Origin of the sequence: Planktothrix mougeotii LEGE 06226 (assembly GCF_015207485.1) — a bacterium.
Lineage (GTDB): Bacteria > Cyanobacteriota > Cyanobacteriia > Cyanobacteriales > Microcoleaceae > Planktothrix.
In genome coordinates this window covers 1-42,148 of record NZ_JADEWU010000052.1, presented here as the reverse complement: position 1 = coordinate 42,148, position 42,148 = coordinate 1, and the positions used below count along the sequence as shown (strand labels likewise).

29 protein-coding genes are annotated in these 42,148 nt (G+C 39.7%); 21 read left to right on the top strand and 8 right to left on the bottom strand.

The features are described from left to right. Positions 1 to 133 precede the first annotated feature (133 nt). Both murI and sds read left to right on the top strand, forming a co-directional pair. Positions 134 to 997 (top strand): glutamate racemase, encoded by an 864-nt coding sequence (gene murI / locus IQ236_RS19065; RefSeq protein WP_190515456.1) that lies wholly within the window; start codon positions 134 to 136, stop codon positions 995 to 997. A 952-nt stretch (positions 998 to 1,949) separates the two neighbouring features. After that, complete coding sequence (gene sds, locus IQ236_RS19060) at positions 1,950 to 2,921, top strand: solanesyl diphosphate synthase (protein ID WP_193870760.1); 972 nt, start codon at positions 1,950 to 1,952, stop codon at positions 2,919 to 2,921. 104 nt (positions 2,922 to 3,025) lie between these two features. Here sds and IQ236_RS19055 read toward each other — a convergent pair whose 3' ends face one another. Beyond that, positions 3,026 to 3,514: a hypothetical protein gene (locus tag IQ236_RS19055; RefSeq protein ID WP_190515453.1), complete on the bottom strand. Its 489-nt coding sequence runs from the start codon at positions 3,512 to 3,514 to the stop codon at positions 3,026 to 3,028. Between the two features lie 147 nt (positions 3,515 to 3,661). Between IQ236_RS19055 and hetZ the strand changes: the two genes are divergently transcribed. From hetZ to nadB, 6 genes are all read left to right on the top strand, one after another. Then, positions 3,662 to 4,822 carry a heterocyst differentiation protein HetZ gene (gene hetZ, locus IQ236_RS19050; RefSeq protein WP_193870759.1) on the top strand — a complete coding sequence of 387 codons (1,161 nt, stop codon included), beginning with the start codon at positions 3,662 to 3,664 and terminating at the stop codon, positions 4,820 to 4,822. Then, on the top strand, positions 4,815 to 5,840 hold the full coding sequence (locus IQ236_RS19045) for a hypothetical protein (protein ID WP_193870758.1): 1,026 nt from the start codon (positions 4,815 to 4,817) through the stop codon (positions 5,838 to 5,840). Before hetZ ends, IQ236_RS19045 begins: the two co-directional genes overlap by 8 nt. A gap of 95 nt (positions 5,841 to 5,935) precedes the next feature. Next, entirely contained in the window at positions 5,936 to 8,296 is a 2,361-nt protein-coding gene (locus IQ236_RS19040) for a transglutaminase TgpA family protein (RefSeq protein ID WP_193870757.1), read from the top strand. A gap of 787 nt (positions 8,297 to 9,083) precedes the next feature. Continuing rightward, complete coding sequence (locus tag IQ236_RS19035) at positions 9,084 to 9,965, top strand: hypothetical protein (RefSeq protein WP_193870756.1); 882 nt, start codon at positions 9,084 to 9,086, stop codon at positions 9,963 to 9,965. Between the two features lie 269 nt (positions 9,966 to 10,234). Further along, entirely contained in the window at positions 10,235 to 10,666 is a 432-nt protein-coding gene (gene psbU / locus IQ236_RS19030; protein ID WP_193870755.1) for a photosystem II complex extrinsic protein PsbU, read from the top strand. A 191-nt stretch (positions 10,667 to 10,857) separates the two neighbouring features. Further along, entirely contained in the window at positions 10,858 to 12,570 is a 1,713-nt protein-coding gene (nadB, locus tag IQ236_RS19025) for an L-aspartate oxidase (protein ID WP_193870754.1), read from the top strand. A gap of 473 nt (positions 12,571 to 13,043) precedes the next feature. Here the strand turns inward: nadB and IQ236_RS19020 are convergent, their stop codons facing one another. From IQ236_RS19020 to btpA, 3 genes are all read right to left on the bottom strand, one after another. Continuing rightward, complete coding sequence (locus tag IQ236_RS19020) at positions 13,044 to 15,206, bottom strand: CHASE2 domain-containing protein (RefSeq protein WP_193870753.1); 2,163 nt, start codon at positions 15,204 to 15,206, stop codon at positions 13,044 to 13,046. A 310-nt stretch (positions 15,207 to 15,516) separates the two neighbouring features. Then, on the bottom strand, positions 15,517 to 16,437 hold the full coding sequence (locus tag IQ236_RS19015; RefSeq protein WP_193870752.1) for a vitamin K epoxide reductase family protein: 921 nt from the start codon (positions 16,435 to 16,437) through the stop codon (positions 15,517 to 15,519). A gap of 180 nt (positions 16,438 to 16,617) precedes the next feature. Beyond that, positions 16,618 to 17,481 (bottom strand): photosystem I biogenesis protein BtpA, encoded by an 864-nt coding sequence (gene btpA / locus IQ236_RS19010; RefSeq protein WP_193870751.1) that lies wholly within the window; start codon positions 17,479 to 17,481, stop codon positions 16,618 to 16,620. 132 nt (positions 17,482 to 17,613) lie between these two features. On the opposite strand from btpA, the gene IQ236_RS19005 reads away from it, so the two are divergent. Then, a complete protein-coding gene (locus IQ236_RS19005; protein WP_193870750.1) occupies positions 17,614 to 18,552 on the top strand; it encodes an SGNH/GDSL hydrolase family protein in 939 nt (312 codons plus the stop codon). Positions 18,553 to 18,585: 33 nt separating this feature from the next. Here the strand turns inward: IQ236_RS19005 and IQ236_RS19000 are convergent, their stop codons facing one another. The 3 genes from IQ236_RS19000 to IQ236_RS18990 all read right to left on the bottom strand — a co-directional run bounded on the left by IQ236_RS19000 (position 18,586) and on the right by IQ236_RS18990 (position 22,572). Further along, on the bottom strand, positions 18,586 to 19,653 hold the full coding sequence (locus tag IQ236_RS19000) for a Gfo/Idh/MocA family protein (RefSeq protein ID WP_193870762.1): 1,068 nt from the start codon (positions 19,651 to 19,653) through the stop codon (positions 18,586 to 18,588). Between the two features lie 302 nt (positions 19,654 to 19,955). Beyond that, positions 19,956 to 21,128 (bottom strand): hormogonium polysaccharide biosynthesis glycosyltransferase HpsP, encoded by a 1,173-nt coding sequence (hpsP, locus tag IQ236_RS18995; RefSeq protein ID WP_193870749.1) that lies wholly within the window; start codon positions 21,126 to 21,128, stop codon positions 19,956 to 19,958. 145 nt (positions 21,129 to 21,273) lie between these two features. Continuing rightward, on the bottom strand, positions 21,274 to 22,572 hold the full coding sequence (locus tag IQ236_RS18990; RefSeq protein ID WP_193870748.1) for an MFS transporter: 1,299 nt from the start codon (positions 22,570 to 22,572) through the stop codon (positions 21,274 to 21,276). Between the two features lie 266 nt (positions 22,573 to 22,838). Here IQ236_RS18990 and IQ236_RS18985 point away from each other — a divergent pair, with 266 nt between their 5' ends. Continuing rightward, a complete protein-coding gene (locus IQ236_RS18985; protein WP_193870747.1) occupies positions 22,839 to 24,086 on the top strand; it encodes a DNA methyltransferase in 1,248 nt (415 codons plus the stop codon). Positions 24,087 to 24,109: 23 nt separating this feature from the next. Then, the gene (locus IQ236_RS18980) at positions 24,110 to 25,021 is read left to right on the top strand and encodes a Bpu10I family restriction endonuclease (protein WP_193870746.1); all 912 of its coding nucleotides are present in this window, start codon (positions 24,110 to 24,112) and stop codon (positions 25,019 to 25,021) included. A gap of 63 nt (positions 25,022 to 25,084) precedes the next feature. Here the strand turns inward: IQ236_RS18980 and IQ236_RS18975 are convergent, their stop codons facing one another. Then, on the bottom strand, positions 25,085 to 26,314 hold the full coding sequence (locus IQ236_RS18975; RefSeq protein ID WP_193870745.1) for a glycosyltransferase: 1,230 nt from the start codon (positions 26,312 to 26,314) through the stop codon (positions 25,085 to 25,087). A gap of 88 nt (positions 26,315 to 26,402) precedes the next feature. Between IQ236_RS18975 and IQ236_RS18970 the strand changes: the two genes are divergently transcribed. The 10 genes from IQ236_RS18970 (at position 26,403) to IQ236_RS18925 (ending at position 41,969) form a co-directional block, all read left to right on the top strand. Then, positions 26,403 to 28,166 carry a fatty acyl-AMP ligase gene (locus tag IQ236_RS18970; protein WP_193870744.1) on the top strand — a complete coding sequence of 588 codons (1,764 nt, stop codon included), beginning with the start codon at positions 26,403 to 26,405 and terminating at the stop codon, positions 28,164 to 28,166. A gap of 86 nt (positions 28,167 to 28,252) precedes the next feature. Next, a complete protein-coding gene (locus IQ236_RS18965; protein ID WP_193870743.1) occupies positions 28,253 to 29,038 on the top strand; it encodes an aspartyl/asparaginyl beta-hydroxylase domain-containing protein in 786 nt (261 codons plus the stop codon). Between the two features lie 171 nt (positions 29,039 to 29,209). Then, on the top strand, positions 29,210 to 31,000 hold the full coding sequence (locus tag IQ236_RS18960; protein WP_193870742.1) for a fatty acyl-AMP ligase: 1,791 nt from the start codon (positions 29,210 to 29,212) through the stop codon (positions 30,998 to 31,000). A 247-nt stretch (positions 31,001 to 31,247) separates the two neighbouring features. Continuing rightward, complete coding sequence (locus IQ236_RS18955) at positions 31,248 to 31,724, top strand: acyl carrier protein (RefSeq protein WP_193870741.1); 477 nt, start codon at positions 31,248 to 31,250, stop codon at positions 31,722 to 31,724. After that, positions 31,717 to 33,042 carry an aminotransferase class I/II-fold pyridoxal phosphate-dependent enzyme gene (locus IQ236_RS18950; protein WP_193870740.1) on the top strand — a complete coding sequence of 442 codons (1,326 nt, stop codon included), beginning with the start codon at positions 31,717 to 31,719 and terminating at the stop codon, positions 33,040 to 33,042. The genes IQ236_RS18955 and IQ236_RS18950 overlap by 8 nt, the downstream gene beginning before the upstream one ends. Positions 33,043 to 33,094: 52 nt before the next feature. After that, positions 33,095 to 34,660, top strand: a complete 1,566-nt coding sequence (locus IQ236_RS18945; RefSeq protein WP_193870739.1) for a B12-binding domain-containing radical SAM protein — start codon at positions 33,095 to 33,097, stop codon at positions 34,658 to 34,660. 179 nt (positions 34,661 to 34,839) lie between these two features. Next, positions 34,840 to 35,934, top strand: coding sequence for a polyamine ABC transporter substrate-binding protein (locus tag IQ236_RS18940; protein ID WP_193870761.1), 1,095 nt, complete (start codon positions 34,840 to 34,842; stop codon positions 35,932 to 35,934). A gap of 49 nt (positions 35,935 to 35,983) precedes the next feature. Next, a complete protein-coding gene (locus IQ236_RS18935; protein WP_193870738.1) occupies positions 35,984 to 36,895 on the top strand; it encodes an ABC transporter permease in 912 nt (303 codons plus the stop codon). Positions 36,896 to 36,914: 19 nt separating this feature from the next. Continuing rightward, entirely contained in the window at positions 36,915 to 37,757 is an 843-nt protein-coding gene (locus IQ236_RS18930; RefSeq protein WP_193870737.1) for an ABC transporter permease, read from the top strand. Between the two features lie 738 nt (positions 37,758 to 38,495). Beyond that, entirely contained in the window at positions 38,496 to 41,969 is a 3,474-nt protein-coding gene (locus IQ236_RS18925; RefSeq protein WP_193870736.1) for a chemotaxis protein CheB, read from the top strand. Positions 41,970 to 42,148: the final 179 nt, after the last annotated feature.

The following is a 42,148-nucleotide window of genomic DNA, read 5'->3' as shown; positions in this document are numbered from 1 at the left end:
TGAGGGGACAAGGGGACAAGGGGAAGAAATAATTTATTCCCTATTGGGTATTGCTTTGGTTTAACAGCCAACAGACTTGACAACAGACCTATTAACCATCGATAACAGACAATCAAAGACTGATTTTTAACTCATGACAACGGACAATCGACAAAAAAGAATCGCAATATTTGATAGTGGTGTCGGAGGATTAACGGTTTTAAGGGAACTCTACCGCCAACTCCCCAATGAATCCGTTCTTTATTTTGGAGATACGGCGCGGTTACCCTATGGAACCCGCTCACGAGAGGAAATTGTGCAGTTTGTCCGTCCCATTATTCTTTGGGCGATGCAGCAGGATGCCAAAATGATTCTCATGGCTTGTAACACCAGTTCCGCCCTGGCCTTAGAAACGGTTCAAGATGAATTTGATATCCCCATCCTCGGATTAATTCTTCCCGGTGCTCAAGCCGCCGTGCGACACGGAAAGCGCATCGGGGTAATTGCTACCCCCGCAACAGCCGCCAGTAATGCCTATCGTCACGCCATTCAGGAAACAGATTCTTCTGTTCAAGTTTGGCAAGTGGGCTGTCCAGAGTTTGTTCCCTTAATTGAACAAAACCGGATTCATGATCCTTATACCTATCAAGTGGCACGGGACTATTTAACCCCCTTAATTCAGCAGCAAATTGATACCCTGATCTATGGTTGTACTCATTATCCCCATTTAGCTCCTGTCTTGCGTTCTATCCTTCCGGCCCACGTTCAACTTGTTGACCCGGCGGTGTCTTTAGTCAAAGCTGCGGCTAAAGAATTAGAACTGTTAGGACTGCGGAATACCTACTCTCCCAAACCCACTCGGTTTTGTGTGAGTGGTTGTCCTCAACAGTTTGCTTCTATTTCGGTTCAGTGGTTAGGGTTTACTCCCCTGGTAGAAGCGACTACGTTACCCACGATGGAACCTGTCAATACTGCCCCTATGGCGGTCAGTGATGGTATTACCCCATCATTAACCTGATATTTAACAACAATACCCACTCAGCTTGTCTCAAACTGGGTGGGTCTGTTTTTCATTTTCCATTTCCATTGCATCATTTCAGAATTCTTGATTACTTGATCCAGTAATTTGGGAAAACTGATTTAAGATAGATTTTTAAGATCTCAATCGAGAGATATTTGTTGTATACTTAGCGAGGGCTAAGAGCAAATAAATCATTAAAACATAGCCCGTTGCCAAAAGCGGGATGATTAAAGGCATATCATTATAAAACATAGGAGCCAGCCACAAGAATTAGGAGAAGGAGCGCACAGGAGTTTAATATCCCCTACATAAGGTCAACACGCAAAGCCAGGGTCTAGCTTTTATGACCTACTACTAAAAATTTCTATGGGGAATTCTCATCCCCTGGAAATATTGCTCACACTTAACTCCGCCAGAAGATTCCCTATGAAAAACCCTAGGGTTCTCTCAGAAAACCCTAAATAGAGACTCCTCTAACCGATGTCATGGATAAGTCCACCGACTGGAATCAGCTTGCGAACTCTTAAAAAAAGTTCTAACGGCTATCCGAAAGCCAATGGAACAATCAGGTGGCGATTGATTATCCTTAATCTGATCGCTAGACCCGTTTCCCTTAATGTGTAGAATTATTGGTTAAACTCTTACTGTTAAGATAACACAAAAATTAGAAAACAGGAGCATTTCAGGAAATTTTTTTTTGGCTTTGAGGTGGCTTACCCAACCTGGAGACAACACCTGGCCAGAAGGGATAGAAAATAGCCAGAAGTAACCTCTCTCAACGGTTAGACAGAAGTGTTAAAATCCCTATCCCTTCTGGATTAGGGTCTATTTACGCCGAAATTTCCAGACTCCTGTTTCAACTTCAATGGGCTCCCCTGAACCGAAACAGATTAAAATCAGACTATAATATGTAAAATTTTGTTAACTCAACGCCTGAGTTGGCTAATCCATGACATCGCAAACTCTTCTATTTTCGCCAGTTGAAGCAGACCTGCGGCAGTTGACCGATAACTTAAAACAACTTGTCGGTGCACGACATCCGATTTTGTATGCAGCCGCAGAACACCTGTTTAGTGTCAAAGGGAAACGGGTACGTCCTGCGATTGTCCTGTTGATTTCCCGAACCACAATGCCCGATCAAAATATTACCCTCAAGCATCGGAGGTTGGCAGAAATCACAGAAATGATTCATACCGCCAGTCTTGTCCATGATGATGTGGTGGACGATGCTGAAATGCGTCGGGGAGTGCCAACAGTTCATAGCTTATTCAATAACCGAGTTGCGGTTTTAGCCGGAGATTTCCTATTTGCTCAATCTTCTTGGTATTTAGCCAATTTGGATAACTTGGAAGTTGTCAAATTACTATCCCAAGTGATTATGGATTTAGCGGAGGGAGAAATTCAACAAGGTTTGAATCGATTTGATACAGGATTATCAATTGAAGCCTATTTAGAAAAAAGTTATTATAAAACTGCTTCTTTGATTGCCAATAGTTCTAAAGCAGCAGGTGTTTTAAGTGGGGTTTCAACCCAACAGGCAGAAGATTTATATAACTATGGTCGCCATATTGGTTTAGCCTTCCAAATTGTCGATGATATTTTGGACTTTACTGGTGTCACCGAGGAATTAGGAAAACCAGCCGCCTCTGATCTCAAAAGTGGAAATTTAACGGCGCCAACCCTCTATGCTTTAGAAGAAAAACCATCTTTGGAAACATTAATCGAGCGAGAATTTGCTCAAGAAGGAGATTTAGAACAAGCTTTAACCTTAATTAGAGATAGCTCAGGAATTCAACGTTCTAGGGAATTAGCCTCCTATCATGCACAAGTTGCCGTAAAGTACATCGAACCTTTTCAAGTCTGTGAATCTCGACAGGTATTAATTGATTTAGCAGATTATGTTTTGAGTCGGCTTTATTAAGGGGGAAGTTGACAGTGTAGAGACGCACCATGGTGCGTCTCTACTGACAGTTGACTATTGCCCATTTTCTACTGATAACTGATTACTGATAACTGATAACTGTCTTAAGCAATATTGGGTGGAATTTTCCGTGATTTAGACTGACGACGTTGTTGATAGTCTTGGAGATAAACTTGTATTAATTCTTGAATTTCGCTGCGTTTGATTTCGGTAGCAGACTGAAAATTTTTAGGAATTTCAAAAAAACATAAACTATCCGGCATTTCTAAGACAACCATTTGAAATAAAATATGAGTAACGGGTAACGGAATAGCTACAAGTTGAGAACCCGAATCAGGATTCCCATAAGTTAACGCATCTTCTAAAGTTGAAAACGCATAAATGACTCTTTTTTTGAGTTGGGGTTGATCTACATTAATAAACGGCTGAACGACCCAACTTTGATCTAAAGTTTGTAAAATATAATATTCGGGATGTTGCAATTGTTCTGCTAATAGTTTTAGCGCAGGTGAAATCGCTTCAACCACCTGGGGGGTTGTTCCATCTTGAGGCGCTTTATCAATTAAAGTTTGAATTTGTTGATCTAAATTCATAAGTTTTGGTTGTTGACTGTTGGCTGTATTCTTTCCCGCATCTCCCCATGAACAGGCAAGATGCCTGTTCCACAATAGTAAACCATCCGGAAATCCAAGGCTGATTCCAGAATCAGTGTGTTAGGGTCATTGTAGTAACTAGACATCATGGGGGAAATCTGCCAGAACGCAACAATTTTCCAAAGGCTATTGAGAGAACTAAATCTATCCACTCGTGCGTCTGAACAAAACTGTCGGGATGTTGCAGAACGAATTACCGAAGAAGCCACCCGCATTTGTACAGAAAGCAAACGGATTCAAGATTCAGGGGACATAGAAACTTGGGCCATGACTTTAGCTCAACACCGTTTACAGCAATGTATTCAATATTATAAGCTAGGGTCAAAACAGGGGCCGTTGGAGTTACATAGTACCTTGAGCGCGATTGTTTATCGATATATTACTCCTCCTCAAGTGCAATCGAGTTACCAAGCTCGATTGGAATTAATTAAGGATTTTTTACAAGCCTTTTATTTAGAAACCTTGAATGCCTTTCGTAAAGAAGCGCAGTTAGCTGCCACCTACCGTCCTCGGACACTCTTGGAACTTGCGGAATATATGGCATTTACGGAACGCTACGGTAAACGGCGAATTCCTTTAGCCCGGGGTCGGAGTCAACAATTGATTATACTCAGAGCGCAAACCTTCTCTCAACAACAGCCTAAAGAAAGTTTTGTCGATTTAGAACAAGCTGCTGAGGGGTCAGGTTCCGAATCTGATACCACCTGGAATGATGCTTCACTCCAGCAAGTCCGAGCCGCAATGGTAACAGAGTCCAACCAATCAGAGTCCGATTCTCTCCGTCAAACGGTAGTAGAGGAACTGATGGCTTATTTAGAAGAACACAAACAACAAGATTGTGCTGACTATTTTGCCTTGCGGTTACAGGATTTACCCACTCGTGAAATTGAGGAAATCCTCGGATTAACATCCCGTCAGCGTGATTATTTGCAACAACGATTTAAGTATCATCTGCTTCGATTTGCTTTAGGACATCGTTGGGAATTAGTTCACCAATGGTTAGAAGCAGATTTAGAACGAGATTTAGGATTATTGCCCCATCAATGGCAAGAATTCTTAAATCAAATTGGTTCGGATCAGGAGAGTTTGTTAAAGTTAAAACAACAGGGATTATCTGATGCGGAAATTGCCAAAAATTTAAATTGCAAAGAAGCTCAGATTCAAAAACGTTGGTTTAAATTGTTAGAGTTGGCTTGGGAAATCAGGAATCGTTCAGTATCCGGAGCAGGGGCATCCAGTGATGAATAACGAAGCAAACCGAGATAATCAATGCTGTGAGCGTCGATTCTTTGACTGGTTGTTGCAACAGCCAACGACATCTTCATCTCATCAGGCTCAGGAGGGATTAAATTCCCATCCCATTCCTGATGAGACTTTTGGGGTTGAAAACTCAGAGGGGGAGGAATTAGACCCCCTTGATTCTGAAGAGATGGACGTTTTCGACCCCAACAGTCAACGATTCACACTGGGAGATATACCGATTGTGAAAAACCGATTTGAGACCGTTTTGAGAGAAAGACTCAAAGCCACGATTCAACTGAACCCGCCCTTGTTTCCTTGGGAACCCGTTGGCACTGATTTGCAGCATGAATATCCAGACGCATTCGGGCCAGAACAGGTTCCTTTATCTAATCTTTGGGTTGCTCATCGACAGCAATTGAGATGGTCAATTCCTCTACCAGAGCGGGTTTTTAATCAATTATTGGTTCCTTGTCAAAAAGTGGTTCACTCTGCTTTGCAGCAAGGTGCTAAATTAGTTCAGGTGGTGGAAACGTTATTTCCCAATGAATCTGAACCTCTGAATGAATTGGCAGGTTATGTGATTTTAGGGCGTTTACGAAGTTATACTGATTTAACGGAGTCTCAGCCTTGTTATGAAACGGCAACCCCTGAACAACAAATGGTGTTGTTATTATTAGCAGCGCAGGAAATTCTTCAGGCTCTGACTCTCAATTGTGGTTTGAATCAAGCTCCTGTTCGCCAAGAGTGGTTAACGACTTTAGGAGAATTGACCCTTGAGGTGGAATATGTTCAAACCGAGTATGGAGCTAGTTTGAAAATTCTGGGTCAACTTCCAGCAGGGGGACGGTTGCAACTATTAGATGACACGAGATCAGCAACAGCGCAACGGGAATCTCCCGGATATTTGAAACTGGAACTCATAGACCCGGAACCGAACCAAATTTATCGACTTCATGTTTTATTTCATAGTGACGATCAAAATCCCCTCTGTTTTGCAATTTGCCCCCAACCTTGGATTGAATAAGGAGCAACCCATAAGCTAAATTTAGTCTGTCAGTTTAGGTGATCTTAAGTTAAAGTAGTTTAAGGTTTCAACCCTTTAACCTTTAAGCTTAAACGATGACACCCTCAATCCCTTTTTTTAGTCAATTATGGCGACGGATTGAAGCAGCACCCAAGCCAGTACCGGAGGATTCCCTGTGGCTACGGGTGTTAGTTCAATTGTTAGTGATTGCGGGGATTGTGGCAACGGATGTTGCTATTGAGGAACCCCTGAATTTATGGGCAATTCCTGTAAGTATCCTGGGGGCAACCTGGAGTTGGTTTCGTCGCCGCCATCGCAATGTGCCGATTAAATTTTGTATTGCGATTGGAATGTTAGTTGCCCTGGCTGCATTTTTTGGGCGACTATTTGGGGAAATGAATGATACGCGGTTAGCGTTAGCTAGATTATTAATTGAATTACAAGTTTTACATAGTTTTGATTTACCCCGTCGCAAAGATTTGGGGTATTCGATGGTGATTGGGTTGATTTTATTGGGAGTCGCAGGGACGCTTAGTCAAACGATGGCGTTTGCGCCTGTGGTGTTAGTATTTTTGGGGTTGGCTTTACCGACGTTAATTTTAGATTATCGCTCTCGGTTAGGGTTAGGAGATCTTGAATTTAAGTCGAAAAAAACATCACAGCAACCGGGAAGTCAGGTAAATTTTAAGTTTGTTGGAATTCTTTTTTTAGTCGTAGTTGCTTTAGGATTAATTATTTTTACCGCTCTTCCTCGGTTCCCCGGATATCAGTTAAGAACATTTCCGGTGAGTTCTCCGATTAAAATGCCACCGGGACAATTTGATGGCAGACAGATTTTAAATCCGGGTTATGTGTCTTCAGGAAAAGATCAGAATAATAATTCCGGTGGGGGTGGTACGGGATTAAATCAGGAAACAGGAGCCGGAACGCTCAACGATACGTTTTATTATGGATTTAATACTAAAATTAATCAGAATTTACGGGGAGAATTAAAGCCTCAAGAGGTTCTGCGGGTAAGATCACAAGCGAGGGGATTTTGGCGGGTGGTTGCTTTTGATCGCTATACCGGACAAGGATGGGAAATTTCTCGTAACGATAGAACTATTCCTTTAAAACGTTCATTTTGGTCTTATCAGTTTAATTTGTTTCCATTAATCACTCAAGCCAAAACTCAAGAAGTGGTTCAGAGTTATACCCTACTGCAACAACTTCCGAGTTTAATTCCGGCGATGGATAAGCCAAAGGAAATCTATTTTCCCACCGAGGAAATTGCTATTGATCCTGATGGAAATTTGCGCTCACCTTTGGAACTTCGAGAAGGAATGACCTACACAGTGGTTTCTCAAGTTCCCTATCGTAACCGCAATCAATTACAACAAGCATCAACGAACTATCCCAAAACTATCAAAAAATATTATTTACAAGTTCCTGAAGAAATCGAGGAGAAAGTTAGGAAAAAGACAGAAGAAATTTTAGCCAGCGTCAATCAAGTTTCTCAAAATAAGAAACCTTTAGATTCAACCTATGAAAAAGTTTTATATTTAGCACAATATCTTAAACAAAACCCTAATTATAAATTACAACAGGAACCTCCTTTTTTAAGGAAAAATGAAGATTTAGTCGCAGCGTTTCTATTTGGGTATCAAGATAGTCCCCCTGGTGAAAAAATTACTGGAGGCTACCCTGATCATTTTTCTACGGTTCTAACAATAATGTTACGTTCTATTGGAATTCCAGCGCGACTGGTTGCTGGATTTAACCCTGGGGAGTTTAATTATTTTACGGGGTTATATGTTGTGAAAAATACCGATGCTTTTGCGATGACAGAGGTATATTTTCCTGAGTATGGTTGGTTTGCATTTAATCCCATTCCGGGGATGGATTTAATTCCCCCGACCGTGGAAGAAGACCAAACTTTTAGTGCGTTAAAAGCGTTTTGGAGTTGGGTGGCGGGTTGGCTACCTTCTCCGGTTGCGAATGGATTACAAGCGATTTTAGGAATAATAATTTTAGGAATACTTCAAGGAATTCGTTGGTTTTTTAGTTTATTTACCCAGGGAGGGTTAGGAATTTTTAGTGGATTAATCATTACTATTGTGATTGCATTTTTCGGGTGGTTAAGTTGGGATATTTGGCAGGGTTGGCGCTATCGTCGTTGGTTGGCGAAACTCCCTCCTGAAGAAAGTCTTTACCAACAACTCTTAGCGGTTTTAGCCCGTAAAGGGTATCCGAAACATCCTGCACAAACCCCCTTAGAATATGCGTCTTGGTTACAGCAATATCATTCAATTGCGGAATCTGAAGTTATTGATGAATTGTCTCAAGGCTATATCGGTTGGCGTTATGGTGGAAAACAGCTTAATCTTGAGCAAATGCGAGAGTTATTGCTGAATTTAAAAAAAGCATATTGGAGACGGCTAAACCATCGAAGTTGGCTTAAATACATAAAACGATGATTTTGTCAAGCTCAACTTATTGCAGATCAAAATAGTCTCTGAAAATTTGGTATCACACTTCAAGGTAAATTCAGGAATGTAATATTATGATTACACGAAAAATAAGGATTTTAGACTTATGATTTTTAATAAAGCTATACTTCCCCAGATTATCTTTTTTGTATTATAGCACCAAACGGCGTAATTGCGTCAATAGTTGCAAATGGGTTGCAATAACCTCTTGACAAAATTTGCCCTAAAATCGAGATAAAATTTTAAAATTTAAAACGATAACGCTTTTTTAATAAATTAAACTTATATCAAGTTTCCAACCCTAGACAAGATAGGCCATGAGTCTTTACGAAAATTCCGATAAATTGACACTCCTCAGCCTAAAGGCGTGAGGATTCTTGGTTCAACGAAACCACTTAATCAAAGTACCTTGCAGTGCTTTGATCAGAGGTGGGATTCTCCCCAAACGTAAATTCGGGTATGCCCTACCCTATTCGCATTGCTGCGAGTTCTTTTTGATTTTCTTAAAACTGGTCGTTTAGCTCCCGTAAATCTTTTACCCACTGCCGGGAAGAAGCCAAAACTATGCAGTAGAACCCCTTAGATTTATTTGTCAAGGTGCAGTATCTTACCGTTAGGTAGTTAGGTTTTTATCCAGGTTCTTTACCTTTCCTGTTATCCTAGATCCTAACATCGTTTAATATTTCTGGCAATCAATACAAAGCCTAACTAGAAGTTAGGGGTTTTAAACCCAGTATTCCCGATAACAACCAACAATCTGCAAGTGTGAGGGACAATGGTGATCAAGCGAATAGTAGTAACGGGATTAATCAGTAGTTTTCTCTGGGGTTTACCCGTTCAAGCGCAACCGACAACGGTTAATCCCTATAACCTATTGCAATATAGTCAACTTAAAATTGGCATGACCTATGATCAAGTCAAAACGATTTTAGGGTCAGAAGGACAACAAGATGGAGGGTTTAGAAACAATCAGAACGCTAATTCCCCCGTAATTTATCATTGGATTAATGGCAATGGTTCAGCGATTAGTATTGTCTTTGATGCCGATAAAAAAGTCATCAAGTTAGCGTCTTATAATTTAAGCCATCCCGAACATTTACAAGTTACCAAAGCTGAAGACGGAATTTTACAAAATTTATCCCAAAGTACCATTCTGATTGATCAATATAATCAAATTAAGTTAGGAATGGCTTATGATGAAGTCGTTAAAATCATGGGTAGTGAAGGCAAAAAAGATGAACAAATCAATCATTCTTCCCAGACTTTATCAGACAATCGTTATCACTGGTTAAATCCCAATGGTTCTCGAATTACCGTAATCTTTGATCAAAATCAAAACGTTACCTCGGTTTTGACTCAAAATTTAGATAACTATACCATTGGACAACTCGCGCCCCCAAACCGTCGAGAAGGGCCAACCTTAGCAAGTCGTGAACAGTATTATCAATTGCGATTAGGGATGACCTATGAACAGGTGAAAGTGATTATGGGGAGTGAAGGAACCGTGAATACAGGCTTTAATCCCGAATTAGCAGAGAATTTTAAGGCAGCTTATGAATGGATGAACCCGGATGGAACCGGAATTAAAATCATTATGAGTGCTGAAGATCAAGTTTTAAGTATTTATAGCTATGGGATGGGGGTAGGACTGCGATAAGTTGCGACTTCTGCAATGCCAGAACCGTAACAAATTTTAAGAAAGTTTACATAAAACCGGAAAAGGTTGACAACAGCATAAACTGAACTGTGATTTGAGTAAACTTCCAAATCCGGGCTTTTTGGCTAGGGGATCAGCAAGTTTTTCTATTGAACTTTGCGCCTAAATTGGGGGTAAAGGAGATGGTAGAATACACTTTGCTACTCATTCTGCCTGAAAATATCAAATTCTTGTAAATGCTGTTTATGTCAGTTGGGAGAAGAGCGTTGATGAAACGATTGAGTCGCCTGTTGGCTGTGTTAGTTTTGATAGTCGGTTGTCTAGGATGGACTGGACATCACAGTGCTTTAGCTGCAAACTTAAACGTGATGCAGTCTGGGGTTACTTCTGGGATCTTAGCAACGGAAATGCCTCGGAGAAATCGTGTTGATGACAAGATGGCTAAGGTTCGCAATAAATTGGACTTAAATAATAGCGATCTGCGAGATTTTCGTCAATACAAAGGAATGTTTCCCAAGTTAGGGTCACTGATTATTCGGAATGCACCCTATGATTCCGTTGAGGATGTATTGAAAATATCTGGTTTGACAGAACAACAAAAAGAAATTCTGCAACAGAATTTAGAGAACTTTACCGTGACTCCTCCTGAGTCTGTGTTTATCGAAGGTGACCAACGGTTAAATGTTGGGGCTTACGACTAAGCCATTTTTGGGAATCAGTGTCAGAATGTACGGATTATGTTAACAAGATTAAAAAAAGTTAACATAATCTCTAACGTCAGTTTAATCTGTTTAAATCTGTTATGGTTCTGGGGTACTGGACACCAAACAGTTGTACAGATCAAAACCCTCATCCCTAACTTAAAACCAACCCTTCATCCTGGCACTGACCCATGACCGTTATTGAGACTTCCTTAACTTCCCACCTGCCCTTAGTGTTTGATGTGTTGGTTGTGGGTACAGGAGCGGCGGGATTATATACCGCCCTTTGTTTACCTGAACACTTGCAGATTGGCTTAGTCAGTAAAGATGCTCTCCCCCTATCAGCGAGTGATTGGGCGCAGGGAGGAATTGCTGCTGCGATTTCAAGCGATGACTCTCCCACTCTGCATTTAGAAGATACCTTAAAAGCTGGGGCTGGGTTATGTGAAGTAGAGGCTGTTCAATTTCTAGTCAATCATGCGCCAAACTGTATTCATCGGTTAGTAGAATTAGGCGTAGCCTTTGATCGGCATCAAAGCCAGTTAGCGCTCACCTTAGAAGCGGCCCATTCCCGTCATCGAGTTCTGCACGCCGCCGATACAACTGGACGGGCGGTGATTACAACCTTAACCGAACGAGTCTTAGAACAACCCAATATTAAAATTATTTCTCCCGCCTTCGCCTTAGATTTATGGATGGATACCGACGGCCAACGTTGTCAAGGTATCAGTTTGATTCATAATCATCAGATTTATCGGGTGAAAGCAAAGGCTGTAATCTTAGCTACGGGGGGAGGAGGCCAAGTTTTTGCCCATACCACAAACCCAGAAGTGAGTACCGGGGATGGGGTGGCTATGGCTTGGAGGGCTGGAGCATTACTGAGAGATTTAGAGTTTTTCCAATTCCACCCAACGGCCTTAACCCAACCGGGGGCGCCGCGATTTTTAATTAGTGAAGCCGTCCGGGGAGAAGGCGCCCACTTAATAGATAGCCAAGGTCGGCGGTTTGTCTTTGATTATGATAGCCGGGGAGAATTAGCGCCGAGAGATGTGGTCAGTCGGGCTATTTTCAACCATTTGCAACAGTTACGTCAACAACCGGGAAATCATGGAGAACAAGTTTGGTTAGATTTACGGTTTATTCCCCCAGACAAAATCCGCTATCGCTTTCCGAATATTATTCAGGTTTGTCAACGGTGGGGCATTGATATTTTAAATCAACCCATTCCTGTGACCCCAGCAGCCCACTATTGGATGGGGGGTATTGTGACGGATACTCAAGGTCAAACTTCTATCCCTGGACTTTATGCTGTGGGTGAAACAGCCAGTACCGGAGTGCATGGTGCGAATCGTTTAGCCAGCAATTCTTTGCTAGAATGTTTAGTGTTTGGTGCTCAACTAGCATCTATTGACTTTCTTAACCTTCCGACCCCGAAGGAAAAATTTGATTCAACTTTAGAAATCAAGCCAGTGATTTTGAATAACTGCAACTGGGAAGAAGACTATGCTAGAATTAAATCAATTCGATCCCACTTGCCCCATGTCCTATGGCAAAGTGCTGGGATTTGTCGCCAGTCTGATCACTTGGAGGAGGGTTTAACTCAGGTGAAAGCATGGTCTGAAGAATTTTTAGCTTTACCCATCAGCCAATTATTATCTCGTGTACATCCGAGTGATTCGAGTCATTGGGAATTAGTGGGCATTGAGGCACATGATTTAAAACAATGGGGAGAAACTCGTAACTTACTCAGCATTGGCGAGTTGATTTTGAAGAGTGCAGCGTTTCGCCTTGAAAGTCGCGGGGGTCATTATCGACAAGATTACCCACAGTCAGACCCAAGCTGGCAAGTTCATACTTTAATTCAAGAAAATCAAATTTGGAAATCACTCCCAGTTCCCGATTAAGTTCGTGAGCCAGAACCATCACCATCTGGGGGTTTTCCCGTTTTAGGCGGAACGTACTCACAAATTAAATCTGAGGGAACTGAAAAATGATGAAATTGAGAAAGATTAAGCGGGTTGGCTGGCCCAAACTTAAGGATGAGAGCAAAAAGCAAGGCAACACTTAAGGGCAAACAGCAAACCCCTGCCAATATTTTGAGTGTTAGGCTAGAAACCACAATCGTTTTACCCCCTAATTAAACCTTTAATCTTTCAACCAGGGCAGCCAACGATAACAAAACTGCCTTAATGGTTCAAGTATATCAATTATATTCCGTATTTACACTGAGTATTCGGGGAGAGTTGTTGACCATCAGCCCTATTTCCCCAGATGTAAAGTCGATGATTAAAAATCATTACAATTTTTATAAAATATTTTTATAATTTAACATAAAACTGTCCGGGAAATCCTCTGTAGATATACAGTTGGAGTTAGCTTAGAGATTCGCAAACTCATACAAATTTTGTCCACTGCTCTTGGCTCGATACATGGCAGTATCCGCTAACTTAATCAGAGTTTCGAGATCTTGAGTATCCGTTGGATAAAAACTAATCCCGATACTGGTGGTAATCGAGAGATGATGTCCTTCTAAGACGGTTTCTTGAGTAATGGTATCAAGAATTTTTTGGGCGACTCTAGCCGCATCGGATTTACTGGGAATTCCGGGAAGAATAACGGTAAACTCATCGCCTCCTAAGCGGGAGACGGTATCACTTCCCCGTAAACAGCCTTTGAGTCGGTTCGCAACGGTTTTGAGCAGTAAGTCTCCAATATGATGTCCTTGATTATCGTTGACATCCTTAAAATCATTTAAGTCCAAAAATAAGAGGGCGACTAAACGATTTTGACTTTCGGCCCATTCTAAGGATTGGCTTAAGCGTTCATTAAATAAGGTACGGTTAGGAAGTCCCGTTAAAGGGTCATGTTCGGCGGAAACTCGCAGTTCAGCATTTGAGCGTTTCAGTTCGGCGGCAATTTGTTTTAAATTGTCTTCTAATAATTTGCGTTCTGTAATATCCCGAATCACCCCTACTAAAAATAAATTTCCCGCCGCATCTTGGTGTAGCGATCGCTTCGTCGCAATATAATGAGTAATACCATGAGCATCGGTTAATTGTTCTTCATTTTCCTGTTCCCAAGTGGTATGAAATGCCAGTTCATCTTGTTGACGGAAGAGTTCTGCTTCATATTTGGGAAAAAGTTCTTCATCACTTTTCTCCATTAATACATTTAAAGGATAACCCACAAATTTACAATAGGCTTGATTCAAGACCAGTTTTTCATGATCTTTATTCTTGACAAAAATGGGGTCAGGAATCGTATTAATAATACTTTGTAAAAATTCCGTAGAGCGTTTTAACTGTCCTTGTAAATGAGCAAAATGGGCAATAATCACCCCCGCAGACCCCACTAAAGCCAGATTAGCAGGAATCACAGGAATCCACCAACCACCCAGAAAAGCGAGGTAAGTGGCTCCTGTTATCCCGATAGTCATTAACATAATTAAACCCACAGAACGACGAGGGGATTGTAATTTCCAACTTAAGGTTGCACCCACCCAAGACCACCCGAAAATCCACAGCCATTCTAAAGGTTCAGGCCAGACTTTAATTAACGTTCGACCGTCTAAAACAGAACTAATAATTTGACTAATTAATTGAGCTTGCAATTCTACCCCATAAATGGGTGCGGAGGCTTTAAACACCCCATCACTATAAGAAGTTAATTCAAAATCTTTAATACTAGCCGCCTTAGAACCAATAATCACAATTCGATTTTTAATCACATCAGGAGACACTCGATTTTCTAAAATATCTCGCATGGGAATACTAGGAAAAGTTCCCGATGGCCCCCGCAGGTTGACTAAAAATTGATAACCTCTATCATTGGCTCTGATGTAAGACCCATCGTTAGGTTTAAACCGATTAAATACCGTATTTTTTAGTTTTAACTCATTAGAGTCTGGAGAATAAGACTCTTCTTTAATGCCTTGATATTTGAGATAAATTAAAGCCAACTTCAACGCAAAACTGGTGTGAGTTTGTCCATCTTCAGTATCACTATATAATAAACCTCTTCTAACTTTTCCATCAGCATCTCTGGCTAAATTATTAAAACCAATTTCTTTTTTTGTTTTTAAAATTTCAGGAGGGCGAACTCCATCTTTTCGGTCAGTTTCTAATAATTCAATCCCAATTAAATTGGGAATTGTTTTAAAAGCTTTCTCTAATTCTGCTTGTCCGGGTTCGATGGGTAAATCTCGATAAATATCCAAACCAATAGCTCTGGGTTTAGCCGCATTAACTTTTTCTAAAAGTTGAGCAAGAATGCCATCAGAAGTGGGAAATCCATATTTTTGTAAATCTTGTTCATCAATGCCAATAATAACAATTCGCTCATCAACAGGTTCTAGGGGACGCCAACGAAAATATTGATCAAACAGAGCCCATTCTGAGGGTTGTAATACTCCTAAAAATCGAATCAGAAGCACAACTCCTGCCACACTAGAAGAAGTGGCTAAGACTCGACCTTCATGAGATAACCACCGTTTTAGAGCCGGGATAACTTGACGACGAGAACCCTTAAATCTCTTCAACATCTAATGAAACCATCCTCTTTCTGTATTAAAGTTAATGCCAATTCACCCCAATTGCAGGGTAATCTATTTACAATTAAAACTAAAATTAAATCTAGGAGTCTGTTAGATGTTGACTTCATCTGGTGAATCAACATTAGCCTAACGTCTCCCTCAAAGAAGATGCGATGTAGAAAAGACACAGAACGAATTCGTCCCACAAGTTTTAAGTGATCAACCGTTATCAATCTTTAGATAGGGATAGGTTTTGAAATCTATCCCTGGTCTGCCAGATCCCGATTAACAACCTACCCAACTCGATGCTTAATCTTGATCAAAACTTAAAGTTTTGTTGTCCCTGATAATTTGATAATTCAGCTAATTTTCTTAAGGGTTGAATTCCGGGGTAAAATTCCCCTTTAATTTCCCACGTTGGGAACCCTTTAATCCCCACTTCTTGGCAAAGTTGGGTTTGAGGATTTTTACCGTTAGCATCACATTCCACATAATTAATGATAGCAAACGCTTCCTTGCCAAACAGTTGCTTTTGATCATAACAGTGGGAACACCAATAGGCGCCATACTCCTTGACACCGATTTCGGTTAAGTGACGAGCTAAGGCAATTTCTGCTGGCCCTGATGTTGTCGTAATGGCTAACCCGACTTGTCCTTGACTGTCATCGCCAGACGCAGGGAGATTGGCAACATTAACACTATTGTATAAACCCAGAGCTACAATTCCTGTAATCATGGCAACCCCTAAACCGGATAACCAAAGCTGACCCACATCCTCCCAGGTCTGGCCAATTAGGGTCAGAACAAATAAACTGACACAGAAAAGGGCTGAAGCAATACAGTAAGGGCAAACCGCTTGAAGTTTAAAAAACAGCAGATACATTAAGTAACTGCTAAAACACACCATTGCGGTGGTGACGAGGAATAGCCCAAACCCAGTCTGAGTTTCCAACTTTTGGTGACGGGATTTTTCAGTGACTGGGTTGATGCTGAGAGGAGCGAGGGCTAGAATCAGAACCGTTGTATAAGCTAAAAGTCCAAATAAAGTTAGGGGTAAACCCAAGACCGTTGCATAAGGACTATTGAGTGCTTCATCACAACCGGAAGTGGGACAAACCGCCGTCCCCCCCATCAGCTTAATTGCGGTTAAATAAATATTTTCGATCACACCCACGATTGCAATAACCGCAATAATCCTGCGTGACCAAAGATGAATCCAAGGAGTAGAACGTCCGCGCATAAATCAGTTATCAGTTGTCAGTCATCAGTAATCAGTGTAAGAGCTAATTAGTGATCGGTAATCAGTCATCAGTAATGAGTGACAGCCATTAGTCATCAGTCAAAAATCAATACCCATTGGTTGATTAACTTCTAACTGTTAACTCATACAGACGCGCCCAGACACGTCTAACCTATGATCTTACGGATTACTGATGACGGGTGTTGGGCTATCTTTCGTCCAAGGGGAAGAGGAAGCATGAGCCGCTAAACTGCGCCGAGTGGTTTCCACAAACTGACTAACTCGACTGGGATCAATGGGTTGATGAATGCGTCCATGACGTTTCAGAGAACTGGACACAATCACGCCATCGGCTGCTTGCATTAGGGTTCCCACATTTTCCCAACTTGCACCACTGCCAATAAAAACTGGGGTTCCCATCGCAGCAGCACTAGCCAGTTCTAAGTCTTCTAAACTGGGGGGACTCCCGGTAGACCAACCGGATAGAATTACCCCATCGGCTAAAGCCCGTTCAATCGTTTCTTGGACAGCCGTAGTTAAGTTAGGAGATCCTAAAGGGCGACCATGTTTAACTAAAACATCCGCTAAGATTTTGACATCACAGCCTAATTCTCGCCGATAGCGTAAAAGTTTATGGGCGTGACCTTCAATAATGCCTTGATCTGTCGCCATGACCCCGTTCAATACATTCACGCGGATAAACTGAGCACCTGCACAGGCTGCAATCGCTAAGGAGCTTTGAGCATCATTCCGCAGGACGTTAATCCCAATGGGCAGCGTTACTAAGTTCATAATTCGCTGCACAATTAAGGTCATGGCACTGACAACAGCCGGGTCAACTTGATCTTTGGCAAAGGGGGCATCAAAAAAATTCTCAACGATAATGCCATTGACCCCGCCTGAAGCGAGGGCCGTTGCCTCTTGTTCAGCCCGGTCAATGACCGTTTTGAGGTTCCCTCCCCAACGGGGAGAGGTCGGTAGAGGCAACAGGTGTACAACACCGATAATAGGATTTGGAGTTTTAAAGATTTGATCTAAGTCCACAGATTTACCTATGACCCCCAAAATTTTGCAGCTTTACCTCTATGCAGAGTACAAGCAGAGGATGGTGAGTCTCAAAATGAATAAAAGACAGTACATTTTAGAATTTTATCCTTAAAGTGTGGAGGTAGAGGAGTGAAAATTGCCCTAGTTCTGTTGAGCGTCCTGTTTGGGATTTTAATTTTAGTTGAGATAGGTCTACGGATTGGTTTTGGATTCGGTTCTCCGGTGCTTTACTTAGCGGATGAGGAAATTGGTTATTTATTAGCTCCGAATCAAAAAACCCGTCGTTATGGTAACGCTATTGAAATTAATCAATATTCGATGCGAAGTGCCGCAATTACTCCGCTTCCTTCCCCGGAAACTAGGCGAGTTCTGCTCTTGGGAGATTCCTTGGTGAATGGAGGATGGTGGACAGACCAATCTCAAACCCTTTCGGCGTTGATTCGCCAACAACTCCAGGCTCGTATGGGAAACCGGGACAATTGGGAAGTCCTGAATGTGGCTGCTAATTCCTGGGGGCCACCGAATCAACTCGCCTATTTACAACGGTTTGGAACCTTTGGGTCAGAGGTGATTGTATTGTTGCTCAATACCGATGATTTATTTACTCAGCCCCCAAATTCTGGGGTTGTAGGACGCGATCGCAACTATCCCCATACAAAACCCTATTTAGCGTTAATGGAAGTGTTTAACCGCTATTTAAAACGGTCTGAACCGATTCCTCCAGCTAAACAACCTCAACCTTCTGACCTGGTGGGATATAATTTAGAGAAAATCCAAAAAATTCAAGCGATCGCCACTGAAAATCACGCTAATTTTATATTAGCCATGACACCGTTATTACGAGAAGTTGGAGAACCCGGATCACGGGATTATGAAATTAAAGCGCGTCAACGATTCACCCAATTAACCCAAGATCAAAATTGGATTTATATTGATTTTTTACCTTTATTTAAGGAAACTGCACAACCCCAAAGTTTGTATCGAGATCATATCCACCTCAGTCCTTCAGGCAATCAATTAGTCAGTGAAATTATCAGTTATCAGTTAACAGTTAACAGTTCTCAGTGAAAGAATCAGTTATTAACTCTTAACTCTTAACTCTTAACTGATGACTGATAACTGATGACTGATAACTGATTCGGTTTCTGCTAAATCCCAAGCTTTACCATCTAAAGCCATTTGCTCAATTAAACTGGCTAAACGTAACGCTTTTAAAGCTTGTTCGCCACCAACGGAAGGTTGATTTCCACCCCGAACACAACTGACAAAATGTTCTAATTCGGCGTGTAGGGGTTCAATATTACTGGTATAAACTTTTTCAATTAATCCATCTTGACGATAGAGAACTTGACCATAATCCGTGATATAATTCGCAGTTGTTTGCCGATGAATTAAAATTTCATTATTGAGAAAATCAGCTTCTGTTAAAGAATTTTTACAATGGGCAACAATAGAACGTAATTTGCGGTGGGTGACTTTACTACTAATTAAAGTGGCGACAACGCCATTGGCAAAACCCAGGGTAGCCGTGACATAATCTAAATAGCCAGAGTCGGAAGCGCGGCTGCCACTGGCAGTTAATTTAACAACGGAAGCGTTCACCAAATCCAACATTAAATCAATATCATGAATCATTAAGTCTAACACCACCGAAACATCATTGGCTCGGTTAGAATAGGGACTCATGCGACGCGCTTCTAAGGCTAAAACTTCTTCCGTTTTTAAGACTTTACTGAATTCTTGAAAAGCCGGATTAAACCGTTCAATATGACCCACTTGTAAAATCCGTTGATAATCAGCCGCCGCATTCACTAATAATTCCGCTTCGCTAATACTCGCAGCAATGGGTTTTTCAATCAAAACATGAACCCCAGCTTGTAAACAAGCCATCCCCACAGGATAGTGTAAACGAGTGGGAACCGCAATACACACGGCATCCACCAAAGCCAAAAGATCTCGATAATCTTCAAAAAATCGAACGCGGTACTTGCTTGCAGTATCAAGCCCTCGTTCAACATTAACATCAGCAACTCCAACGAGTTCCACGTCTTTGAGCATACTCAAGACACGGGTATGATGCTGGCCCATATTACCGACCCCAATCACACCAACTCGGATAGGGTCAGGATGATTTCTCCCAGTTATAGCAGTCGAATATCCGACGGGCATCCTATTTTGCACTCCTCGATTCTCTTTCACCCCAGAAATTCTAGCTGAGTAGCTATTCTCTGGATGTAAATCCATCCAGATACTATCACAGCCTTCGGTTTTGTAAAGAAATTTTAAATAGGTATTTGTTGAGGGTTGACCGTTAAGGGTTTTAAGAAGAGTCCGTAAGCTGGGACTCTCTTTGGCTATTTCAGGGGTATCGGCTTGAAATTACGCGCTTTCAGCCTACAGAAAATCAGGCTTTTTCCTCAAAGTGATAACAGAGGGATAAGAACAAGTTTGTTTTGAATACTTAATTACCCCTATCTCCTTATTCTTTGATACGCTTGAATCATTTGTTGTGCGATCGCATCCCAACGATAATGATTTAAGGCATAATTCTGAGCATTTAATCCTCGGCTTTGACGGTCTTGGGGGTTCGTTAATGCTGTTTGAATTAAACTTGAAATCTCCTCAATAGTTCCATTCCCGACCCAACCGGCTTCGGCTTGTTCTACATCTTCCCAAATATAAATTCCTTTAGAAATAACCACTGGAGTTCCAACGGCCATGGACTCTGCTACTGCAATGCCAAAATTTTCATAATAGGACGGTAATACAAATAAATCGGCTATTGTTAATAAGGCGGTTTTGGTTTCTCCCGTTACAAACCCAGAAATTATTGTTTTTTCAGATAAAAAAGAACTTTGAATTTGTTGTTTAATTTTAGTTTCATATTCGGGATCTTGAGGATTAGAACCTGCTAAAATAAACTGAAAGTCTAATCCAGTTGCTAAAACTTTTTCTAACGCCGGAATTAATATATCTAGTCCTTTCTTGGGTTCAATTCGAGATAAAAATAAAATAATCGGAACATTAGGCTTGATTTTTAAATGGGATAAAATGGCTTGAGGCGTTTGGGTTAATTGGGGTAATGTTACTCCTAATGGAATGATTAAATCGTTGGTTTTGACTCCAAATCGTTCAGAGATTCTGGCTTCTTCATGACTGGTAAAATGGATGGCAGATGCTCCGGCAATATTAGGACGTTCTAACAAGGCAGCATAGAGTTTTTTTAACTGTTTTTTCTTGTTTAAATCAGCCGGATCTAAGGTTCCTAATGGTCGTAAAATATAGGGTAATTTTTGAGAACGAGCTACCGTTGCGGCTGCTGAACTGATGGGAGAAAATAAGGCATGAATATGGGCTAAATCATATTCGGAAGCGTGTGTTTTTAACCAGGTTAATAAATCTAAAGAAAATTTATATCGACGAAAGGGAGAACAGGGAAAATAGCGAACTTGATAGCCATTGTCATTGACGGGTTGATCTAAGGGAACATCTAAGGGTGCTTGACCGCTATCTCCGTTTACATTTGTAGTTAAAACGGTGACATCAACTCCCAGTTTAGCTAATGCAGCAGAAAGACCCCGTACCATTTGACTAGGGCCACCATAAACTAAAGAAATTGAAGGAATAATTTGTAAAATCTTCATTGGTGGGTTTGGGTTGAGGGTGGGTTTGGGGTGCGTGCTCGTTGATGGAGCACCCTACATTTTAACTCTATTAATGTTTAGGCTTTTTTGTGGGTTTGGGGGTTTTTGGTGCGTGCGCTTGGGCGGGAAAACCCCGCCCCTACGGTTAACTGATGATTGCGATCGCATCGGGAATTTCTTTTTCGACTCGTCGTAACCGAGGCATCCGATAGGCGATGAGGGCTGCCACAATATTAAGAATGCCAATTAACATAAATAATAACCCAATTCCTCGTCCTGTTCCCACTCCGATAATTTTGCCAATACTATCGGCTAAAAGTCCATCGGGTTTCATCATCGGTTCTAAAACGCGATCTGCTAAAGGCCCAACGCTGATATGAGATAATATTAAAAGCGATCGCTCGACAACACTTTGTAAAGAAAAGATGCGTCCTTGTAATTCAAAGGGAACTTTTGATTGCCAAATGGTGTGATTACTGCTGACAATAAAGGGACGAGCAAATAAATAACCAAACCCTCCAATTCCTGCCAAAATAACTGAGGGTTTAAACCCTCCTAAACACAGGCATAAACCCTGTAAACCGACTAACCATAAAATTGCTTTCATGCGGTTTTTGGGGCCACCCCAAACACTAACAGCAATGCTTCCGAAAAGCATTCCACAACCGCTAATAGAGAGAATTAATCCTAAATCTTTACTGGTGGCGAAACTTAATACTAACGGCCAGAATAGAATAGCAAGCATTCCTTCTGTAAAGTAAGTTATTGCAAAAAAGCTTAATAATTTTCTTAACCCCGGACGGATTAAAATATAATTCCAAGCGGAACGGGTTTCTTTCCAAAGTTGTTTAAAGTTTAAGGGTTGTCCTTGAGAACTTGAATGCTCTACTTTGGGAAAACGCACTAATAATAGTATTATGAAACCAAAAATAAAGGTTCCTGAATCAATGATTAAAATTGAACCGATGCCAATAGTTCCAACTAAAATTCCGGCAATTGTTGGCCCTGAAATTTTTGCGATCGCCCTAGAAACTTGAACCATGCCATTAGCTCGACTCAACTCATTCATGGGAACAAGTTGAGGAATTGAAGCCATATAAGCGGGCCATTGGAACGCACTGCAAATGGAACTAACGGACACAGCAACGTAAATATGCCAAACTTCTAAACGCTGAGAAAATACCAACCCCATCAAAATTAATGTTCCCATAACCGAAATAATATCGTTGAGGATCATCGCCCCTCGACGACTAAAACGGTCTACCACTGCGCCTGCTAGGGGGGAAATTAACAGGTTTGGGAGATGAATAAAAACGGAAATTAGGGCAAACTGGGTAATGGAACCTGTGGTTTGATAAACCCAAACCCCCAAAGCAAATTCCGTTAAGCTGGAACCAAATAGAGAAACAATTTGTCCCAACCAAACCAGTAAAAAAGTTGGCATACGCTGTTTGTCCCGCAGTTTCATCTGTAATCGCTTGCTTATATTAAGTATTGTAAACACAGTTTGTCAATCTGTATCTAACTTGTGGTTTGTTCATTCTGGTATATTGGAATCAAATCAGCTAGGTTTTAATTAAAGTGATCTATTCAGAAAGAGGCACAAACCAGTCTTATCAAATTATTTAATTGTTATATCAATCCACATTTTTACTTAATGAGCATGACTCATTTTTTTGGTTATATTTTATACTTTAACAACTCATTAATATGCCCAATACATTATTCTTGATTAATCAGCTTAGAAAAAAATTTTTAAGTCAGGATGTAAAAGATTTTAACGTATGTTTACCTCAAAATGTTCTGGATATTGAAGATAAAAACCGATCTAACTTATTTGGTTGGAGAGGACAATTTTCTCCTCAGTTAATTGAAAATATCATGCTTGCCTATACGCCGAAAAACGCTATTATTTTTGATCCATTTATAGGCAGTGGAACTATTCTATATACAGCAGGATGTTTAGGCTTAAAAGCATTAGGTTGTGAACTTAATCCAGCAGCTTTGATTTTAAGCAGAACCTATCAACTCATTAATTTAAAACAAGAGGAACGAGAAAAAGTTATTGCCTCAGTCAATCAAAAATTAGATAGTCTATTTTCAATATCTAGCTTTTTTGAAAGCCAATATTATCAACCCATACCAATAGACGAGTTTGGAAATAAATTAAAATTACTTTATGAAAAATTAGAAGGAGAGGAGAGCATTATTGTAGATACCTTAGTCATTCTATTAGATATCTCAGCTAAGAATAATTTAATGAGAGAAAAAATTTACAAAACCTCTTCTAAACTGTATGAATTAATTCGAGATATGCCTTACTCAGAAGAAAGAATTATCAGTTTGTTAGGAGATGCACGTCAAATTCCGTTAGAAGAGGATCAAATAAATTTTGTGATCACTTCTCCTCCCTACATCAATGTTTTTAATTATCATCAAAATTATCGAAATTCTGTAGAATTATTAGGATGGAACTTACTGAAAATTGCAAAGTCTGAAATTGGTTCAAATCGAGCTAACCGAGGAAATCGATTTTTGACAGTCATTCAATATTGTTTGGATTTAGTCGCTGTTCTTCAAGAACTTCAAAGAATTTGCCAAAAGGAAACACGGATGATTTTTGTAGTTGGTTATCAATCAACGGTTTTAGGTGTTCCTTTTTATAACTCAGAAATTATTATTGAATTAGTTAAACAGTCTGGTGTTTTTGAACAGGTACTGACTCAAAAGCGTCAATTTAAAAATAAGTTTGGTCAAATTATCCGAGAAGATTTATTACATCTCATTAATAAAAAAGTTTATTTATCGGTTCAAAACTGGGATACAATTGCTAGAGAGGTTGCCAAAAAAGCACTCCGTCAAGGATTAGAGGTGGTTTCAGAAAAAAATTATTTTTTTCTCCAAGAGGCAATTCATAAAGTTCCTGATGTGAACTCATCTCCCTATTGGTATCAATAAATCCTCAAAATGATAATAGACCTATGATCAAATTCCCAACTCCTCATTATGATAAACTGAAAGCTTGTTTGAATAATCCTCAATTACCTCCTGCTGATTTGGAACGAGTTCAAGAATCTCTAAAACAATATCAACAATGGATAAAAGCCTTAGAATCTGTAACACCAGGTCAAGCAGATACGGTAGAAAAATTAGTGGAGGAAACTAATCGCTATCAGCGTTTTATTGAATTGGATTTAATCTTTGATAGTTCGGACAATTTTCTATATCGTCAAAAGGGACAACTAAAATTAGATAATACAATTCTTGAAGAATTTCTTCCTCAATTGATCTACAGAAGTTTACGAGGAATTGATGAATCCTTTGAAATAGGGCCTAGAAATACTTTTTCTGGGTTAAGTTTTTTATCTTCTTTGGGAAATACAGGTCAGGGAGGTGAACCGACTTTAAGAACGAAAAATCAAGATTTTATATTAGGAAAAAAATTATATTTAAAAACTGCTTTTGATAGTGGATTTCACAACTATAAGCTGCTTGAATCTCATTTAGGGTATGTTTGTGCTGAATGTAAAACTAATTTAGATAAAACGATGTTTCAAGAAGCAGTGGCTACCAGCCGAGATTTAAAAATAGCTGTTCCTGCTTCTTTGTACTTTTTAGTCTGTGAATTTTTAGATATGATGCCTGTTTCTATTATTTCAACACAGATTGATGATGTATTAATTGTAAGAAAAAGTAAGCGTTTACCTGCTAATATTCGTCAGCAATATAAAACACCACAATCTCGGAATAAATATCGTCAATCCTATGCAGATTTTCTGGAGTCTTCAAAATATTATTCTGATGTATTTCAAAGAATGATTAATAAAATTCAGATTTTAATTGATGATACAGCACCAGAAATTGATAAAATCTTAAAAAGGGGGCATTTTTAAATAATATAAATTTAATTGATTTAATTATTTTAAAAAATCCCTTTTAATGAATCAGGATATTATCTAATTTACTTCATTAACTTTTTGTTCCCAAATCTCAACTAAATTTTTAATAACTTGATCCCAACTATAATTTCCAACGGACTTTAATCCTTGTTTTCCCATTGTTTTTCTTAATATCCTATCATCAATTAATTGTTTTAATTTTTGAGTAAAATCTTCTGGATCTTGAGGTGTATAGATTAATCCATTTTCTCCGTCTTGAACATTCTCAACCAACCCTCCAGCACGGGGAACTAATACGGGAATACCGGACGCAAATGCTTCTAATACTGTTAATCCTCTGGATTCTCGTTCAGATGTGGTAATATGAATATCGCTATTAGCATAAACTGCCGGAACTTGATCATAGGGAACACGACCGAGGAAGTAAACATGACGGGTATATTTTGTTAAACCCTTGATAATTTCATCCTGCATTTGCCCATCCCCAACAATAATAAAACCGACTTTTTCTAAATCGATTTTTTCGGCAACCTTTGCTATGGCTTTTAACGTAAAATTCCACCCTTTATCCGGCGTTAAACGACCGACAAAAATTAATTTAACTAAACCATCTAATTCAGGTAAATTATAATATGTTTTAAAAAAATGTTCTTCTTTTAAATTCGGATCAAATCGTCCCGCATCAAAGCCCGCTAAATTGGCATAAACCGCATTTTTAATTCCCATTTGTGGAGTAATTTGATAGGTAATTTTGCTAGTAAATAAAGTGATATCATAACTATTATAAATCCAAGCAAAAATCTGTCTAACAACTTCTCGGATTATTTCAACGGCAAATTTAGGTAAAGGAATATAATCTTCTGCGTAGGATAAAAACCAAGTTCTAAAAAAGGCAATACAGGGAATTTTAGCTTTTTTCGCATAAGCGATTCCAGCCCGTCTAAAAAATCCAAAAAATAGCCGTTCAGGTTCATCAACATGGATAATATCAGGCTGAAATTGTTCTAATTCTTTTAAAACAATCGAATAGGATTGAATCGAAGGATTTCGCTCAAAATCGATTCCTAAAAACGATGTACTGGGTATATTACAAACCCGAACACCCGGTAAAATATTGCCCGTATACTCTCTCCAATTGGGGTAAATGCTTTCCAGGGTGCTATAGTCAGGACAGAAAAATAAGACTTCATGTCCCCACTCACTTAACCGTTGTAGTCGCATCATGGCGCTGACCGTAACGCCATCAATAACCGGAAAAAAACCAGAGGAAATAATTGCAATTTTCATATTAAACTTTACCTTTATAGTCGTGAGTCCTTTAGGACTCCTATAGAGTCCTGAAGGACTCACTACAGTATTTAGAGATTATCTCGATATGAGCGATTTTTCTAATTTAGTCGATTTATTGCGCGATCGCGCCGAATCTCAACCGGATCAACTGGCTTATCGGTTTTTAGCCGATGGGGAAACCGAGTCAGGAACCTTAACGTATCAACAGTTACATGAACAAGCATTACAAATCGCCTCTTATCTGCAATCTTTTCTATTACCGGGCGATCGCGTTTTAGTCGTTTATCCCTATAGTGCGGGATTAGAATTTATTGCGGCGTTTTTTGGCTGTTTATATGCAGGTGTGATCGCCGTTACTGATAACCCTCCCGTCTCGACCCAAGCTATTCCGAAGCTACAAACCCGTTTAGAATCTTCTCAATGTCGGGCTATTTTAAGTACAGAAACATTAATTCAACATCTACAAACCCAATTCCCCGTAGAGACGCGCCATGGCGCGTCTCTACCTTGGGTTGCGACTGATAGGCTTTTTTCCCAAAACCTCGCTACAACCTGGAAAGAACCGCAAATTAACGGGGATACAATCGCTTTTTTACAATATACTTCCGGTTCAACGGGTACTCCAAAAGGCGTTATCGTCACTCATCAAAATGTTATCCATAATTCCGCCATTATTTATAACGCCTTTGGACATAATCATCAGAGTCAAGGATTAATTTGGCTTCCTTTATTTCATGATATGGGATTAATTGGTGGCGTAATTCAACCCTTATATGGGGGATTTCCTGTCACCTTAATGTCCCCTATTTCTTTAGTACAAAAACCCTTTCGGTGGTTAGAAGCAATATCTCAATATCAAGCCAGCACCAGTGGCGGGCCAAATTTTGCCTATGATTTAGTCTGTCGGACAGCAACTCCAGAAAAGTTAGAAAAGTTAGATTTAAGTTCCTGGGATGTGGCTTTTTCCGGTGCTGAACCTGTACGCTTTGAGACTCTCAAACGGTTTGCAGAAATTTTTGGCCCCTGTGGGTTCAAACCCGAAGCGTTTTACCCCTGTTACGGAATGGCCGAAACCACCCTATTTATTTCTGGGGGAAACAAACACCAAACCCCCCATATTCTCTCGGTCGATGCAGTCGCCTTAGAACAAAATCAAGTGATTATTCAACCGTCAACAAAAACCCGATCTCTTGTTAGTTGTGGCTTCCCTTGGTTGGGAGATGAAGTGATTATTGTTGATCCTGAACAATTAACGCGACGAGATGAAAATCAAGTGGGTGAAATTTTAGTATCTGGAAAAGGTGTGGGTTTGGGATATTGGGGAAAACCCGAAGATACGGAAACCACCTTTAAGGTTTATGTGGATGGACAAGGACCCTATTTACGCACGGGAGATTTAGGGTTTTTGCATGAAGGAGAATTATATATTACCGGACGCATCAAAGACATGATGATTTTGTGGGGAAGAAATCGTTATCCCCAGGAAATTGAAGCCACACTTGATACTTGTCATCCCGCCATTCGTCCGAGTCATAGTGCGGCGTTTTCTATTGAAACAGAAATCGGAGAACAGTTAATTATTGCCTCTGAAATTGAACGACGTTATCTACGGAACTTGAACGTTGAAGAAGTGGTCAATGCTATTCGTCAAGCGGTCGCCGAACAGAATACCGTTGATGTTTTTGGGATCGTATTATTAAAAACAACTACTATTCCTAAAACCACCAGTGGTAAAATTCAACGTCGTGCTTGTCGAACGAAATTCCTAGAAGGCAGTTTAGATATTGTTGGACAATGGCAATTAAATTCAGAATCCAGTCAATTAACAGAACTAGCCAATCGTTCTTAAAAGTCAACCATAGGGTGCGTAGGGGCGGGGTTATCCCGCCCAAGTGCACGCACCAAAACCTTTAATTTCCTATCCCTCAAATCAATATGAAACAAGAACAACTATCAGAAAAAATCAGGTATTTTCTGCTGTATAAATTTGGAACGAAAATATTATGGACGTTTGAAAAATTAATCCCAAAATATTCATTAATTGGAGATACCGCTTTTTTTGAACCTACTCAATTTCAGTGGTCAAAAGAGTTAGAAGCCAATTGGCATTTAATTCGCCAAGAATTAGAGCAAATTCTGAAAGTTCAAGAACAACTACCAAATTTTCAAGATATTTCCCCCGATCAAGGGTATAGTACCACTCAAGATAATTTATGGAAAACCTATTTTTTCTATGGCTATGGAATTAAAGTCGATAAAAATTGCCAACGCTGTCCAGAAACCACTCGTTTAATTGAACAAATTCCAGGGATGAAAACGGCATTTTTTTCAATTTTATTACCCGGAAAACATATTCCTGAACATCGAGGGCCCTATAAAGGGGTGATTCGTTGTTTATTAGGATTAAAAATTCCTGAACCCCGCGAAAAATGTCGAATTCGAGTCGGAGAAGAAACCCGCTATTGGGAAGAAGGAAAATGTATGATTTTTGATGATTCTTTACCCCATGAAGCTTGGAACGAAACCGATGGCGTGAGAGTCGTTTTATTTTTAGATATTATGCGACCCTTACGGTTTCCTTTGTCGATGATTAATGAACTGTTTCTCAAATTAATTACGGTGTCTCCTTTTGTTCAAGACGGTTATGCGAATCAACGGAAATGGGATGTTCGCTTAGAACAAGTCTTTGCTGCCCAGAAGGACAGTATTACCCCACCCTAGAGGCAAAATTCCCCCGTCTGTAACCCCTGATCCGTGATCAACAATTGCTGATTCATTCAAGATTTAAGAGTTAAGAAAATCCTTAATTCTTGAATAATGACTAACTACGGACGGAGGTAAAACACCCCTAGAAATGATAGGATAGACAACAAAACATTACCTATTTTTTTCATGACTGATTCATTTGATTTTTTAAAAGCGACCACTTTAATTGAACTTTTACAACATCGGTCATTGCAGCAACCGAATCAAATTGCTTATACATTTTTAGTCGATGGGGAATCGGAAACGGTTACATTAACCTATCAACAATTAAACCAAAAAGCTCAAACTATTGCGAGTAAATTACAAGCCCTTTGTCAACCGCAAGATCGAATTTTGTTACTGTATCAACCTGGATTAGATTATATTAGTGCGTTTTTCGGTTGTTTATATGCTGGAGTGATTGCTGTTCCCGCCTATCCCCCCCGACCCGATCGCTCCCTTCCTCGTTTACAAGCTATTATTCAAGATACAAATGCCACGATTGCTTTAACGACAGAATCCACCTTATCCAGTTTACAACGGTTTTTTCCGCAAATGTCTGATATTGCGCCGTTAAATTGGTTGACAACCGATATTTTAGAAACAGAAATTGAAAATAATTTCCAACCTCCAGCAATTAATAGTCAAACCCTTGCCTTTTTACAATATACCTCCGGTTCTACCGCAACCCCCAAGGGGGTGATGATTTCCCATGAAAATTTATTACATAATTTAGCAGCCATTTATGATCATTTTGGTCATTCCTCTAATAGTAAAGGGGTTATTTGGTTGCCTCCTTATCATGATATGGGATTAATTGGCGGCGTTTTAGAACCTCTGTTTGGTGGATTTCCCGTTATTTTAATGTCGCCTTTGATGTTTGTTCAAAATCCGTTACGCTGGTTACAAACCATTTCTCGATATCAAGGAACCACCAGTGGGGGGCCTAATTTTGCCTATGATTTATGTGTGAGGAAAGTCTTCGGAAAGGGTGGGGTTAACCCATCGTTACAGTTAGAAAATTTAGATTTAAGTAGTTGGGAAGTGGCATTTAATGGAGCAGAACCGATTAATCATAACGTGATGGAACGATTTACTCAAACCTTTGCTCAATATGGGTTTAAGCGAGAAGCGTTTTATCCTTGTTATGGCATGGCTGAAGCGACTTTAATGATTACCGGAGGCTTAAAAACAGCCACACCCATTTTTAAAACCGTTGATGGAATTGCCTTAAAAAATAACAAGATTATTAGGATTAATGAACCGACCCCTAACTTAACAGAAAATGCTAAAACCTTTGTCGGTTGTGGTCAATGTTTATCGGATCAAACGGTACTGATTGTTAATCCTGAAACCTTGAATCGTTGTCAACCCGAAGAAGTGGGGGAAATTTGGGTTTCTGGGCCGAGCGTGGGACAGGGATATTGGAATAAATCGGAAGAAACGGAAACCTTATTTAAGGCTTATTTAACAACAGGAGAAGGCCCATTTTTAAGAACAGGAGATTTAGGATTTTTAGATGCTGATGAATTATTTATTACCGGGAGAATTAAAGACATTATTATTATTAACGGTCGCAACCATTATCCCCAAGATATTGAATGGACAGTTGAACAAAGTCACCCGTTGATTCGTCCCAGTGGAGTAGCTGGATTTTCGATTGATGTGGATGGAGAAGAACGGTTAGTCGTGGCGGTCGAGATGGAACGTCAATATTGGCAACAACTCCGTACTCAGGAAAATGGTAACGGTTCAGCCAAAACCTCGATTAAACAGCAGGTGATTCAAGCCATTCGTCGGGTTATCTCTCAAAATCATGATTTACAGGTTTATGCCGCAGTCTTGTTAAAACCCGGAAGCTTACCGAAAACTTCCAGTGGTAAAATTCAACGCCATGCTTGTCGTTCTAGTTTTTTAGCCGGAAACTTAGGCGAGTAAAAAGTAGGGAAGGAATAGGGAATTTGTAGGATACAGCGATCGCAGCACACGCACCAACTCCCAACAGGAATCAGGGATTTAGACAGATTTGAGGAATTTCACCTTGTTACACCTATCCTCGCTGACTAACGGTCAGTAACTAACCACTAACTCCCAACGACTAACTCTTAAACTGATAACTGATGACTGATGACTGATTACTGATATCTTGGGATGCTAAAGTTTTATGGTGATGGAGGAGTGAGCCATGCAAGTGTTAAATGCGTCTATGAATGGGACAAAACCCCAACAACCATCGGGAACGGTGCATCATCCAGAGTGGTCGGTGAATGGCCTTGAATCTTTCCAGTCTGTTAGCACAATTGAGGAATGGTTAGTTAGTCAACTGTCAGAACGGTTGGGGTTAGAAGCGTCAGAGATTGATACAGAGGAGGATTTTGCCAATTATGGCCTCAACTCCATCGAAGCGATTAATCTCTCTGGAGACTTAGAAACCATTTTAGGTCGCCGCCTTCCCCCGACTTTGTTGTGGGATTATCCCAATATTGCCACCTTGGCTGAATATTTAGCGACTCACGCTAAACTCGATATCGCTCAATATCAGAATGGCATTTCCCCTGAAGATGCTGAACATCTTTTGCATCATTTGGATCAATTGTCGGATGCAGAGGTTGATAGTTTATTAAATATTTTATTAGCGGAACAGGAAGACAACAATGATTAATTTATCGCCATCAGTGAGTCAGTTATCCTCTCAAGAAAAGCGATCGCTCCTGGCAGACTTACTGCGGAAAAAAGCAGAATCTATTTCCCTTCCTGAGATTCCTGCCGAATATTATCAATTTAATCAATTTCCCGAATATCTGCATCTGAAACAACAACAGCAAGAACTGGCGGCTTTAGGATTAGGAAACCCCTTTTTTAGGGCGCAAGAAGGCATTGCCAATGATCAAGCCAGGATTGGAGGTCAGGATTATATTAATTATGCCACTTATAATTATTTAGGAATGTGTGGCGATCCGAAGGTTTCTCAAGGTGCAAAAGAGGCAATTGATCGATATGGAACCTCTGCGGGAGCCAGTCGGTTATTATCGGGTGAAAAAATCATCCACCAAGAATTAGAACGAGAAATTGCTGATTTTATTGGGGTGGAAGATAGTATTGTTTTTGTCGGGGGTCATGCCACCAATGTAACAACGGTGGGGCATTTATTCGGACAACATGATTTGATTTTGCATGATGCCCTGAGTCATAATAGTTTAATGCAAGGGGCTGTTTTATCGGGAGCAACGGCGATCGCATTTCCCCATAATGATTGCCAAGCTTTAGAGCGAATGTTACGAGAACGGCGTCATCGCTATCAACGGGTTTTAATTATTGTGGAAGGGGTTTATAGTACCGATGGAGATATTTCAAATTTACCGGAATTGATCGAGATTAAAAAACGTCATAAAGCCTTTTTAATGGTGGATGAAGCTCACTCCATTGGGGTTTTAGGAAAACAGGGTCGGGGGATTAGTGAATATTTTGGCATGAATCCCCATGATGTTGATTTATGGATGGGAACTTTAAGCAAATCCTTTGCCAGTTGTGGCGGATATATTGCTGGATCTCAAGCGTTAATTGAATATCTGAAATATACTGCCCCTGGATTTGTTTTTAGTGTGGGGATTTCTCCCCCAAATGCCGCTTCTGTAATTGCCGCTATTCGCTTGTTAAAAACTGAATCTAAACGAGTTGAACAGTTACATCAACGGGCGCAATTGTTTTTAACCTTAGCCAAAGATCAAGGGTTAAATACAGGATTAAGTCAAGATTCTCCCGTAATTCCGATTATTGTGGGAGATTCTTGGAAGTCGGTGCAACTGTCTCAAAATTTGTTTAACCGGGGAATTAATGTACCCTTTATGTTTTATCCCTCTGTGCCTAAAAATGGAGCTCGTTTGCGATTTTTTATTACTTGCAACCACACCGAAGAACAAATTCGTTATACTGTAGACACTCTTGCCGAAGAAGTGGCAAAATTACCAGAAAATCATTGATTTTTGCAGAATTTAGCTACCTTGGGCATTATCCTGTAAAGGGTTCATAATAATGCGTGTTCTTCTAATTTATCCCATCTTTCCCCAAAGTTTCTGGTCATTTGAAAAAGCCCTCGCCTTAGTAAACCGTAAGGCTTTACTTCCGCCTTTAGGTTTAATTACGGTAGCGGCAATTTTACCCCAATCTTGGGAGTTTAAATTAGTAGACCGAAACGTTCGAGACATCACAGAAGCGGAATGGAATTGGGCAGAATTGGTGATGATTTCCGCCATGATTGTCCAAAAAGATGATTTTTTAGCTCAAATTCGAGAAGCTAAACGACGGGGTAAAAAAGTCGCTGTGGGTGGCCCCTATCCCACATCCACTCCCCAAGAAGCTGAACTAGCTGGTGCTGATTTTTTAGTCTTAGATGAAGGGGAAATTACCTTACCTTTATTAGTGGAAGCCTTAGAGCGTGGGGATTCTAAGGGAGTTTTTCGCATAGAAGGAGATAAACCCGATGTCACCACATCCCCCACGCCTCGCTTTGATTTATTGGATAAGAATGCCTATGATATGATCTCGCTCCAATTTTCACGGGGTTGTCCGTTTCAGTGTGAGTTTTGTGATATTATTGTGTTATATGGTCGTAAACCTCGAACTAAAACCCCGGCTCAATTTATAGCAGAATTGGATCGATTACGGGAATTAGGATTTAAGCAGGGAATTTTCCTCGTTGATGATAACTTTATTGGCAATAAACGCAATGTTAAGTTATTACTGAGGGAATTAAAAGTATGGATGAAAGAAAATAACTATCCCTTCCGAATATCAACGGAAGCATCCATTGATTTAGCTCAAGATCAAGAATTAATGGATTTGATGGTTGAATGTAACTTTAGGGCGGTGTTTTTAGGCATTGAAACCCCCGATGAAGATAGCCTAAATTTAACTAAAAAATATCAAAATACTCGTGATTCCCTGAGTGAATCTGTTGAAAAAATTATCCGGTCTGGATTACGGGTGATGGCAGGATTTATTATTGGGTTTGATGGAGAAAAACCTGGGGCGGGCGATCGCATTGTTCGGTTTGTAGAAAAAACTACAATTCCCATTGCTATGTTTAGTATGTTGCAAGCTTTACCGAATACCGCCCTTTGGCATCGTTTAGAAAAAGAAGGACGATTAATTACCCAAACGGGAAATGTTAATCAAACCACCTTAATGAATTTTATTCCCACTCGACCCATTGAAGACATTGCCCATGAATATGTTAATGGGTTTTGGGAATTATACGACCCCCAACGATATTTAGATCGAACCTATCGACATTTTATGATGATCGGCGAACCTAAAACCAATTCCATTGGCGGTAAATTAGTGGATTTGACAACGCTACGCGCCCTCTTTATTTTATGTTGGTATCAAGGAGTTGTACGGAAAACTCGTTGGACATTTTGGCGCTATTTATGGAATATTTTAAGATACAAACCTCGTGTTTTAGATCATTATTTAGTGGTTTGTGGACAAGTAGAACATTTCTATGAATATCGCGCCATTGTTAAAGAAAAAATTGAACGTCAACTCCAAGACCTACCCGTAGAAACCCAGCGTCAGCTAACGACTATTGCTCAATAGTTTACCGAAACCGGGTTTTTGAACAGCAGAAACTCGGTTTCTTCGGTTGTGTGGGTTACTCCTGCTGTTTTCTGTATTTTGACCCTATCCTGTGGGAAAATTAATTCAATTGTTTTGTTAATCAAACTTCCACTGAGAAAAAAACAGTGCCTCCGACTTATCTACACCAACATCGGAATATGAGGGTTGCTCAAACACGACGTCAGTTTTTGCAGACTTCCGTTGCAGCGATGGTGGCATCGTCCCTCTCAAGCTGTGGTTGGACGTTAGCTGAAGTCAAAACAACCCCCAATACCCAGGTGTCCTCAGATACCTTGTACCTCTATACTTGGGCAGGTTACACCGATCAAGATTTATTAGATCGGTTTCGAGAGGAAACCGGGTTAAAAGTTGTGGCGGATGTCTTCGACTCTAACGAAGCCATGTTAGCACGACTACAAGCGGGAGGAGCCGGAGCTTATAGTGTCATCTATCCTTCCGAATATATGGTTCAGAAAATGGCAGCATTAGGGCTATTAACTGAACTGGATCGCTCCTTATTAGTAGGATTAGAAGATTTATTTCCGCAATTTCAAGACCCGGGTTATGACCCTGGAGGTCGTTTTAGTGTGCCGATTAGTTGGGGAACAACGGGGTTAATTTTTAATTCAAAAACTCTTAAAAATTATCCTCAAGATTGGAATTATCTTTGGCAAAATAAAGAACAATTATCAAAGCGGTTCACGTTACTGAATGATGTCCGAGAAGTAATGGGAGCCACATTAAGAATGTTAGGTTATTCTTATAATGCCACTGATCCCAATCAAATTCGTCAAGCTTATGAAAAATTAGTGACATTACGTCCAGCGATCGCTTCTTTTTCAACGGATTCTTGGCGACCTCAAATGATTGTTGGAGATTTATTTGTTGCCATGTGTTATTCCTCCGATGCTGCCGAAATTATGGAGGAAAATGAGGATTTAAGATATATTACTCCTGATAGTGGATCATCGTTATGGACGGATACAATGGTGATTCCTAAAAGTGCTCCTAACCCCGATGCCGCCTATAAATGGATTAATTTTATGTTGCAACCGGACATTGCAGCAACCTTAGTTAAACGATTAAAATTTGCCACGCCTTCAAGATTAGCCTATGAAAGATTACCGGAATTTTTAAGAAATGATCCGACTTTATTTCCGCCTGAATCTGTTATTGCTAGGAGTGAAGCAATTTCCCCCGTCGGTAAAGCCACTGAAATTTATGAACGATATTGGACACAATTAACCAGTTAGGTGTTGACTATTAACCGTTAACCCACAACCAAAAACCGACAACAAAACTATGGCTATTTCCACAAAAACTCCGATGACTTCTCCTCCACAACCTGTTAAAAAGGGATGGCGACAACGAGCGTCTCAATGGCTGGGGCCTTTGGTTTTATTAGGGCCGTCTGGGTTGTGGTTATTACTCTTATTAGTATTCCCAACATTACTAATTTTTGAACTGAGTTTAGTTAAGGATATTCGTCCTGGGGATTTAGTCATTCCCAATGGTATTGATAATTATTTGCGGGTATTTGAACCGATTAATTTATTAGTGATTTGGCGATCGCTATATTTTGCCTTTGGAACGACAGTTTTGTGTTTATTATTAGGATTTCCCGTTGCTTATTGGATTGCTCAATTAGCTCCTAAACGCTGGCGAAATGTAATCTTATTAGCCTTTGTTTTACCGTTGTGGACATCTTCTTTATTAAGAACCTATGCTTGGATTACCATATTAAGACCGACGGGGGTTTTAAATTCAGTATTAGGATTAATTGGATTACCTGCTTTAGAATTATTGAATCGAACTCCGGCGGTTTTAATTGGTATGGCCTATAGTTATTTACCTTATATGGTGACGGTTTTATATGCCTCTTTAGAAAAATTAGATCGGCGATTATTAGAAGCCTCCGCCGATTTAGGAGCCAGACCTGTTGAAACCTTTTGGAAAGTCACAGTTCCCCAAACCTTACCCGGTATTGCTGCCGGATCATTGCTGGTGTTTATTAGTACAATGGGGGATTTTGTAGACCCAGAATTATTGGGGGGAGCATCAAGTATGACGGTTTCTCGATTAATTTATAATCAATTTTTAGGCTTAACTCAAAATTGGGGCTTTGGTTCAGCATTAAGTATGGTGTTAATATTTGGAGTCAGTATTGCCATCGCACTTTTAATTAAATACGGGGATGCTAAACCTTCTCGCTAATAGGAATTAGGAAGAATTTATGCAAGACATTAAACAACAACCAGAGGAGATGCTTGATATGGCTTCTAAACCAAAGTTTAGAATTTCTTGGCAGGTGATTTTTGTCGGTTTAATGTTTTTTTATATGTACCTGCCGATTTTGGTTTTAACGTTTTATAGCTTTAATAAATCTCGATATAGTGCAGGCTGGGAGGGGTTTACCCTAGAATGGTATATTAAATTATTTCAAGATAGCCGCATTTTAACTGCTTTAAAAAATAGTTTAACGGTGGGAATTTGTGCCGTCGGAATTGCGGCGGTTATTGGTACATTAATGGCCGTAGGATTAGCCCGTTATCGTTTCCCCGGAAAAGGACTTTATCAAGGGGTTTCCTATTTACCGTTAATTATTCCTGATATTGCGATGGCGGTTGCAACTTTGGTGTTTTTAGCCGCCGTTGCTATTCCTCTGAGTTTATGGACAATTGTAGCCGCCCATGTGGTGTTTTGTTTAGCTTATGTTGCCTTAGTGGTTTCAACGAGATTAGCAGATTTAGATCCCCATTTAGAAGAAGCCGCATTAGATTTAGGGGCGACTCCCATCGAAGCATTTATTCAAGTTTTATTACCTCAATTAATGCCAGGGATTATATCAGGCTGTTTACTGGCTTTTGTGTTAAGTATGGATGATTTTTTAATTGCTAGTTTTACGGCTGGAAGTGGAGCAAATACATTACCAATGGAAATTTTTAGTCGCATTAGAACTGGGGTAAAACCTGATATTAATGCCTTAAGTGTAATCTTAATTATCGCTTCTGGATTTTTAGCAATATTTGGGGAATATTTACGCAGTCAAGGGGAAGGAAAAAGAATGAAAAATTAGCCCAGGGTTGTTTCATAATTTAACGTAGGGTGCGTAAGGCAAAACCGCACGCACCATCTACAATTGGTGAAAGTGATCACAGCCTAATGGGAAAATCTATTCAGGTTTTCCTATGACAATTTAACGTAGGGTGCGTAAGGCGCAGACGCACGCACCATCTATGATAAAAAATGCCATTGCAAATCAATTTTTCCATTACCCATTGCCTATTCCCGTTTATATTAATAGATTTTAAGTTGATGGAGCAATCGCATTGTAGGGCATATTCCTATCTCTGAGACATTTTTGGTGCGTGCGGCTTCGCCTTACGCACCCTACAGAAGAAAAAATCAAGCTGGAATTGTTAAAAAAAAATTAAAATTATGTCAAAAAGCGTTGATTCATGTTATAATTTAATTTAATTTAATTTAATTTAATTTAATTTAATTTAATTTAATTTTTTATTTATTGATTTAATAATTGATTTAATTATTTTAATTAAAATTAAATTAAAAAAAAATTTACGGACTAAACTCATTAACAACAATGGCTCGGACAATTTTTAGATAAACGGCTAAAATCTTGATTTTATGGTTTGCCAGCTTGCTATTCTGGAGTCTGAACCCCCCGCTACCCATCACAAAATATCCGAAATATTGTTACCAACAAAACTAAACTTGAAAACCTTGACCGATTGTTTTTAATCGGTCTACTGGTTTTTTATCCATAAAAATTTTACGGAATAAGGATTGTAGGATTATGACACAATATCCTCAAGACCCTAGCATTGAGCCGCTAGAAAAATTTTTTGTGGTGGGAATCGGAGCATCAGCCGGAGGATTACAGCCGTTAGAACTATTTTTTACTAACTTACCGAATAATCCGGGTGCGGCTTTTGTGGTGGTGCAACATCTTTCTCCTGATTTTCCGACTTTCATGCCCGAATTAATCCAAAGACGGACTTCACTGGAAGTTAAACTCATCGAAGATAGAATGCAGTTACAGCCCAATTGCATCTATATATTACCGCCTCGTTATGATGTAAAAGTTGAACAAAATTATTTACGACTGCAAGAACATACGGGTGATCAAATTAATTATCCCATCAATGTTTTTTTTCATTCCTTAGCAGAAGAATGGGGGGAAAAAGTCATCGGTATTTTGCTATCGGGAATTGGAAACGATGGTACAGAGGGATTACAAGTTATTAGTCAAATTTTAGATGCGGTTTTTGAGCTTTGTTTGACAGAACAACGTTTAACTTGTGTATTAGTGAATCAAGACTGCAAATTAGTTCATGTTTTTCATAATGGTGCTCATCTCCTTTCCCTTCCTACCGGACAGCCTAAATTAGAGATTACTGAACTGGTTCCTACTCCTTTACAATTACCCCTGAGAACCGCTCTACATCGAGCCAAACGAGATCAACAAAATGTTTTGTATACGGGCATTCATTTAACTCGAAATGGCATCAATGAGGTCGTTAATTTAAAAATAGCATTTCCGCGTAAAGACCTGATTATGAATGAATTGATGTTGATTTTATTAGAGGTAGAAACCGATTTAAAAGATGAATCTAACAAAACTGAGTTTGAGGTGGATATTGAACCGAGCCAACAAATTACTGAGTTAGAATATGAACTCCAACAAACGCGAGAAAATCTACAAGCCACCATTGAAGAATTAAAAACGACGAATGAAGAACAACAGGCAACCAATGAAGAATTACTGGCTTTTAATGAGGAATTGCAAAGTACCAATGAAGAATTACAGTCTGTGAATGAAGAACTGTATACCGTCAATGCCGAATATCAACTTCAAATTCAACAACTCACGGAACTGACCGCCGATGTTGATAATTTATTACGGAGTACCAATATCGGGGTAATCTTCCTTGATAATCATCTCAATATTAGAAAATTTACGCCAATAGCTAGTAATATTATTAATATCATTCCGTCAGACGTTAATCGCCCATTAACCCATTTTACCCACAATTTAAACTGTCCTAACTTTGTCGAAATTTTATCAAATTTTGTGGTGCAGCAAATTCCGATTGAACTAGAAGTTATCAATCAAATCACAGGGGAAAGCCTGTTAATGCGAGTGAATAGTTATCGAGGGGAAGATAGCAATAATCAGGGTATAGTTATTACTTTTGTCAATATTAATGAATTAAAAAGTATCCAAAATGCACTGCAAGCCAGTAAGAATTGGTTAGAAAATATTTATAGTAATAGTCCTGTGGGATTATGTTTACTCGATCAAGACCTCAAATTTGTAAAAATTAATGAAAACTTAGCCAAGATTAATCACTTGTCTGTCGCAGAATGTTTAGGGAAAACTGGACAGGAGTTATTTCCAGACTGGGCTAATATTTATGAACCTTTCATGCGTCAAGTCTTAGAAACAGGTGAAGCGATTAGAAATGTGGAATTTCAAACTTTAACACCTATATTTAAACAAACTAGATACTGGATTGGCAATTATTATCCAGTTGTGTTAGAAAATCAACAACCCGGAGTCGGTGCAGTGTTCACAGAAATTACCCAACAAAAACAAATTCAACAGGAACTCGAAAGATCACAAAATTGCCTGGAAGAAGCTCAAAGTATTGCCCATCTTGGGAATTGGCAATTAAATCTTCAGACGCAAAAAGTTCGCTGGTCAAAGGAATTGTTTAACATTATTGGTTTTGATTTTAATCTGGGAGAACCTAGTTTACAGCAGTTAATTACAAAAATCCATATTGACGATCAAGTTGAATTTAGACAAGCTTTAGAGCAACTCAAAACTCAAGGAACTAGCTATAATCTCGATTGTAGAATTATTCGTCATTATGATGGGGTGATTCGTTATATTAATGCCATTGGTAAACCCATTTATAACGAGCAAAATCAGATTACTGATATCTATGGAACAATTCTTGATATTAGCGATCGCAAACAAGCCGAAATAGCGCTATCCAAAGCCAAAGAAGCCGCCGAAGCCGGGACAAAAGCCAAAAGTGACTTTCTCGCCAATATGAGTCACGAAATCCGCACCCCCATGAATGGTCTGATTGGAATTACCCAAGTTCTTTCGCGCACCAACCTTTCTGATGAACAAAAAAAATTAGTCAATATGATTCGAGAAAGCGGTAATCACCTATTAAAAATTATTAATGATATTTTAAATTTCTCCAAAATTGAGTCGGGTCATATAGAGCTTGAAGAGCAGCGTTTTATTTTAACAGATGTGATTCAATCGGTTTGTGATCTGCTCCAGGGAGAGGTGTTAAACAAAAAAATTGACCTGACCTATGAAATTGATTCTGATATTCCCACTGAGTTTTTAGGAGATAGTTTCCGGTTGAGCCAAATTCTCTTAAATCTAGTTGGAAATGCGGTTAAATTTACCGATCAAGGTATTGTTAAGATTACGGTCAATGGTCAACTGATTTCTGGAAACAAACAGCAACAACTAGCCTTAAATCAAGGAGAATACTATGAGTTAATGATTGCTATTCACGATCAAGGAATTGGCATTGAGAATCATCAATTAAATCAGTTATTTCAACCCTTTACCCAAGGAGATACTTCTATGAGCCGCAAATATGGGGGTACAGGTTTAGGTTTAGTGATTAGTCAGAATTTAATTAATTTAATGGGTGGAAAAATTTGGGTTGAAAGTTTTGGTAATATTGGGGGAAATCCGCCTCAAAATTGGGTTTTTAATTCAGAAATTTCTCAAACTCAAGGTTCAATTTTTTATTTTACCTTGGTACTCCAGATGATTGCTGAGATTGATATGAATGCACCAACAACTCCAGAATCAGATCAACCGGAAATAATATTTGATCAAGTTCCTCTCAAAATTTTGATTGCTGATGATGATCTGATTAATCAACAATTTCTCCTATTGCTCTTTGACGAATTTTGTTGCTATACTGCCGATATTGTTAATAATGGATTAGAAGTATTAGAAAAGTTAAAAACGCAATCTTATGATGTGATTTTTATGGATATGCAGATGCCACAAATGGATGGTATAACCGCCACAAAAATGATTCGCCAATCTGCCCAAGCTCAACCCTGGATTATTGCTGTTACAGCTAATATTTTGGATGAAAAGATCGAACAATGTTTTCAAGCCGGGATGAATGATTATCTGAGTAAACCCATTCTAGTTGAAAATTTTCTGCACGTTCTTTCTAAATATTGCAGGGAACAGGGAATAGGGAACAGGCAATAGAGAACAGTAAATCCCTGTAGAGGGAGGCAGCATGGCGCGTCTCTACTAATTCAACGTGAGTTCGACAGAGTGCGATCGCCTCTAAACAGCAGAGTAGAAAAGCGATGTGCTTCCGGCAGGATGGGGTAGGTGAGATCGCTTCGCCACCGCTTGGGACGGTCGGAGCGGTTCAACACTCA

Bases quoted from the DNA above. Each gene is read 5' to 3' on its own strand.
- murI (WP_190515456.1), top strand. From the start codon at position 134: ATGACAACGGACAATCGACAAAAAAGAATCGCAATATTTGATAGTGGT.
- sds (WP_193870760.1), top strand. From the start codon at position 1,950: ATGACATCGCAAACTCTTCTATTTTCGCCAGTTGAAGCAGACCTGCGG.
- IQ236_RS19055 (WP_190515453.1), bottom strand. From the start codon at position 3,514: ATGAATTTAGATCAACAAATTCAAACTTTAATTGATAAAGCGCCTCAA.
- hetZ (WP_193870759.1), top strand. From the start codon at position 3,662: ATGGGGGAAATCTGCCAGAACGCAACAATTTTCCAAAGGCTATTGAGA.
- IQ236_RS19045 (WP_193870758.1), top strand. From the start codon at position 4,815: ATGAATAACGAAGCAAACCGAGATAATCAATGCTGTGAGCGTCGATTC.
- IQ236_RS19040 (WP_193870757.1), top strand. From the start codon at position 5,936: ATGACACCCTCAATCCCTTTTTTTAGTCAATTATGGCGACGGATTGAA.
- IQ236_RS19035 (WP_193870756.1), top strand. From the start codon at position 9,084: ATGGTGATCAAGCGAATAGTAGTAACGGGATTAATCAGTAGTTTTCTC.
- psbU (WP_193870755.1), top strand. From the start codon at position 10,235: ATGAAACGATTGAGTCGCCTGTTGGCTGTGTTAGTTTTGATAGTCGGT.
- nadB (WP_193870754.1), top strand. From the start codon at position 10,858: ATGACCGTTATTGAGACTTCCTTAACTTCCCACCTGCCCTTAGTGTTT.
- IQ236_RS19020 (WP_193870753.1), bottom strand. From the start codon at position 15,206: ATGTTGAAGAGATTTAAGGGTTCTCGTCGTCAAGTTATCCCGGCTCTA.
- IQ236_RS19015 (WP_193870752.1), bottom strand. From the start codon at position 16,437: ATGCGCGGACGTTCTACTCCTTGGATTCATCTTTGGTCACGCAGGATT.
- IQ236_RS19000 (WP_193870762.1), bottom strand. From the start codon at position 19,653: ATGCCCGTCGGATATTCGACTGCTATAACTGGGAGAAATCATCCTGAC.
- hpsP (WP_193870749.1), bottom strand. From the start codon at position 21,128: ATGAAGATTTTACAAATTATTCCTTCAATTTCTTTAGTTTATGGTGGC.
- IQ236_RS18990 (WP_193870748.1), bottom strand. From the start codon at position 22,572: ATGCCAACTTTTTTACTGGTTTGGTTGGGACAAATTGTTTCTCTATTT.
- IQ236_RS18985 (WP_193870747.1), top strand. From the start codon at position 22,839: ATGCCCAATACATTATTCTTGATTAATCAGCTTAGAAAAAAATTTTTA.
- IQ236_RS18980 (WP_193870746.1), top strand. From the start codon at position 24,110: ATGATCAAATTCCCAACTCCTCATTATGATAAACTGAAAGCTTGTTTG.
- IQ236_RS18975 (WP_193870745.1), bottom strand. From the start codon at position 26,314: ATGAAAATTGCAATTATTTCCTCTGGTTTTTTTCCGGTTATTGATGGC.
- IQ236_RS18970 (WP_193870744.1), top strand. From the start codon at position 26,403: ATGAGCGATTTTTCTAATTTAGTCGATTTATTGCGCGATCGCGCCGAA.
- IQ236_RS18965 (WP_193870743.1), top strand. From the start codon at position 28,253: ATGAAACAAGAACAACTATCAGAAAAAATCAGGTATTTTCTGCTGTAT.
- IQ236_RS18960 (WP_193870742.1), top strand. From the start codon at position 29,210: ATGACTGATTCATTTGATTTTTTAAAAGCGACCACTTTAATTGAACTT.
- IQ236_RS18955 (WP_193870741.1), top strand. From the start codon at position 31,248: ATGCAAGTGTTAAATGCGTCTATGAATGGGACAAAACCCCAACAACCA.
- IQ236_RS18950 (WP_193870740.1), top strand. From the start codon at position 31,717: ATGATTAATTTATCGCCATCAGTGAGTCAGTTATCCTCTCAAGAAAAG.
- IQ236_RS18945 (WP_193870739.1), top strand. From the start codon at position 33,095: ATGCGTGTTCTTCTAATTTATCCCATCTTTCCCCAAAGTTTCTGGTCA.
- IQ236_RS18940 (WP_193870761.1), top strand. From the start codon at position 34,840: ATGAGGGTTGCTCAAACACGACGTCAGTTTTTGCAGACTTCCGTTGCA.
- IQ236_RS18935 (WP_193870738.1), top strand. From the start codon at position 35,984: ATGGCTATTTCCACAAAAACTCCGATGACTTCTCCTCCACAACCTGTT.
- IQ236_RS18930 (WP_193870737.1), top strand. From the start codon at position 36,915: ATGCAAGACATTAAACAACAACCAGAGGAGATGCTTGATATGGCTTCT.
- IQ236_RS18925 (WP_193870736.1), top strand. From the start codon at position 38,496: ATGACACAATATCCTCAAGACCCTAGCATTGAGCCGCTAGAAAAATTT.